Here is a 56,884-nt window from a genome sequence, read left to right on the forward strand (position 1 = left end):
CCTCCACCTGGTCGATGACGGGCGCGTAGGCGGAACGCTGCCGGAAGCGTGGGGACCCGGCGCCGTCGAAGTCGGGCAGTTCCTCGGCGGTGAAGGTCAAGGTGTTGGCCCCCTTCCGCAGCGTCACCGGAACGGTGAGATGCCAGAAGTTGTTGAAGTGGAAGGTGGTCGGGAAGAGCACGCGGCGCGGCGACTCCCCGTTGACGGAGAGGTCCGCGTGGCGGCAGACCGGGTCCGGGTTGTAGTGGGTGGCGGGGGTCTGCTCGCCGTTGGAGTAGCGGATGGGGAGGGCGTGCCGACCGGTGTGCGCGGCCGTGACGCTGAGGGTGAGCGCGTTGGCCGCTCCGTTGCCGATGCCGTCGACCGCCTTCCCGCCGGTGGCGAAGGTGAGGGCGCCGGTCACCTTCGCGCCGCCCGTGACCACGCCCTCTTCGGCGGCGTACACGGTGGTCTTCAGATGACCGCTCCCGGGTCCGACCCGCAGCCGGTCCAGGACGAGCAGGGCCGACGCGGCCGTGACGGTCAGCTTGTTGATGCCGCCGGACAGGAACAGCGGAATCCGGCCGATGCACCCCAGGTTCTCGCCGTTGACCGTCAAGGTGCCCTCGCCGCCGCCCAGTTGGCCGACCGACACGGTCGCCTCGCCGTCGGTCGCCGCGTGCACCCAGAAGGTGGCGGTGCCGCCGTGGGGCAGTACGACGGCACCCGGGCCGGAGGCCCCACGGTGGGCGTAACTCACCTGCGCCCCGCCGCCGAGGACCGCGTACTCGGCCTCGTACAGTGCGGGGGCCGTCACCTGCTCGTCGCGCAGCGCCAGGTCGATCCTGTCGATGACCGCGTCGCCTTTCGTCACGCCGAGGTCGGGATCCTGGGCGGCGAGCGTGAGGGTGTGCCTGCCCGCGGTCAGACGGACCCGGGTGTCGGTGTGGCCCCACACCGCCCGCTTGTAGCCGAGCGGCAGCCGCAGTTCCCGCGGGCCGGTGCCGTCGACGCGCAGGAAGACGTTGGTGGGGCCCTGCTCGGCGACCAGGTCGTCGAGGTTGTAGGAGTTGGCGAAGACGCTCAGGTCGTACGTCCCGTCCCGCGGGATCTCGACGGCGAAGGCGAGAACGCCGTCGGAACCGGTGCGCAGACCGCCGATGTGGTGGGTGCCGAAGGAGGCGAACCTGTCGACGTCGGAGGGCGATCCCTCGGGTCCGTTCCTCGCGTAACCGCCGCCCGTGTACGTGGCGTTCTCGGCCGCGTACGTCGCCCGCCGGCTCACCGAGGGCGGTACGAGTGCGGCACCTTTGCCGCCGGGCGAGAGGATGACCTCGTAGGCGGACATCTCCTGGAGGTCCGTCAGTGGCAGCGTCACCCTCCCTTCCAGGACGGACAGTTCGCGGTCCTGGAGGCGCAACGGCTGTGCGGAGGCGCCGACTTGGCCGGTCCACGGGATCTCGTGGAGCCGTACGTGCACGGTGTCGCCGAAGAGCTCGGCCGGTACATGCGCGAAGACGATGTCCGCGTCGCCGCTCTCACCGCCGAACAGGGCCCGGGCCTGCCGCTTGTCCCGGTCGAGGGTGGCGACGCCCTGGAGGGTGTACTGGATGTTGGGCCGGGGGGCGGTCACCCGGACCGTGTGGCCGGTCATCCGGCCGTACGCGTTGAACAGCCACCACTGGCCGTTTCCCTTGTTCGCCTCCACCGCCGAGTCGTTGAGGTTGCCGTCGATGTTCCAGTACGCCATGTCGGCGTCGATCTTCGACTCCTCGATGGCGGAGATCCACTGGACCATCTGGCCCGGCACGGACAAGTGGTAGTTGTGCGCGTACTCGTTGATGTTGACGGGCAGCGGACCGATCCCCAAGTGCCTTTCCGTCTCGCGATACTTGGCGACGTTGGTGCGGATAGCGGCAGGCGTGGACAGTTCGTGCCAGGTGATCACGTCGGGCAGCACGTCATGAGCCTTGGCGAACTCCAGGAAGCCGCTGACCTCTTCGTACAGGATGCTGGTGTTGGGGCCGGCGACGCGCGCGCCCGGGTGGAGGCGCTTGATGAGCCGGAAGGCGTCCTTCCAGGCGGCGAAGTAGTGGCGCGGGTCGGTGCGCCAGGAGATCCGGTTGTAGCTCCACTCCTGAGTCCCGAACATGTTGCCCTCGGGCTCGTTGAACGGCACGTACACCACATGGGACTTGTAGGCGCCCGTCGTCAGGACCTGCCGGACCTGCTTCTCGACCAGTGCCATGAAACCGGCGAGCCGCTCCTCCCCGGTGGCGCCGGGCCATTGATAGGGGAATCCGCGGTAGATGTCGGTCATGTAGATGTAGACGTCCCTGCCGCCGCAGTCGACGAAGGGCGCGAGGACGTCGAGCGCGTCGGCTCCGGGATGCTGGGTGCCGTCCTGGGCCTTGGTGGCCACCGTGCGGACGTACATGCCCTCGACGACATTGCGGCTGGGCACGCCGTCGCCGTACAGGCCGTAGAGAGTGCCGCTCGCGCCGCCGTGGAAGGGGCCGGTGTCGGTCCCCAGGTCGATGGTGAGCGCCACGCCGCAGTCCCCTCCCCGTGGCCTCGGCATTCCGCAAGGCCGATGGTTCGATACCTCGTACGCCGATCGCGATGCCGAACCGACGTGCCCGAACGTAGGAGGGGTTCGCGACTCGTGTCAACGGTCGGTCACCGTAAAGATGCTGACGGCCCTACGACGCGACGCGGCGGCGTACGGAGTCGGCCATCTCGGTGGACTCAGGCGCGCGGCAGGCCCAGTCGGCCTTCCAGCTGACCGAGCAACTCGCCGAGCAGTCCGGCCAGTTCGCGCTGCCGATCGAGGTCGACCCCGGACAGGACCGTCGTCTCGTACGCGAGCTGTTCGGGGAGGATGCCGTCGACGAGATCCCGCCCCTCGTCGGTCAGCCGGACGTGCGCGACCCGGCGGTCACGGGTGTCACCGCGCCGCTCGACCAGGCCGCGTTCAGTCAGCTGCTTGAGCCGCTTGGTGACGGCGGCACCGGAGGAGAACGTCTCTCGGGCGATCTCGCTGGGCGTCAATTCGTGCCCGGTGCGCCGCAGCGTCCCGAGGACGTCGAACTCGGGGCGGGTGAGCCCGGCCCGGCGCAGCGGGGCGTCCTCGGCCTGCTGAAGGAGCGCGGCACACCGGTTCACGCGACCGATCACCTCCATGGGCCCGGTGTCGAGATCGGGACGCACGGCCTGCCACTGCCGCACGACAGCGGCGACGGTGTCACCGGGCGTCGCGCGGCCGGCGGGGGGCGTCTCTGTGTCGTCCGCCTGTGGGGCCCCGGCGGGCGCTTGTGTCTCCGCCCGGCGCCCGGCGGGGGCGGCCGCTGCCTTCACCCCTTGGGCGGCGGGCTCCTCGGGTTCCACCGGTCCGAGGGTGGCGCCTTCCGTCTCCCTCTGGCGGGCGGCGGGATCCTTCACCTCCGCCCCTGCGGCGGCGGTGTCGTCCACGTCGCCCCGTCCCACGGAGGCATCCCCCGTCTGCACCCGCCCAACGCGCGCATCCTCCGTCTCCACCCGTCGGACAGGGGTCCCCTCGGGTTCCGCCCGCCCGTCCGCTCTCGTCATGCCGGTGTGCCCTCCAAGCAGTGCAGTCCCTGGCGTCGTACCGTCGCCGCGAGCGTACGATGTCCGGCCTGCTCCGCCCGCATGACCCGCTCCTGCGGCAGGGCGCGCTGCCACCATTCGCCGGCGGCGGCGTCGGCGGCGGCGCGCAGGTCGACGACGGCGGCGGCCAGGCTCCGGCGGGCGGACTCCAGCGCGCCAGGATCGGTGCGCTCTTCGGCCAGCAGGGCGGTGGCGTGCCCCCGGGCTCGCTCCACCGCGCTGAGGGCGTGCTCGATGCGGTCGCCGGCCCGCCGGTTGGTCACGGCGACCGCTGCGGCGAAGCCGACCAGCGCGCCCACGAGGGTGTCCACGACACGGTCGGTGATCAGCTGCTCGGGCTGCTGGAATCGCGTGAACTCGGTGATCAGCAGAGCCATGGGGGTCACGCAGATGGTGCCGAGCCAGTAGTTGCGCCCGATCAGCGCCTCGGCTCCGAAGTTGAAGGCGAGGCAGCACAGGACGAGGACCGCCTCCCCGAGGTGGGCGAGCGGGGCGACCGCCGCGAAGACGAGCACTCCGACGAGGTTGCCGACGACGCGCTGGACGCCCCGGCTCCAGGTCAGGGTGATGTTGGCCTGGTAGAGCGAGGCGGCGGTGACCAGCGCCCAGTAGGGGCGGCCGACACCGAGCGCGAGCGAGGCGTATCCGGCGAGGGCGCAGCCGAGCGCGGTGCGCAGGGCGAGGGGGCCGAGCGGGCCGAGGCGGCTCAGCAACGGCCGTTCGCCGAAGGCGAGCTCGGCCTCCACGCCGAGGAGTTCGTCGGCGCTGTCCGCGAGGTCGGCCGGACGCGGAACAGGCCCGGTGCCGCCCAGCTCACGGGCCCAGGCCCGCAGCTGCGCGGCCTCCGTATCGGCGGGAGCGGCGAGCGCGACCTCGGCGCGCACGACGAGCCGTTCGAGAGCGCGCCGGGGCGCGGAGCGGGCGCCGGTGGACAGCAGCGACTGCCAGGCGGCGTGCACGGCGGCGGCCGCGGCGGCGCGGGCACTGGCGGCCCCGTCCCCGGTTCCCCGGGCCTCGACGTACGTGGCCGCCGTGTTCAGCGCGTGCGCGGTGGCACGCCGCTCCGGGCCGTGCGGCCGGACGAGCCCGGGGGCCATGCCGACGATCCAGGCCCAGGCGCCCGCCGCCGCGCCGAGCGCGAGATGGCCCGGCACCTGGCCGAGGGTCTGCGGTGCGAACAGGGAGGCCGAGGAGATGAAGGCGAGGACCACGTGACCGGGCGGTCCGATGCGCGTGGCGTCGCACAGCACCTTCTGCGCGGCGGCGAGCAGCGCGCCGACCGTGACCAGTACGACGGCGTCCGTGGTGAGCGAGGCAGTGACGAGGGCGACGGCGAGACCGCCGAGCATGCCGAGCACCACCCAGGCGAGGGCGCGCGCCCGGGCGGCGTACGGCCGGTTGTGGGCGTAGAGCGCGCAGAGCGAGCCCGCCATCGTGTACATCGCCAGATCCAGCCGGCCGAGGGCCAACAGCGTCAGGTTGGGCGGGGCGACCGCGGCCACGACGCTCAGCGCGGGCTTGAACCAGATGTCGGAGGGCCTGCCGATGCGCAGCACGCCCGCCAGCGGGAGGCGCCGTGTGCGTGGGGGACGGGGGGTGGTCGCACTACTCATACCTGTAACCTTAGCAGGTGTTTTACAAGTAAAACAACTGTGCATCACCCGCCTCCATCTGGGCCGCACTCCCTCACGCTCCCCCCATACGCCTGTGCGCTCGCTTGCGCCCCGGCCGGGTGGGGCATGCCCTGACCGACTGTCCGATGTCCGACATCGTCCAGCGGGGAGGTACGCGGTGCACGGACCGGCTTCACCCGGCTGGCTGCTCGTCGTGCTGTGCGCGGCGACCGGGGCCTACTGTCTGCTGCGGATGCGCAGCCCCGTCGAGGAACAGCGCCGCACCGCGGGCGGCGAGGCGCTCATGGGCTTCGGCATGGCCGCGATGGCCCTACCCGCCGCGGTGGCCACAGCACCGCGCTGGGCCTGGCTCGCGTACGCCGCCCTGTTCGCCGGCACCGCCGTACGCGCCCTGTGGACGGCCCGCGTCGGCTCCCACCACCTGCACCACCTGATGGGCGCCCTCGCCATGGCCTACATGGCGGCCACCATGGCCGCCTCCCCCGGTCACCACGGCCACGCCGGCACCGGCATCCCGCTGGTGACCGGCGTCCTCCTCCTCTACTTCACCGGCTATGTCCTGCGCTCCGGCGCCCGACTGCTCCCCGTGTCCGCCCCCGCGTCCGCGGGCCCCCGCACCCTCGCCTGGGCCGACCGCCCCGAACTCTCCCAGGCCTGCCGCCTGTCCATGGGCATCGCGATGCTGGCCATGCTGGTCACGCTCTAGGACCACCAACAGCGCTGCGCGCCCTGGGCGCTGTACGAAACCGTGGCGTACGTCACTTGCCGTCGTAGCCCGTATCCACCGACTACGCCACGCTCATAGGCTTCACCCCATGATGGTCCCCGCGGCACTGTTGCTGCTCGGCGCCCTGGCCGCCGTGGTCGCTCCGCGGCTGCTCGCCCGGGCGGACTGGCCGGACCGTGAACCGGTGGTCGCCCTGTGGGTGTGGCAGTGCGTGGTGGCGGCCGTTCTGCTGTGCTGTGTGCTGTCGATGACGCTCAGCGCGGCCGCCGCCTGGGTGGCCGTGCGCGGCCATGTGTTCGGTGGGGCGCCGCGCTCGGTCGTGGACGCCTACGCGGCGAGCACCGGCGGGGCCTGGGCCGCGACGACCGCCGTGGCGCTCGCGTGCGGGGGCGTCTGGACCGCGGCGATGCTGGTCCGTGAGATCGCACGGGCCCGGTCACGCCGTCGGCAGCGACGGTCCGAACTCCTTGTACGCGCCCCTCTGTTGCCCGGCGAGGAGCCCGGCGCCGACCGTCTGGTGGTCCTGGAGGGCGAACGTCCCGACGCCTGGTGGCTGCCCGGCGCGGCGCCCCAACTCGTCATCACCACAGCCGCGTTGCGCCGTCTCGAGGGTCGCCGGCTGGACGCCGTACTCGCCCATGAGCAGGGACACGCGAGGGCCCGGCACGACTGGCTGCTGCACTGTTCGGCCGCCCTGGCCACCGGCTTTCCGCAGGTGCCCGTGTTCGCCGCGTTCCGCGACGAGATGCACCGCCTGGTCGAACTCGCCGCCGACGATGTGGCGTCGCGCCGTTTCGGCCGTCTCACCATCGCCCTCGCCCTGGTGGAACTCAACGAGGACCGGGGCGTCTTCGGCCCCTGCCCCACCCCCGACGCGCACGTCCCGCAGCGCGTCGACCGCCTCCTCACGGCCCCGGACAGGCTCACGGCGGCACGTCGGCTCCGGCTGACCGCGGCGGCGGCGCTGGTGCCGGTGATTCCCGTACTGGTGGCATTCGTGCCGGGGTTGCGGGCGCTGAGCTAGGGGCGCGCCGGGCGGGGCCTCACACGCCCCGGTGTTCGCCTCCCGCCCCGTCCGTCGGCGAGGATCACGCCATGCACTCCCCGCCCGCCGATTCACCGCCCCGCCCTCCGTGCCCCCGCACCGCGGCGCTCACCGCGGGGACTCTCGCCGTGCCGACCGTGCTGCTCCTCGTACTGGTCGCGTTCTCCTGGCATCCGCTGCTCGCCCTCGACGGCGACATCGCCCGCACGACGCACACCTGGGCGGTCGACGACCCCGGTGTCACCCATGCGTTCCGGATCCTGACGGACTGGGTGTGGGACCCCTGGACGATGCGCGCGGTGTGTGCCGCCGCGGTGGTCTGGCTGATGTGGAGGCACTCGGCATGGTGGCTCGCCCTATGGGTGGTGGCCACGTGTGCGCTGGGCACACTGGTGCAGCAGGGGCTGAAGTCGGCGGTCGGCCGCGAGCGCCCCGTCTGGCCCGACCCCGTGGACTCCGCCGACTACGCGGCCTTCCCCTCCGGCCACGCCCTGACGGCCACCGTGGTGTGCGGGCTGCTGCTGTGGCTGCTCCACCGCTACGGCGCCGGACGCGCGCTGTGGCGTACGGCGCTCGCCCTGGCCGTGGTCTCCGTGGCGGGCGTCGGCCTGACCCGCGTATGGCTCGGCGTGCACTGGCCGTCGGACGTCGTAGGCGGCTGGCTCATCGGGGCCCTGATCGTCGCGCTGGCGGTGGCGTTCTACGAACGATGGCCCGGCTCGGGACGCCTCGCTTCGCGCGGGTCGACTCGCACTTGACCCGCACCGAACGCGCCGCGAAGGATCTCCTTCATGACGATCAAAGCCGTGCTCTTCGACTTCTCCGGGACCCTCTTCCGAGCCGAATCAGCCGAGTCCTGGCTGCGAGCGGTGCTCCGCGAAGCGGATCTCACCCTGTCCGAAGGGGAGTTGAACGAGGCCGCGCACGCGCTGGAGACGGTGGGGGCGCTGCCCGGCGGCGGCCGTCCGCCTCGGCTGCCCGAGGGCCTCGACGAGGTGTGGCGCACCCGCGACGCGAGCGCCGAGCTGCACCGGGCCGCGTACACCGGCGTCTCCCGCCAGGTGCCGCTGCCCGATCCCCGGCTGTACGACGCGCTGTACGACCGTCATATGCTGCCGGACGCCTGGCGCCCCTACCCGGACGCCGACGAGGTCCTGGACGCGCTGCGCGAGCGTGACATCGCGGTCGGCGTGGTCAGCAACATCGGCTGGGATCTGCGGCCCGTCTTCCGCGCGCACGGTCTCAGTCGCTACATCGGCACGTACGTCCTGTCGTACGAGCACGGCGTCCAGAAGCCGGATCGACGGCTGTTCGCCACCGCCTGCCGCGCACTCGGCGTCGCGCCCGAGGACGCCCTCATGGTCGGCGACGACCGCCGGGCGGACGGCGGTGCGGCGGCCCTGGGCTGCGGCGTGCACTTCGTGGACCACCTGCCGGTGACACATCGCCCGGACGGTCTGCGGCCGGTACTCGAGCTGGTCGGCTGACGGCCTCACGCGCGCCGCGCAGGGCGTGCGGGGCGTGCGCTCTCAGCTCAGATAGTCCTCGACCTGCGAGGAAGGACGCGCCCTGGCCTCGTCCGGGTTCTCGCCGAACTCGGACTTCGCGCGCCGCTGGCGCAGCAGGTCCCAGCACTGGTCGAGATCGCGCTCCAGCTGCCCCAGCCGTGCGTGTTCGGTCTCGCTGTCGATCTGCCCGGCCGCCAGGGCGTCACGCAGTCGCCGTTCGTCGTCCACCATGGCCGTGATCCTGGCCAGGATCTGTTCTTGATCCATGTCCGTACGCCTCCTCGGCACTCCAGCCCACTCTAGGGAGCAGACAGTTCCTCTGCGAGCGATAGGAAGTAGCCTCGGGACACCATATGCGGGCCTACCGGGCCGGCCTGGGACGATCCCCGCGTCGCCCCAGGCCGACGGCAGCGGTTCGATCACCTGGGGGGTGCGCCGGGTTCTGCCTGCACCGGAGCCCCATCGGGCCGGGTTCAGCCGGGTTGATGGGGTGTTCGTCCGTCCGGCTCCCGGATGGGAGATGATCTCCCATCCGTCTCCCAGAAATGGCACGTGTCCCGGTTGGCTGGCAACCGGGGGCACGCTCGTGTCGGCAACCGCAAAGAGGGGCGCCCTTACGCGGCGCCGACACGTTCTAGGTGTACTCGGCCAAGAGGTTGGTAACTCGCGTCGGTACGCTTCGACACATCTCGGTCTTCGATCTCGCAGACCTTCCGCACCCGCACCCGGCCCATGTCCTCAAGGTGTATCTGGTGGAAGCGGACACTGTGATCCTCAGTGGCGCTCACCACATGGATAGGCACGGTCACGAGACCGAAGCTGATGGCGCCTGACCAGATGGTTCGGGGCATGACTGACCTCCGCGACAGGCCCCGAGACGTTCAGGCTATGGCGGACCGGGGCGCCCGGCATGCGAAGACGGTCACCGATGGGCGGCCACTCTCCCCATTTCCCCCACACCACCAGCCCCGCCGCCGTACCGTCATCCCCCTCGAACCACACCTGGGGGGACACATGACCAACCCGTACACCACGCCGCCCACACCGCCAGCCGCCAGAACGGCCCCGAGATGGGCGCGGAAACGCTACGTCCTGCCCGCCCTCGCACTCGCCTTCTTCATCGGCATCGGCGCCGGAGGCAGCGACACCCAGAATACGGACGACGCCAAGGCTGCCTCCGCGAAACCGCAGCCGACCGTCACCGTCACCGCAACAGCCACCGAGACCGCCGATCCCGAGCCGGCGCCCACCGTCACCGAGACCCGCAAGGTGAAGGTCAAGGTGACAGTCACCGCCAAGGCCAACACCGGCAGCGGCATTAGCGGCGGAAGCAGCACCGCGGGCGACGACGGCAGCAGCGTCTACTACGCCAACTGCAGCGAAGCCCGTGCAGCCGGAGCTGCCCCCATCCACCGCGGCGAACCCGGCTACGCCTCCCACCTCGACCGCGACGGCGACGGCATCGGCTGCGACAGCTGACAGCCCACTGTCAGTGTCAGCGACGATGATCCATGCATGGCAATCGCGATGCAGAGCTTCGGCCTCACGTGGACCAACTGTGGTCGGGTGCCAATTGCCACCACGCTTGCTCGGGATGCCCTGCTCGTTGAGCCTCGCGGAGATGGCGCGGATGCTCAAGTGCTCCTCGTCGCGCCATTGCTCCATCTGTCGGACGCGTTGCTCTTCCTGTTCGCCGACGGTCAGGGTCTTGTCGACGGACCTCTGTCCGTACCGGGGCGCACTCCCAGACGTAGCTGAGAACGGCCTCCTGCACGGTGAGTTCACGGGCGAGCCGGTCCAGGTTCGGCGCGAGGATCCCGTCGGCGCGGCGGTCGGCGATCCAGGCAACCGCATCCATGAGTCCGGGCCGTTCATCGAGCGTGCTCTTGCCGGATGTTCCGCCCTTACCGTCTCCATCGGTGACCATGTGGACGATGCGGATGCGGTGAGCGGATTGCTTCTTCGTCCACGCGCGGCAGTCGTGTTCCTGCGCTGGAAGCCCATAGCCGTCGACCGCCTGTGCGGCAGTTGAGACGCGACGCACAACGACCAAACGCAGCAGGGTAGTTCGCGGTGTCGCCATTCCTCAAGAACAGTGCAGGTGAACGAAATACCCCCGCTCTCCTATCGATTGACAGAGGAGCGGGGGCGAGCCCTTGTCGCGCGAGAGCCGACAAGGGACCGCCCACACCCCAAGGCGGGCCCCTGTTCGTTGAAGGTTCATATTTCGTTACGGTTTCATCACCGTACCTCCGTGGCCCTTACATATTCCTCACCTGCCCCGTTACGGTCATCCCTCCACGAACCATCCCTGGGGGGACACATGTCGCACAACCAGCCGCCGCCGTCCGGGCCCAGTTGGGGCCAAGTGCCGCCGCCTCCGATGCCGCCGCAGCCCACCGGCCGCCCGAAGTGGGCGCGCAAGCGGATCGCCATCCCCGCCGCCCTGGTCATCCTGTTCATCGGAGTCGGCATCGGCTCCTCCGGCAACGACCAGAAGACGGCTGCTGACGCGAAGCCGGCGCCGCGCGTCACCGTCACCGCGACCGCGGCGGGCAAGGCGAAGCCCGAGCCCGCCCCGACGGTCACCGTCACGAAGACCGCGAAGCCGGCCGCTGTGAAGGCCAAGCCGAAGAAGACCGAGCCGGCCGCGCCCGCCGACAAGGTCGTGTTCAAGGTGTGGGGGTCCGGACCGTCCGGCGTGGACATCACCTACGGCAGCGACACCGACAACCTGCAAGGCCGCGGTCTGCCGATGACCAAGACGCTGACGCTGAAGGATGACGCCATGTACTACAGCGTCACTGCTCAACTCCAGGGTGGCGGCGACATCCACTGCTCGGTGACCGTGGACGGCAAGACCAAGACGGGGCATGCCGTCGGCGGATACAACATCTGCTCGGCGCAGCTCAGCGGCGGCCTCTTCGGCGGCTGGAGCTAGAACCGCCTGCACGACGAAGCGCCCCCGCCCCCGCCGGTTAGCAGAGAAGCGGGGGCGCCGTCGCGTCCGGATGTCACAGCCCTGCAACCCCTCTCCCCCTTCCGCCCCGTCTGCCCTACGGTGTCCCGACTAGCTCAACTCTGGGGGACTCTGTGCGTACCCGCATGATCAGTGCCATCCTGCTCACCGTCACAGTCGGCGGCGTCCTCGCCTGCCAGCCGACCGACGGCAGCAAGGCCAGCGGCGCCCCGGCCCCGGCCGCCACGGCGTCGGCATCGAAGGACGACAAGCCGACGGCGACCGAACGGAAGACGGTGCCCAACTTCGTGGGCATGGGCCTGCAGTCCGCGCAGGACACGGCGCAGGAGCAAGGCTTCTACTCGCTGAAGTCGCATGACTCGCTCGGCCGGGACCGCATGCAAGCCTTCGACCGCAACTGGAAGGTGTGCAGCCAGAACTACAAGGCAGGCAAGACGATCCCCGTCGACACGACGCTCGACTTCGGTGCGGTGAAGCTGGAGGAGACCTGCCCGGCGAAGGATGAGGCTGCCCCGTCGGTGGCGGGCGGGAAGATGCCGGACTTCACGGGCAAGTCGGTGAAGGCGGCGCGGGCCGCGCTCGACTCGGGCACGTCTATCACCGTCAAAGACGCATCGAGCGCGGGCCGCTGGGTGCTCGTCGAGAGCAACTGGAAGGTGTGCTCGCAGTCGCCCGCCGCTGGGGCCGCGCTCAATGGCCAGCCGGTGAGGTTGAAGGCGGTCAAGTTCGAGGAGTCCTGCTCGTAGCGTCGGGTCAGATCACTAGCTCAACCGTGGGGGAATCATGCGCGTTCGCACGACTGCAGCCACGGCTGCCCTGCTTCTGGCCGCACTCACCGCGTGCGGCGGCGGAGGCGACAAGGCTGATGCGAAGTCACCGGACAAGGCACCAGCGTCGGCGTCGGCGTCGGCGTCGACCAGCAAGACCAAGGACAAGAACGTCGACTGCACTGACCAGTCGCTCAGTCAGGCCGACTGGATGGCGTACTGCTCTGACGGGGCCGGCAATGGTGGGGACGGGACCGCAGGCAAGTCGACGGGTCTCAAGTTCGGCGAGTCGTACACCTGGCCCGACGGGCTCAAGCTCACGGTCGTCGAGGCGAGGGTGTGGACCAAGTTCACCGACGATGACTTCTCCACGGACGATCCCAACAGCACCGAGTTCCGCGTGAAGTTGAAGCTGACGAACACGGGCAAGTCCGCAGTGAAGCTGGACGAACTGTCGACGATCATCGAGGGTGCCACGAATGGTGGCGAGGCCAGCAGCAACGAGTTCCAGACGGGGAAGGCCCCGCTCGAGGGGCGCCTCGCTCCCGGCGTCACCGCGGTAAAGACGGACGACAACAGCCTCGAGATGAAGTACGGCAAGAAGATCGTGGTGACGGTGCAGCGGTCGAGTGACAACTACGACCTTGACTCCCCCGAGTTCACCGGATCCATTGCCAGCTGACCTGCCGGTCGCAAGCACAGCAGAACGCCCCCGCCACCACCCCGGGAAGGGGCGGCAGCGGGGGCGCAGATGTCACAGGGTCGGTGCTGGCGTGAGTCCGTTGCGGGCGGCGATGTCGAGGCCTTGCCGGGCCAGGGCGACGCAGCGCCGCGGGAGTGCGGACACGTCCCGGCCTGAGATGAGCGCATCGAGGGCGGCGTGCGTGGATTCGTGCAGTTGGGGCAGATCGCGGCGAGCGGCGTATCGATCGGCTTGCCTGCGGTGGCCCACCACGATTTTGGGCAGATGTGGTGCCGTTCGATGACCGCGCACGCGTGGCCTTTGCAGGGGGACGCGGCGAAGTTGATCTCCCGGATTTCTCCCACACCGAAAGTTGATCTTTCGAATGAGGAACCTGCGGCGTGATGCGTCAGGCATCGAAACGCGCTCTGACCTGCGTAGCGTCTGCGTCGCTCGCCAGCCTCGGTCAGTGACTGGCCTTTCGGCCTGGGACGATCCCCCGCGTCGCCCCAGGCCGACGGCAGTCCGGAACCAACCCGCGGAGGATCTCGACCGGACGTCCTGAGTATAGTTGGCTGGCAGCCAGTCAACACAGGAGTTTCAGCATGTCCCCGCGCAGCGCCTCGGTCAATGAAGAGTTGCGGCGGCGTTCCCGGGAGCGGCTGTTGCAGGCCGCGGTGGAGCTGGTGAGCGAGCGTGGCTATGAGGCGACGACGCTCGGAGACATCGCGGATCGCGCCGGATCGGCGCGCGGACTGGTGTCGTACTACTTCCCCGGCAAGCGCCAGCTCGTGCAGTCAGCTGTGCACCGGTTGATGCACCGCACGCTGGAGGAGGGGCTGGAGCGCGAGCCGCGTACCGACGACGGCCGGGAACGGATGGCGCGGGCCATCGACGCGATTCTGGGCCTTGCCCGGGACCAGCCCGTGCTGATGCGCCAGCACATGGCCGGAATCCTGCAGGCCGAGGGGTTCGTGCAGTGCCCGGAGCAGCAGCGGCTCGCCCAGCTTCTGGGGGACACCGTGGCCCGGCACGGCTCGCCGGACGCAGCCACCGACTATCCGATGCTGCGGGCGCTGCTCATGGGCTCGGTGTACGCGGCCCTGGTTCCGGGCGTTCCGATGCCGGTCCCGACGCTGCGGGCCGAGCTGTTCAAGCGCTATCGCCTCGACTGGGAGATGGGCGTCCCGCCGGAGACCGAGGTGCCCGGCGGGAGATGCGAGACAGACCTGTCACGGTTCTTCGCAACCGGCCACGAGCCCGACGCTCAGCCCGGTCGGTCCGACGCTCAGCCCGGTCGGCCGGGCGGACAGCCCGACGGGGCCGAGGGTCGGTCGAAGTAGTCCAGCCGCGTCCGGACCTCGCTCTCGCGCTGACGGGCACGTGTCGCCCGGTCCGGCGCCGGTCCCCCAACTTCAGGACACCGCTCCCGCAGGGACGGACACATGCCGCCCGGACCCACGCCGGTCCCCCAATCTCAGGACCCCGCTGCCGCACGGACGGACACATGCCGCCCGTCCCCCGTCGGTCCCCCAACGTCAGGACCCCGCGCCGACCTCGCGACGCTCGTCGACTGGATCGAGGAGCCGCTGTTCGAGGCGTGGGGTGCACGGGACGCGAATGGACACGTACCCATGCGACACGCGCCGCACCCTGTCAGGGGAGCACCGGTGGTGCGATCCTGGACTCATCAGCGATCTCCCTCATCCCGCGGGTAAGGAGTTCGGCCGTGCTGCATGTCGCCGTCGTCGGATCGGGGCCCAGCGGGGTCTACAGCGCCCAGAGTCTCCTTCAGCAGAGCGTGCTGTCCGAGGTCCGCGTGGACGTCCTGGACCGGCTGCCGTGCCCGTACGGTCTGGTGCGCTACGGCGTGGCACCCGACCACGAGAAGATCAAGTCCCTGCAGAACAATCTGCGGGCGGTCCTGGAGGACGAACGGGTGCGGTTCCTGGGCGGCGTCCAGGTGGGCCCGGACGGGGTCCCGGTGTCCCGGCTTCGGGAGCTGTACCACGCGGTCGTCTACTGCGTGGGCGCCGCCACCGACCGCCATCTCGGCGTGCCCGGCGAGGAGCTGCCCGGTAGCTGGTCGGCGACCGAGTTCGTGTCCTGGTACAGCGCGCACCCCGACTCCGTGGCCGACGGATTCGTGCTCGGCGCACGGTCGGCCGTGGTCATCGGCGTCGGCAATGTGGCCGTCGACGTGGCCCGGATGCTGGCCCGCGGCGCGGCCGAGCTGAGCCCCACCGACATGCCGCAGGCGGCGCTCAGCGCGCTGGCCGAGAGCGGGGTGACGGAGATCAGCATGGTCGGGCGGCGCGGTCCGTCGCAGGCCCGTTTCACCACCAAGGAGCTGCGCGAGCTGGGCTCACTCCCGGACGCCGACGTCGTCGTGGATCCTGAGGAGCTGGCGCTCGATCCGGCCTATCTCGATCCCTCGGAGCTGCCCGCCGCCCAGCGCCGCAATGTGGAGGTACTGCGCGGATGGGCCGCCACTCCACCGCGGGGCCGCCCCCGGCGGATCCGGCCGCGCTTCTTCCTGCGCCCCGTCGAACTGCTCGCCGACGCCGGGCGTGTGGGCGCGGTGCGCTTCGAGCGGACGGTGCCGGACGGACGGGGCGGGGTGACGGGTACGGGGCGGTACGAGGACATCGAGGCGCAGTTGGTGCTGCGCTCGGTCGGCTATCGCGGGGTGCCGCTCGAGGGGCTGCCGTTCGATGCCGACCTCGGCACGGTGCCCCATCTGGCGGGACGCGTGCTGCGGGACGGCGTGATCTCCCCGGGTGAGTACGTGGCGGGCTGGATCAAGCGCGGCCCGACGGGTGTCATCGGCACCAACCGGCCGTGCGCCAAGGAGACGGTGACCTCGCTCCTGGAGGACGCCCCCGTGCTCGTACGGCGAGAAGTCGCCGAGGATCCGCTGACGGCGCTGCGGGCGGAGGGGCTGCTGCCGGTCGAGTGGTCCGGGTGGCAGGCCATCGAGCGGGCCGAGGCGGAGCTCGGGGCCGCGCTCGGCCGGGGTGTGGTCAAGCTCCCCGACTGGGCGTCGCTGCTGGACGCGGCGCGGGCGGCGGGGTCGTAGCAGAGTCGGCTCGGCTCCCGTGGGCATGACACGCACCAGCAACAAAGCGGAAATCAACAAACTGTTCAAGCCGCCTACGGTCTGGTGCTGTTCGACTTTCCCCGCTCCCCGCCGCCCCTGGAGTGCCCATGGCAACCACCGCTCCCGTGCATCCCGTCGACGAGGTCCCACCCGCACGCCAACTGGCCGCCTTCGGGCTGCAGCACGTGCTCGCCATGTACGCGGGCGCGGTGGCCGTTCCGCTGATCGTGGGCGGTGCGATGAAGCTGTCGCCCGCCGATCTGGCGTATCTGATCACCGCGGATCTGCTGGTGTGCGGGATCGCGACACTGATCCAGTGCGTGGGGTTCTGGCGCTTCGGGGTCCGGTTGCCGATCATGCAGGGCTGCACGTTCGCGGCCGTCTCGCCGATGGTGCTCATCGGGACGACGGGCGGTGGACTGCCTGCGATCTACGGCTCGGTGATCGTCGCGGGTCTCGCGATCGTCCTTCTCGCCCCGGTCTTCGGGAAGCTGCTGCGCTTCTTCCCGCCGCTTGTGACGGGCACGGTGATCTTGATCATCGGCGTCTCGCTGCTGCCGGTGGCGGGCAACTGGGCCGCCGGCGGCCAGGGTTCGAAGGACTTCGGCGAGCCGAAGAACCTGGCCCTTGCGGGCTTCGTGCTGGCCGTGGTGCTGGGCGTGCAGCGGTTCGCGCCGGCCTTCCTCAGCCGGATCGCGGTGCTGATCGGCATCGCCGTGGGCCTCGCGGTCGCGGTGCCGTTCGACTTCACCGACTTCGGTGGCGTGGGGGACGCCGACTGGGTCGGGATCAGCACGCCGTTCCACTTCGGCGCGCCGTCGTTCCACGCCTCCGCGATCATCTCGATGCTGGTCGTGGCGCTGGTGACGATGACCGAGACGACCGGTGACTTCATCGCTGTGGGCGAGATGACCGGCCGGCCGATCCAGCCGCGCACCCTCGCGGACGGCCTGCGTGCCGACGGCCTTTCGACGGTCCTCGGCGGCGTGTTCAACACCTTCCCCTATACGGCGTTCGCGCAGAACGTCGGCCTCGTCGGTATGACCCGGGTGCGCAGTCGCTGGGTGGTCGCGGCAGCGGGCGGCATCCTCGTACTCCTCGGCCTGCTGCCCAAGCTGGGCGCGGTGGTCGCGGCGATACCGGCGCCGGTGCTGGGCGGCGCGGGCCTGGTGATGTTCGGAACGGTCGCCGCGAGCGGTCTGCGCACCTTGGCCGAGGTGGACTTCAAGGGCAACAACAATCTGACGGTGGTGGCCGTCTCCGTCGCCGTGGGCATGTTGCCGGTCGGGGTGCCGACGGTCTACGCGAAGTTCCCCGACTGGTTCCAGACGGTGATGAACAGCGGGATCAGCGCGGGCTGCCTGACGGCGATCGTACTGAACCTGCTCTTCAACTACCTCCCGGGGAAGGCGACTTCGGCCGAATCCGCCGCCGAGCCGGAGACCGCGTCAGCCGGCGCGTAGCCCGTCGGCCTGCCGGGCCGCCGCGGTCAGGACACTGCCCAGGAGACCGGGGAACAGTGCGTCGAGGTCGTCCTTGCGCAGGCCGTTCATCTTGGCCGTCCCCCGGTAGGTCTGCCGGATCACCCCGCTCTCGCGCAGCACCCGGAAGTGGTGCGTGGTCGTGGACTTGGTGACCGGCAGGTCGAAGTGCGAACAGGAGAGCTCGTCGCCGTCGGCGGCGAGCTCTCGCACGACCTGGAGCCGCATCGGGTCGGAGAGCGCGTGCAGCACGGACTCCAGCCGGATCTCCTCGCGCGCGGACAACGAGTTCCTCTCCCCGCACGTTCCCTTCGCCGCCCGCGTGAAGAAGGAGACCTCCCCGGCCGTCGCCGCCGTCGGTCTCCTCACCGACGCGGAACAGGCCGAAAAGATTCTCGCCAACGGGGAGGCCGACGCGGTGCTGCTCGGCCGTGAGCTGCTGCGCAATCCGTCCTTCGCAGGCCTCGCCGCCCGCGAGCTCGGGGGCGACGTCCATGTGCCGGACCAGTACCACCGGTCCGTGTAAGGATCGTCACCCAGAACGACCGAGACCCTACGTGTTGTAGGGTCTGGGTCGAATGCGTCTTACCCAAGGGGGACCCGTGAAGGAACGTGACACCGAACGGACGGTACGCGGGCCGGCATCCGTCCTGGCGCTACTCCTGCCGAGTCTCGGCATCGCCGCCCTGGGCGTGTACCACCTGTGCGGATTCGACCTGCATGCCCTGCACATGCGCCGCCCGCACCTCTACGACGGACTGACCGTGATGGGCGTGATCACCGCCTTGGTGACCGCCGGAGCGGCCCTGGGCGATCTCCTGTGGTGGGCGACACGCGACCGCCCGGGCGCCGACACCGGGGAGCCCTGCCCGTCTCAGCCCTTGAGGAGCCCGCGGCCGAGCCAGTCGGAGTGGTTGCGCACCCCGGGCAGGGCGAAGAAGTAGCCGCCGCCGGTGGGCGCGTGATGTAGTCGACGAGTGGCTCGTCGATCAACCGCTCCTGGGTCGCCTCGAACTGGCGGACGACGTCCTGCTGGTAGCAGCAGAAGAGCAGCCCCATGTCCAGGTTCCCGGCCTTGTCGACACCGCGGTCGTAGTTGTAGCCGCGGCGCAGGATCCGGGTCGCGTCGGTCTTGGCCGTACGGGGGTTGGCCAGCCGGATATGGGCGTCGAGCGGAATCGCCCGGCCCTGCGGGTCCTTGGTGTAGCGCGGGATGTCTCTCTCGCGCGCGCCGTCGAGCGGTGCTCCGGTGTCGCGGCGGCGGCCGATCATCTTCTCCTGCTCGGTGAGCGAGACCTGGCCCCAGAACCCCACGAGCATGCGGATCACCCGGACCACCTGGTAGCTGCCGCCGACCGCCCAGTCCGGTTCAGACGATCAGCCCCGCTTCCAGTCCCTCACGCAGACCGATCAGAAAGCTGGGAAACGCGTCGTCCCACACCACAGGCCTCTCCGGAGCATCGCGTTCGCGGCCGGACGGCCACAAACGGTGCTTAGTGTGGGCATGCCTGAGTAGCCGTCAATTCGGCGGACACATCTCGCCATATCGGACGGGTGATCCCTCCGGGCGGCGACAGTGCGCCTCGCACACCCGCCCCGGCCACCGGAGAGCCGCACGCCGACCGGGCCCAGCCACACGGCGTCGACCTGCGGAAATGCCACCGCAGGGCACTCACGCACCGGGCCAAGAGGTGGACAGGGAGCGCGCCTTCGCCGTACGACGGGACAACCGACGCTCCACGTCGCCCCGTACACCGGCAGGGCGATTCTTACCACCCCTTTACTCCTGGGCCTCGCGATAATCCCTCTCTTCCCTACACCATGTAGGGTTCCCGCTCCGTCCCCCGGTTTTCCCCGGCCTCTCCCCTAGGTGATGCTCCACGGTGTCCGTACAACAGTCAGCGCTCATCCCCGAACAGCGCAACGCCAGCTCGCGCCAGACCGATCCCGCCGGACAACTGGGCCACCGCACGCGGCTGCGGGCGGCCGCGCTCACCGTCTGGTACCTGCGCCTGCTCGCGCTGCTCAACGTGGTCGCGGTGGTGTCGCTGCCGTTCCGGGAAGAAGTGCACGAGCACAACGGAGGTCAGTACTTCACCCCCTACCTGGCCACCGCCGGGCTGATCTCGGCGGCGCTGGCCCTGTTCCTCGCCGTGGTGATGCGGCGCCGCAAACGGGCCGCGTGGATCTTCAACCTGCTGCTGGCCGGGCCTCTCTTCGCGCTCTACACCGCGGCGCTGACCCAGGACCGCTATCAACGCCACGGCTTCAACTGGATCTCGGCCCTGCTCACCGGTCTCTTCGTCGCCGCGCTGCTGCTGGGCCGCAAGGAGTTCCACGCCGTCGGCGACCGCTCGAACCCCAGACTGGCCCTGGCGGTGGGCGCCGGCGGACTCCTGGTCAGCGCCACCCTCGGCACGCTGCTGGTGAGCGCCACGAACCGCGTGTCCGGGACACCGCTCAGTGACCGGATCGCGTACACCCTCCTGCGCGGCGTCAGCGTCGGCCCGCTCGCCGACCGCTTCGACAGCGTCGCCACACCCCGCTGGGTGGACGTCGTGATCAACGCCCTGATCGCCGCGACCTTCCTCCTCGTCCTCTACGCCCTCTTCCGCGCCCCCCGCGGTCGCGAACTCCTCGGCGCCGCGGACGAGACACGACTGCGGGAGCTGTTGGCCAAGCACGGCGAACGGGACTCACTGGGGTACTTCGCACTGCGCCGCGACAAGGCGGTCGTGTGGTCCCCGAGTGGCAAGGCGGCGATCGCCTACCGGGTCGTTGGCGGCGTGACCCTGGCCTCCGGCGACCCCATCGGAGACCCCGAGGCCTGGCCCGGCGCGATCGAGGCCTGGTTGCGGGAGGCGCGCCGGCACGCCTGGACTCCCGCGGTGATGGGCGCGAGCGAGGAGGCCGGCACCATCTACGCCCGGCACGGCCTGGACGCCCTGGAACTCGGTGACGAAGCCATCGTGGACCGGGCCGACTTCACCCTGGAGGGGCGCGCGATGCGGGGCGTACGGCAGGCGCACAACCGCGTTCGCCGGGCCGGTTACACCGTCCGCGTCCGGCGGCACGCCGACATTCCCGAGGCCGAGATGGCCGCCTTGACCGACAAGGCGGACCACTGGCGTGACGGCGAGACCGAGCGCGGCTTCTCCATGGCGCTCGGCCGGCTGGGCGACCCGGCCGACGGGCGCTGCGTCATGCTGGAGTGCCACGACAGTGAGGGCGAGCTCCGCGCCGTACTGAGCTTCGTGCCGTGGGGCGAGCGGGGACTGTCACTGGACCTGATGCGCCGCGACCGGAACTCCGACAACGGACTCATGGAGTTCATGGTCATCGAACTGTTGCGGCGTGCCGAGGAGATCGGTGTCGAGCGGGTGTCGCTGAACTTCGCGATGTTCCGGTCCGTCTTCGAACGCGGTACCCGGCTGGGCGCCGGGCCCGTGCTGCGGCTGTGGTGTTCGGTGCTGACGTTCCTCTCGCGCTGGTGGCAGCTCGAATCCCTCTACCGCGCCAACGCCAAGTACCGGCCCGTGTGGGAACCGCGCTATCTCCTCTTCGAGAAGAGCAGCGAACTCCCCCGCATCGGCATCGCCGCGGCCCGCGCGGAGGGCTTCCTCGCCCCGCCCGCCCTGCCGCGGCCCGGGTTCAGCGCGCGGCGCCCGACGCCTCCGTCGCCGGGTGAGCCGTCGGCTCCCCGGCCGTCCGAACAACCGTCGCCGGCGGCGCCTGCACAGCCTCGGGCTGGGCGTTCTCGTCCTTCATCGCCTTTGCCTCGCTCTTGAGGATGCGCATCGACTTGCCGAGCGCGCGGGCGGTGTCCGGCAGCTTCTTCGAGCCGAACAGCACGACGACGACGATCGCCACGATCAGCAGGTGCCAGGGTTCCAGTCCATTGCGGAGCATCCCGTGCCCACCCTTCCTCGCATCGGTCTGGGCGCGCCCGATCGGCCGCCGCCCCATGATGGTTGCTATTTTGCGCAACTGTACAACCATGAGGTGCGGCGGCCGCCCGTAACCGCGAGCGCGGCGGCGTAGAGGGCAAGGACCGCGGCGAGGAGCACGTAGTACAGGGCCGGCAGCGCGGTCATGCCAAGCAGGGGGCCAAGTGGGGAGAGGGGCATCACGAGCCCGGCGCCGGCCAGAGCAGCCGCGGCCCAGCTGATCGCGCCGGGAAGCCGGGGCCTCCCGGCCACCCCGTCCTCGGCACTGCGACGGCCCAGGCGCAGCAGCAGCATGACCAGGGCCTGGGTCAGCAGGTTCTCGGTGAACACCCACGAGCCCGACGGGTCCGGTGCGTGCGGTGAGTTCGGTGCGTCCGGTGAGTTGGATGCGTCCGGTGAGTTCGATGCGTCCCGTGAGTTCGGTGCGTCCGGTGTGTCCACCGCGGCCTTGGCGACCGCCGTTGACTCGCCCGTCAGCGCGGCCTGCCGCACCGTCAGTCCGCTCGCGCGCAGCAGTCGTACGTCGGCCGGTACCAGGTCACCGGGGCCGAGCCGGATCACATCGCCGGGGACCAGTTCGCCGACCGGGACGTCCCGGGCCCGCGGGATCCCTTCCGGGTCGGCGCGCCGCAGCACGGTCGCGGTGGTGGTGGCGAGTTCACGCAGTCCGGCCATGGACCGGTCCGCCCGGTACTCACCGGTCGCGCGCAATGCACAGCTGACCACGACCAGGCAAAGGATCACGCACGCCGTCCCCCAGGCCGCCACGGCCGCCGAGACCAGCCCGAGGCACAGCAGCACCGCGGTGAAGGGATCGCGCAGGCCGCGGACGAACAAGCGCGGCCACGACGGGGCGCGCCGGCCCGGAACCGTGTTCGCGCCGAAGTGGACAAGCCGGTACCCGGCCTGCGCCTCGGTGAGACCGCGCGGGCCGGTGTCCAGGTGCCGCAGCACTTAGAGCGAGGTGAGTGCGGTGAGGTCCCAGGGTGCGTCCTCGGCGGGTGACGCGCCGCCCCCTGGGCGCCGCTGCCGCCCCGCTGTGGCGGCGGTCTCAGGCGCCAAGGCCACGGACGCGACGTACCGACCCGTGCGCGGCGCGATGCGCATGGTCGGCGCGGTCGGCGCGGTCGCCGGGATCTGTACGGTCGGTATGGTCGGCGCGGTCGGCGTGAACCGTACGGTCGGCGCGGGCTGTCAGCTGGCCGACCATGAGGCGTACGACCGTGACCACGTCCGGGTCGTCGACGAAGTAGATCTGGCGGCGGCCCTGGCGGCGGGATCGTACGAGACCGGCGAGCTTCAGCTTGGTCAGGTGCTGGCTCACGGCGGGCAGCGCCCCGCCGACCCGCTCCGCGAGCCCGGTCACATCGCTCTCGCCCTGCGCCAGCGCCCAGACGATGTGCAGCCGCGCCGAGGACGCGAGCAGCCCGAAGGCAGCGGCCGCGTCCGCCAGCACCTCGGCGGACGGATCCTCGAAGCCGCCGACCTCTGCCGCCACCGCTGTGCTCTCCCGTCCCGCCGCACCGACCGTCTCCGGTGAATCGCCCCAGTCTAGGGCGCCGTCGCAGCGCTCGTCGGCGGCGCCGAGGTGGCTTCCCGGTGTCACTGTCAGTGCCGTGGTGCACACTCCCGATCAGTTGCCAGACGTCTGGGGAGGACGCCGTGTTCACGGGGATCGACGAGGTCGACTGGGCTTCGATGGCGCATGCCTACGGAAGCGCCGAGGACGTGCCCGAGTTGCTGCGGGGGCTGGCCTCGCCGGGCCCACAGGAGCGGGAGACCGCGCTCGACGGGATGTACGGGGCCGTGCACCACCAGGGCGATGTGTACGACTCGACGCTTGCGTGCATCCCGTTCCTGTTCGCACTCGTCGCGCATGCGGAACTCCCCGACCGGGCCGGCATCGTGGCACTGCTCGTCAGCATCGGCGGAGGGGACGCCGAGGACGACTTCCGGGACGGTGCTCCGCTCGCCCCGGGGGAGGGAGAGCACTCCGACGACAACCGCGCGATGGCACGGGCCGCGATACGGGCGGGCGCTGCCGTCTTCGAGGAACTGGTCGCGGACGCGGATCCGGAGGTACGCCGCGCGGCCCCGAGCGCGCTCGTGCGGTTTGTCGACGAACCGGCGCGTGTGCTCGGCCTGTTGGAGGAGCGGCTCGACGACGAGCGGCAGGGCGGCGTCCGGCTGGCCCTGGCCGAGGACCTCGGGCTGCTCGCGCGGCTGCACCCCGAATTCGCCGCCCCTGCGGTGGACCGTCTCGTGGCGCTCTGCGCCGCACCGCACGACCCGGGGCTGCGGCTCGCCGCCCTCGGTCAGCTGGCGGGCTGCGCCCCCGATCGTCTGCCCGCCGACCTCGTGCCCACCGTCATCGCCCTGCTCCGGGCCAGATCACAGCGCCCTCAAGTGCCGGACGAGCCCGAACGGCCGGGCACCGACACCCTCATCGGCCGTCTGCGCCGGCTGCGGCCCGCCGACGAGGAGGGCTCCCACCTGCTGCGCACGCTCCACTCGGCGCTCGGCGCCCGCACCGCCGACCGGATCGCCCTGCTCAAGGGTCAGTTGCGCAGCGAGAATCCGGCCGACCGGTGCAATGCCGTCTGGATGTCGGCGGGGCTGCTGCGCGAATGGCGCGGTGCGTACGAGGAGCCGGTCGCGCTGATCGGCGAGCAACTCGCCTCGGACGAGGAGCGGTTGCGCCAGGCCGCGGTGTCCGTCCTGGAGTCCCTCTTCACCCTGGCGGCCCCGGCCGCCGACCGGCTCGCCGCCCTCGTGGAGTCCGCCCCGGACTCCTGGGGCTGTGCCACGCCGACGCTGGGCCGTCCGCTCAAGGCCTTGGCGAGGGCGGGGGATCCCCGGGCGGTATCGGCACTCGCCGAGGTGCTGCGACGGCCCATCGTGCCGAACGAGGCCGGGTACACGATCGAGTACCTGGGCCCGGCGGCCGCACCGCTGGCTCCACTGCTGCGTGCGCGGCTGGGCGATGTTCCTCTCGACTCACCCGAGACGTTCAACCGGGCAGCGCCGCTGTTGTCCGCGCTGCGCAGCCTGCGGTACGACGCCGCCGTACCGGAAGTGCTGCGGCTGCTGCACGGCATGCCGCGCGAACTGCGGTTCCGGGACTTGCTCGTGAGGGCACTCGCCGGGACGCTCGGGACCTTCGGTGTGGGCGCGCGGGAGGCGATACCGGTGCTGCGCGAGCTGCTGCACGGCGAGTGTGCGGTGGCGGCAGCCGCTGCGCTCTGGTCGGTGGAAGGGGATGCGGAGGCCCTACTTCCGGCGCTGCTGCGGGAGTTGACCGTGGAGGGGGGAGGCCGCGCGCGGATGGCCGCCGAAGCGCTGGGCCTGCTGGGGCCGTTGGCCGCCCCCGCGCTCCCGGTACTGCGCCGTCTGGCCGACTCCGCCGAGATGTGGCAGCGCACGGCCGCCGCGTGCGCGCTGTGGGACATCGCCGGGGATCCTCAAGCCGTGCTGCCGGTGTTCCGCTCCGCCTGGCGGCAGAACGCGCACACGCGTGGCACCATCGCCGCGTGCCTCGTCCGGATGGGCAGCGCGTCGACCCCGGCCCACGACCTCGTCCACGCGGAACTCGCCGCGCCCCGCCGGCACCGGGCGCGTTCCGGCGGCTACGGCAGCCACGACATCCTCGAGGACGAATGTCTCCTGCGGGACTGTCACGCGGTACTGGCAGCCGCGTAGCGTCCACGGCCCGGGCCGAGCCCTCTTCGGGCCGCCGGCCACGCCCGGTCGGCGCCCTCGCGGGCCCGTGGCACGCCTGCGCGTCCGGTGAGCGGGGTGCCCGTTCCAGGGGGCCGGTGCCACGCGGGAGCACAACCGCGCAGTCCCGAGCCATGCGGACCCCGCCCCTCGTTCCCGCGCCGCCCGGCGATACGTCCGCGCCAATAGGAGTCCTGCCCGAGTCACGTCTGGGGCCGGAATGGTCCGGGAGGCGCCCCCCGTGCCTCCCGAGCCATGCCGATCGGCCGGTGCGGTCGAGACACGTCTGCGCGTCCGGTGCCCTGGAGGCGCAGACGCCGTGCGGCACGGCGCGGGCCTGCGCTCAGATGTGCCGCACGTAGGCGACGGGTACCCGCGTCCGTCCCTACGGCACCGGCGCCTCGACGACTTCTCTCCCCTCGCTCGACGACACACGCCGGCTGCTCCCTCAACGGCCCCCTCCCGCTCCCCTTCTCGGATTGGGTCAGGCCACCGCAGAAGCCCCTCGCCCGGTCAGCCATGAACGACTCGCCTGGCTGCGCGGGCGCAAGCCGCCCCGCCGTGTCCCGATCGGGCCAGCAACAGCAGCCCAGGCCCACGCCTCAAACCGCCCCGATCAGCTCGTCATTCGCCCCCACAGAGGCCCGATCCGCTCCCACTCCTCGTCCCAGCGCTCCATGCGCCGCCGTTCCAGACGGCCGCGGAGGAACCGTCCGCCGACAAAGGGCACGCCCGCCGCGCTGACGCCGACGAGGACGCCGACCAGACAGGCCCGCAGCCGGGCCTGCGAGGCGGTGGTGGGCTTGGTGACCAGGCGGCCGTCGGGGTCGGTCCACACGGTGACCGTGGCGCCCGCGACGGTACCGGCGTACACCCTCACCCGGCCCACACGCGGGGACCCGTCGGCCCCGGTCCAGCGCACCTTCGCCCACACAATGTCACCACCAGACTCCGTGGCGCTCGAATCCGGCGCGTCCTCGGTGAGCCGGGCGGGGACGGAATGCCTCGCGGCACGCTGCCCGGCGAGGTCGTGCTCCACGGTCTGCGTGGCCGCCAGGCCGGCGAACACACCGCCCAGTACGGTGAGCGCCCAGGCGCCGAGCATGATCCAGGCCTCCAGGGCATCACTGCGCCGCCGTAGTGGGTGGCGCCGCCACCGCCACAGCCCCAGCCATCGCCACCGCCCCACCTTCGGACCACGGAATGCCGCCATCAAGGGCATCCTCCTCACAACCGCACCGACACACCTCATCTCCCTTCCATACGCGCTCGGCCCGCCCGCTGCTCACGCCATGTCCCTCGACTCGTCCGTCCCAGGTGTCCCGGCACCCGGCGACCGCGTGCGGAGGCCGGGTGCCGAGCGCTCCCGCAGGGCGCCGACGCGACCCGCCTGACCTGCGCGGACGCCGCGCGCAGAGGTGACTGTCAGTGCCGGGGTGCAGACTGGCCCGTGTCTGAGACAACGACGTCGCGGAGGTGGCCCACATGGCCGATGTACTGCTCACCGTAGGCACTCGCAAAGGGCTCTTCATCGGACGACGGCGCGGCGGCGCCTGGGAGTTCGACGAGAGTCCGTACTTCAACGCGCAGGCCGTGTACTCGGTGGCGATCGACACCCGGGGCGAGCGCCCGAGGCTGCTGGCCGGAGGGGACAGCGCGCACTGGGGGCCGTCCGTCTTCCACTCCGACGACCTGGGCCGGACATGGACCGAACCGGGCCGGCCTGCCGTCAAGTTCCCCAAGGACACGGGGGCCTCGCTGGAGCGGGTGTGGCAGTTGCACCCGGCAGCCGCCGAGCCGGACGTCGTGTACGCGGGCACGGAGCCGGCCGCGCTGTACCGCTCGCAGGACCGGGGCGAGTCCTTCGACATCGTCCGTCCGCTGTGGGAGCACCCGACGCGCTCGAAGTGGGTGCCGGGCGGCGGCGGGGAAGGGCTGCACACCATCCTCACCGACCACCGCGACCCCCAGGCCGTCACGGTCGCGGTCTCCACCGCCGGCGTGTTCCGCTCCCGCGACGGCGGGGCGAGCTGGACACCTTCCAACTCCGGTGTCTCCGCGGTGTTCCTGCCGGACCCGAACCCGGAGTTCGGCCAGTGCGTGCACAAGGTCGCGCAGGACGCGGTGACTCCCGATCGGCTGTATCTGCAGAATCACTGGGGTGTGTACCGCAGTGACGACGCGGGCGGCCACTGGACCGACATCGGTGCGGGCCTGCCGTCCACCTTCGGCTTCGCGGCGGCCGCGCATCCGCACCGCGGCGACACGGCGTACGTCTTCCCGATCAACGCCGACGCGGACCGGGTCCCGGCCGACCGGCGATGTCGCGTCTTCCGTACGGCGGACGCGGGCAAGAGCTGGGAGCCACTGACGGCGGGACTGCCCTCCGAGGACCACTACGGCACGGTGCTGCGCGACGCGCTGTGCACGGACGGCGCGGACCCGGCGGGCGTGTACTTCGGCAACCGCAACGGCGAGGTGTACGCGTCGGCCGACGACGGCGAGAGCTGGCGGCAGTTGGCCTCGCACCTGCCGGATGTGCTGTGCGTGCGCGCCTCGGTCGTCGGCTGAACCCTGGAGGTCACACCGGACAGCTGAGCCCTTGGGGTTCCCACCGGGCAGTGCTGAGGCCTGGGGGGTCCCATCGGACAGTGCTGAGGCCTGGGAGGTTCCATCGGACAGTGCTGAGGCCTGGGAGGTCCCACCGGACAGTGCTGAGGCCTAGGAGATCCCACCGGACAGTGCTGAGGCCTAGGAGGTCCCATCGGACAGTGCTGAGGCCTGGGAGGTTCCATCGGACAGTGGGGACACGCGCGTTGTCCCAGAGGCACCGCGTTCGTCAACGGATCGGTCATGCTCGGTCGCCCCACGGCCACCGGTTGATCTCCGCCGTGTGTACGGCAGTAGGGTGACGTCCGTGGCACCACGACCGTTGCATGAAATTGTCGAACCGGGCTGGGCGAAAGCCCTGGAACCCGTGGCCGGACGGATCGCCGAGATGGGCGACTTCCTGCGCGCGGAGATCGCCGCGGGACGCACCTATCTCCCGGCGGGGGCGAATGTCCTGCGGGCCTTCCAGCAGCCCTTTGACGAGGTACGCGTCCTCATCGTCGGGCAGGACCCGTATCCGACTCCGGGACACGCGGTGGGGCTGTCGTTCTCGGTGGCGCCGGACGTGCGTCCGCTGCCGGGCAGCCTGATCAACATCTACCGTGAGCTCAACTCCGACCTGGGCCTGACCCAGCCGTCCAACGGCGACCTCACTCCCTGGACCCAGCAGGGCGTGCTGTTGCTCAACAGGGCGCTCACCACGGCTCCGCGCAGCCCGGCGGCGCACCGCGGCAAGGGCTGGGAGGAGGTCACCGAGCAGGCGATAAGGGCGCTGGCCTCCCGGGGGCGGCCCCTCGTGTCCATCCTGTGGGGCCGCGACGCCCGGAATCTGCGCCCGATCCTCGGCGAACTGCCCTCGGTGGAGTCCGCCCATCCCTCCCCCATGTCGGCCGACCGCGGCTTCTTCGGGTCCCGCCCCTTCAGCCGTGCCAACGACCTGCTGGCCAGGCAGGGAGCCGAGCCGGTGGACTGGCGTCTGCCGTGACACCGGGCGGCGCGCTGCCGGGAGTGCTGGCCGTGGACTCGGGAGGCTCGGGACTGCGTGTGCTGCTCGGTGTGCGCGGCGAATCCGTCGGTGCTCCCCTGACCTCCAAGGAACCGGTCCGCACCGGCCCGCGTGGCATCGACGCAGGGCATCTGCTGGAGCAACTGCTGCCAATGGCCCGGCAGTTGCTGGCCGAGGCAGGAATCGGCGGGGTCAGCGCCGTCGCCCTCGGGGCCGCGGGCCTGGCCACGCTCGGTGAGGAGCTGCGCGCCGAGCTGCCGTCGGCGCTGAAGCGCGAACTCGGCGTGCGGCGGCTCGCGTTGGCCGCCGACGCGGTGACCGCGTACACCGGGGCGCTGGGTCAGCGGGCCGGCGCGGTGGTCGCCGCAGGCACCGGCATCATCGCGGTCGGGACCGATCTGACGAGCTGGCGCAGGGCCGACGGGTGGGGACATCTGCTCGGCGACTGCGGAGGCGGGGCATGGATCGGGCGCGCCGGCCTGGAGGCGGCCATACGGGCCTTCGACGGGCGGCCGGGCGGCTCGGCGGCGTTGCTGGCACGTGCCGAGGAGATGTTCGGCCCGATACCGGAGCTGCCGGGCCTGTTGTACCCGCGCACCGACCGGCCCGCGGTACTCGCCTCCTTCGCCCCCGAGGTGGCCGCCTGCGCCGACGGCGACCCGGTGGCGGCGGACGTCCTGCGCGGCGCTGCCCGACACATGGCCGAGTCCGCGGCGGCGGTCTGCCCGGTCCAAGACGCCCACGTGGCGCTCACCGGCGGCCTGTTCAAGATGGGCCACCCCCTTCTCGTACCCCTGCATGAGGAGTTGGCGAAATGCCTGCCGCATGCCCGGCGGGTGCCCGCTGCGGGCGATCCGCTGGACGGCGCTCTGCGCATCGCCGTCGACCTGGCCGACGGCCGGCTCGCCCTGCCTCGCGACGAGCGGATGCTCTATGTGGTCACCGAAGAGCCGTGACCGGAATGGGGGATTGGTCCGCCCTGCCGGACCATCGATGGCAACGCTCGCCGCGAATGCCGCCCCCATACCACAGGCCGGGCAAGTGGGTTGGTACTGATCACTTCTGTTCTCTACGTAACTCATCAGACAAAAGCGGACGGATACCGCTCACCTGCACCCTCCCCGAACAGGGGAGCCCAAGAAGCCAGTAACATGCGACGCCATGAGCTCCCCCACTGGGCCCGCGTCCGGCCTGCCAGTACGAATGCCGCGACCCCGCCAGCCCGGGCGGCACCGCCGTCCGGAACCCCTGGCGGCTCCCGAGGGCGCGCCCGCGCTCGTCCTCGCGGTGCCGGGTGTGCCCAGCGTCGCCACGCGCGGCCTCGCCGAAGAGGTCGTGAGTATCGCGCGCTCGGAGCTCCCCGGCCTCGACGCCCGGATCGGGTACCTGGACGGGAACGACGAGTTCCCCACGCTGCAGTCCGTGCTGACCCGCGCCGCCGAGGAGCGTGCCGCGCGCTTCGAGCAGGCCCGCGCCGCCGGTGCGGACGTGTCCGAGCCCGACGGACCCGTCGCCGTCGTGGTGCCGCTGCTCGCCGGGCCGGACAACGCGCTGCTGCGCCGCGTCCGCCAGGCCGTCATGGACAGCCGTGTCGCGGCAGATCTGACCGACGTGCTCGGCCCGCACCCGCTGCTCGCCGAGGCGCTGCACGTGCGGCTGTCCGAGGCCGGTCTGGCCCGCGCGGACCGCGCCCGGCTGTTCACCGTGGCCACCGCCGCGGACGGCATCATCCTCGCGTCCGTCGGCGGCGAGGATGCCGTGCAGGCGGCCGGGATCACCGGCATGCTGCTCGCCGCGCGGCTCGCCGTGCCGGTGATGGCGGCGGCGCTCGACGAGGAGGGCGCCATCGCGGCCACCGCCGAGCAGCTGCGCGGCTCCGGCTCGCAGCATCTGGCGCTCGCCCCGTACCTGATCGGTCCGGAGCTCGACGCGGGGCTGCTCGACGCGGCCGCCAAGGAGGCGGGCTGTTCCGCCGCCGAGGCGCTCGGCCCGTACCCGGCGATCGGCAAGCTCGCGCTGGCCAAGTACACGACGGCGCTCGGCATCGCCCCGCAGCAGCCACAGCGCGCGCCGGTCCGCTAGCCGTCCGCCCCGCACGTACGCCGAAAGGGCCCGCTCCTCGCACAGGAGCGGGCCCTTTCGATGTGCTCCGAGGTCAGCCGAAGATCACGCAGGACGCCGCCGGGGCGTGGACGGAGCCGCCCCGGCGCGGCACACCCGTGTCCGGGTCGACCGCGAACCAGGTCACGTCGCCGGAGCGCTCGTTGGCGGCGTAGAGGAAGCGGCCCGAGGGGTCGAGGGCCAGCGCTCGCGGCCACGTGCCACCGCAGGGCACCGTGGCGACCAGCCGCAGTCCCTCGCCCACCGCGTCGGGCGTGAGCACGGAGACGACGTCCCGGCCGCGGGTGGCGGTCCACACGAAGCGGCCGTCGGGCGAGACGACGATGCCCGACGGGTAGGCGTCACCGCCCGGGACGCCCGTGAGCACCGGCGTCTCGCCGACCGGCCGCAGCGTGCCCTCGGCGGCGTCCCAGCGGCACACGGTGACGGTGGGCGCGAGTTCGTTGAGAACGTACGCGTGTTCGCCGCGCGGGTGGAAGGCGAGGTGACGTGGTCCCGAGCCGGGGCGCAGCGCGATCTCGCGGTGCAGCGTGAGCGTTCCGCCGTCCAGGGCGCAGACGCGTACGGAGTCCGTGCCGAGGTCGACGCTCACCGCCCAGCGGCCGCTCGGGTCGGGCTGCACCTGGTGGGCGTGCGGGCCCTGCTGGCGTGGTGTGTGCGGGCCCGACCCGATGTGCTGGAGCACGCTGGAGGCGGCACCCGCGAGACCGCCGCCGGGGCGGACGGGGACGGCGGTGACGCTGCCGGAGCCGTAGTTGGCGGTCAGGACGTGTCCGGCGAAGACGCTGAGGTACGTGGGGCCACTGCCGCCGATGGGCACGGGCGGCCCGGTCAGTTCCGGCTGGTCGCCGTGCACGCGGTACGCGGCCACCGCGCCGTCGGCCGTCTCGCTGACCGCGTACAGCACGTCCCGTGCGGGCGACAGGGCCAGGTACGAGGGATCTGGGACGCCGTCGACCGCGCTCAGGACGGTCAGCGCGCCGCTGCCCGGGTCCACGGCCGCGGTGAGGACGCCGAGGCCTCCCGCCGCCGTGAAGGAGCCGATGAACGCCCGAGGTTGCCGCCTGTCGCCGTCTGTCACTGCTGTCCCCTCTTCGTCCCGCGTTCGTTCGGGGCGACGGTAGCAGCCGAAGATCGACGGTCTAGACCAAAGCCTCGCCGCGCGCCCGAGCAAGGGCGTCGGAGTGATGAACGTACGCCGGACGCCGCTCCACCGCCGCCTCGTATGTGCGGTGGAAGACGGGCGTGGCGCTGCCGGAGATGGGCGGCACGATCCAGGACCAGTCGGCGCCGACCCGGCGGCCCTTGCGCTCCTCGCGTCCGAGGTGGACGAGGAAGCGCCGGGACTCGGTGTGGTGGTCGGTGATGGTGACGCCCGCGCAGTCGAAGGAGTGCAGCACGGAGCGGTTGAGTTCGACGAGCGCGCGGTCCTTCCACAGGGAGCGGTCGGTGCGGGTGTCGAGGCCGAGGCGGTCGGCGATGCGGGGCAGCAGGTCGTAGCGGTCGGCGTCAGCGAGGTTGCGGGCGCCGATCTCCGTGCCCATGTACCAGCCGTTGAAGGGGGCGGCCGGATAGCAGATGCCGCCGATCTCCAGGCACATGTTGGCGAGCGCGGGCACGGCGTGCCAGCGCAGTCCGAGCGTGCGCCACCAGGCGTACTCGGGGTGCGCGAGCTCGACTTCGAGGACCGCGTCCTCCGGCAGCGCGAACCACCGCGGCGTGTCGTCGCCACCCTGGATCACCAACGGCAGTACGTCGAAGGGGGTGCCGGGGCCGCCGGGCCAGCCGAGCCGACGGGCGAGCGCGGTGAGGCCCGCGTTGCGGGGGTCGCCGGTCACGCCGCCGTCCGGGAGTGCGTAGGCCGCGTACCGGATGAGCTGTTCGTTCCAGATCCTGGGCCCTGGCAGCCCCGGTCCGTCGGGCGCGAAGACGGTGATGAGCGCCCGGATCCGGCCCTCGCGGGTCGCCTCCCTCAGATGATCCGCCGACGCCTCGGCGACGTCCTCCGCGTCGCGCACGTCCCTGCGGTCCCGCACGCGCAGCGAGTGCCAGTACAACCGCCCGATACACCGGTTGGCGTTGCGCCACGCGACCCGCGCCCCGAACACGAGTTCCTCCCGGGTGTGCCGGTACGTCCCCACCTCCGCGATCTCCGCGTACACGGCGGCAATACGCCGGGCCGGATCGCCGAGCTGCTCTTCGGTGTGATGAAGGGTGAGGAACTCGCTCGCGGCGCGGAGGAGTTCGGGGGGAGCGGGCGCGGAGCCGGACCGGGCGGCCACGGAGCAGCCCCACGCCGTCCCGCTGCTCGCCCCGGAGCCGGTCAGCGTGCCGGCGCCGCGAGGATCACCAGTGCTCTGGGCTGCCGCGCCGCAGGGGGCGGCATCGGCCAAGGACGGTCCGCCGCACAAACCAAGACCGGCCTCCGCCGTCGGCTCGACGATGTCGGAGCCCCGGCCGGAGCGGCCCCGGAGTCCGCCCGGCAAGAGTGGACCTTGAAGGCCCGGCAGCGGGGCGGTGCGGTCCGGGCGTGCGCGCGTCTCGGTGTCGTGCGGCGTCCGGACGCGGGCCTTGCCCGGGTGGGCTGCGCCCGGAACCTCGCACGCATCGGGTCCGCGGCGGTCGCCCGGCACTTCCTGCCCCCAGGGGGCGCCGAGGTCCTCGCCACCCGCCCCGCGGTAGGCCGGAGCCCCGGCTGACCCGTCGCGCATGAGGCCGCCCTGGAGCCGGTCCAGCCGGCCACCCGGGCCGTCGCCCCCGAGGAAGGGGTATCCCGCGTCACCGACGCGGCGGTCAGGGTTGTCCCGCATGGTGCCACCCCCAAGGGGCTCCGCCCGCGGGCCGCTCCCGCACGGCTCGCGGGTTCCGTGCGTCTGATAGCCGCGGGGTTACCCGGCCGGTGCGGTGATCCACCCTCTAGATGGCCGGTAAAAATGCCTCATTCCGGGGCCTGTTGTACAGCAGCCGACGTCAGGCCCGGGCTGGGCAGGCACCTGAGTCAGAGCCCGGAAACGTCACACGCTCACCGGCCGCGCGCCCCCCAGGGGCGCCGCCAGCGCGACGAGCGCGTGCTCCAGGCCGTTCAGGTGGGCAAGTGCCTGCTCGGCGCCGGGGTGATGGGCCGGGGCGCCCTGGTGGGCCGTCAGGGCGCGTTCCGGTATCGCCCCGACCAAGGTCTCCATCGCCGTCTCGACGCGTCGGCACGCGGCCGTGAGGCGGGCGTCGTGCGAGGCGTCCGGGTCGGCGGCGACGGCCGCGAGACCCCGTACCTCGCGGGCACAGTCGTCGAGGAGGGCGAGGACCTGCCGGGCCCGCGCCTTGCGCGCCCGAACCGGGCTGAGCGGATGCACCAGGGGCGCGAGGGCCATCCGTACGCGCCCCAGAAGTGCTTCGAGCTCCGCCGCGCGCGGCGCCGGGTCGGCCTGGGCGTCGCCCGCGAGCCTCCGGGCCGCCGCCGCGGTGCAGCCGTGCACCGCGTGCAGCGCGCGCTCGACCCACCGGTCGGTGACCGCGTGCGTGGTGAGGGGAAGGATCAGCGCGACGGCGAGCGCGGCCCCCAGCGCGCCGACGCCGGTCTCGGCGAGCCGGAGCCCGAGCAGCCCGGGGTGCAGCACGCCGAGCAGCCCGTACAGCAGGCCTGCCATGACGGTGACGAAGAACATCATCCAGCTGTACGACGGCGCCGCCGTGTAGAGGATCCCGAAGACGCAGACCGCGACGAGCGCCGCGGTGGGCGCCGGCGCGCCGTGCAGAGGTACGGCGATCAGGAGCCCGGCGACGATCCCGGTGACCGTGCCGACGACGCGCCGGAAACCGCGGATGAGCGTCTCGCCGCGCGAGGCCGTGTTGACGAAGATCCACCAGGCGGTTCCGACGGCCCAGTACCAGCGGTCGTGCGAGAGCAGCTGTCCCGCGGTGAGCGCGAAGGCGCAGGCAGCGGTCGCCTGGAAGGCCTGGCGCGTGGCGGGGCGCGCGAGCCCGCGCCCGTCCAGCGGCGCCGGCGCGGCGGGCAGCGGAGTGCGCCGCTCGACGCACCAGGCGCCGAAGCGCACCGCCGAGGACGCCGCCAGCGACAGGGCGACGGCCGCGTACAGCTGCGGGAGCCCGCCCGGCAGGGCGTGCAGGAACTGCGTGGTGAAGAACATCATGAACGCGAAGATGCCGAGCGCGTGACCACGCGGCCCCCAGCGGCGGGCGTAGACCCCGCCGAAGATCACCGCGAGCCAGGTCGCGTCGCGCAGCGTCGGCACGGTGTGCAGGGCGGTGGCGAGGGCCAGGACCGGGAGGCCCGCCACCGGCAGCAGGGCGGTGGTGACGGCCTGGCCGCGCACGGTCGGGTCGCCGACCGTGAACAGCGCGAGCAGCGCGGCGAGCCCGCCCGTGATCGACGCGGGCAGCGGGAGCCCGGCCAACTGGCACAGCGTCACCGCGAGACCGACGCCGAGGACCGCCCGCAGCGACACCCGCAGCCGGAACAGTCCCGGATCCGGAGCCATGAACATCTTCTTCACCGTCGGCCGCCCGCCCCCACTTCGCTTCGACACATGCGAATGGCGCCGCGGGTCCGGTACGGCGTCCTTGCCGTCCGGCGCTGCGCAGCGCCATCAATACAGACAAGGTAAGCAACAGTCCGGTACTGGCTCAACAGGCTCGGCGCCGACTGAGCCATTGGTACAGTCGGAGACGATCACCTCAAGCCGCAAGGAGGCCAACGGACCATGGCCGTGGACGAGCTCGACACCCGCATCCTGCGGCTGCTCCTGGAGCAGCCGCGCACCAGCGTGCGCGAGTACGCCCGCGTTCTCGGTGTCGCCCGCGGCACGCTCCAGGCCCGCCTGGACCGGTTGGAGCGGGACGGCGTGATCACAGGGACGGGCCCGTCGCTGTCCCCCGGGGCCCTCGGCCACCCCGTTCTCGCCTTTGTGCACATCGAGGTGACGCAGGGCCATCTGGACGACGTCGGCGAGGCGCTCGCCGCCGTACCGGAGATCATCGAGGCCTTCTCGATCACCGGTGGTGGCGATCTGATCACCCGGGTCGTGGCGCGGGACAACGCGCACCTGGAGGACGTGATCCAGGCGCTGATCAGTCTGCCGGGTGTCGTCCGCACCCGCACCGAGGTGGCGCTGCGCGAGCGCGTCCCGCACCGGGTGCTGCCGCTGGTGGAATCGATCGGGCGGACCGCGAAGGGCTGACCCGCCACGCCGGCGCGTGGTCGCGCATGGGCATCCTTGACCCCATGAGCACTCTCGGCGGCACATCGGTCATCTTCGATCTCGACGGAACGCTCGTGGACAGCGAGCCGAACTACTTCGAGGCGGGACGGCGGACACTCGCCGAGCAGGGCGTCACGGACTTCACCTGGGCCGACCACGAGCAGTACGTCGGCATCAGCACACAGGAGACGCTCGCGCTCTGGAAGGAGCGCTACGGCTTGACGGCCCCGCTCGACATCCTGCTCGCCGACACCAACCGCCGCTATCTGGAACTGGCCCGCGCCTCCACGCGGGTGTACCCGGAGATGCGGAAGTTCGTGGAGCTGCTGGCCGCCGACGGGGTCCCGATGGCCGTGGCCTCGGGTTCCTCGCCGGAGGCCATCGAGGCGATCCTCGCGGGCACGGGTCTTGCCGCCCATCTGCCGACGGTGGTCTCGACCGACGAGGTCGCGCACGGCAAGCCCGCCCCCGACGTGTTCCTGGAGGCGGCGCGCCGTCTGGGTGCCCTCCCGGCGGACTGCGTGGTCCTGGAGGACGCCGCGCCGGGCGCCGCCGCCGCGCACGCGGCCGGGATGCGGTGCATCGCGATCCCGTACGTCGCCGCACAGGCCGACGATCCCGCCTTCGCGACGGCGGGACTGCTGTTGCGCGGCGGTCAGGGCGAGTTCACCGCCCAGTCCGCGTACGACTGGCTCGGCCGCCCCACTGCTGCATCCTGAAGGACCACGACTTCCCCGGCCGCCAAGGAAAGAGGGCTCATGGGTACTGCCGCCGTACTCGTCGCCAACCGCGGGGAGAGCGCCGTACGCGTACTGCGCGCCGCCGCCGAGCTGGGGCTGCGCACGGTCGCGGTGTACACGGACGGCGACGATGTGCACGCCCAACGGGCCGATGCGGCCATGCCGTTGAAGGACTACATGGACGCCGACGCGCTGCTGGCCGTGGCACAGCAGACCGACTGCGGGTTCCTGCACCCGGGGTACGGGTTCCTGAGCGAGGACGCCGCCTTCGCGCGGCGCTGCGAGGCGGCTGGTATCACCTTCGTCGGACCCTCCCCCGAGGTCCTGGAGTTGTTCGGCGACAAGGCACGCGCGCGTGCGCTGGCCGTGGAGCTCGGCGTGCCCGTCCTGCCCGGCACGGACGGCGCCACCACCCTTGAGGACGCAGGGGAGTTCCTGGCGGGCGGTCCGGTGATGATCAAGGCGGTCGGTGGGGGCGGCGGTCGCGGGATGCGAGTGGTGCGCTCCGCCGCGGAACTGCCCGAGGAGTGGGAGCGCTGTCGCTCGGAGGCTCAACAGGGCTTCGGCCGTGGCGAGTTGTATGTGGAGCGTCTCTTGGAAGGGGCCCGGCACATCGAGGTGCAGATCCTCGGCGACGGCACGGGCGCTGTCACCCACCTATGGGAGCGGGACTGCAGCGCCCAGCGCCGCCACCAGAAACTGATCGAGATCGCCCCTGCTCCCGAACTGGCCGACGCCACAAGGCAAAAGCTCCTCTCGGCCGCCTTGCGCATGGCCCGCGCGGCACGCTTCACGGGTCTCGGCACCTTCGAATTCCTCGTCCAGGAACAGAGCGACGCGTTCCACTTCATCGAGGCCAATCCGCGGCTCCAGGTGGAGCACACGGTCACCGAGGAGGTGACGGGCGTCGACCTGGTCGCCGTACAACTGCGGCTGGCCGCGGGCGGGACGCTGGAGTCGCTGGGTCTCGCCGGTCCCCCGCCGGTGCCCCGGGGGTTCGCGGTCCAGGCGCGGGTCAACGCCGAAGTCACGACCGGCGACGGCACGGTTCGGCCTTCGGCCGGGCGGCTCACGCGGTACGACGTGCCTACTGGGCCGGGTGTGCGCGTGGACACGGCGGCGCGTGCCGGGGCCCAGGTGGGCGTCCGCTACGACTCGTTGCTCGCCAAGGTGATCGCCCATGCGCCGCACGGCTTCGACGCCGCTCGCGCCCGGGTCCGGCGGGCGCTGGAGGAGTTCGAGATCGCGGGCGTGCGGACCGGAATTTCCTTGCTGCGGGCGGTACTTGACCGACCGGACTTCTGGCGGCACACCGGTTTCGTCGAGGAGCACTTGGCCGACCTGCTGCCCGAGGACGACCAGCCGGCGAGCGTCGAGGGCACGGTGCCCGCACCGATGAGCGCCACGGTCGTCTCGGTCGCCGTCGCGCCGGGCGACCCAGTGGGAGCCGGGGAGCAGTTGCTGGTCCTTGAGGCCATGAAGATGGAGCACGTCGTACGTGCTCCGGGCGCAGGCGTCGTACGCGCCGTACACGCGCGCGTCGGCGAGACGATCGGCGAAGGGCGTCCTGTGGTGACGCTGGACGAGACCACCGCCGCGGGGGCCGAGGCGGCGGCCGACGAGACGCCTGACCTGGACGCCGTACGCCCCGATATGGCCGAGGCCGTGCGCCGGCACGCCTTCGGCCTGGACGAACACCGTCCGGAGGCTGTCGGAAAACGGCACGCCCTCGGCCGTCGCACCGCCCGCGAGAACATCCAGGACCTGTGCGACGAGGGCACCTTCACCGAGTTCGGCGCCCTGGCGATCGCCGCCCAGCGACGGCGGCGCTCACTGGAGGACCTGATCCGTGCGACACCGGCGGACGGCATGGTCACCGGCACCGGGCGCGTGGACGGCGCGCCGTGCGTGGCGATGTCGTACGACTACACGGTGCTCGCGGGTACGCAGGGGCTGCAGAACCACCGCAAGACCGACCGGATGCTGGCCCTCGCGGAGGAACGGCGGCTGCCGGTCGTCCTGTTCGCGGAGGGTGGCGGCGGCCGGCCCGGGGACACGGACACCACGTCGGTGGCCGGCCTGGACGTGACGACCTTTCAGCGGATGGGACGGCTCAGCGGTCTTGTGCCACTGGTCGGGATCGCCTCGGGCCGCTGCTTCGCGGGCAACGCGGCGCTGCTCGGCTGCTGCGACGTCGTCATCGCGACGCCGGACGCCTCGATCGGCATGGGCGGTCCCGCGATGATCGAGGGCGGCGGCCTGGGCGTGTACCGTCCCGAGGAGATCGGTCCGCCGGCGGTCCAAGTCCCCAACGGGGTGGTGGACTTGGCGGTGCCGAACGAGGCGGAGGCCGTGCGGGTGGCGCGCCAGTACCTGGCGTACTTCCAAGGCACTCACGCCAGTTGGGAGGCTCCGGACCAGCGGCTGCTGCGGCATGTCGTCCCGGAGAACCGACGCCGCGCATACGACATGCGGGTGGCCGTCGAGACCCTCGCGGACAGCGGTTCGGTACTCGAGCTCCGACAGTCCTTCGGTAGCGGGGTGTTGACCTGCCTCATCCGCGTCGAGGGGCGCCCGCTCGGGCTCGTCGCCAGCAATCCCGGCCACCTGGGCGGCGCCATCGACCGCGACGCGGCGGACAAGACGGCCCGCTTCCTGCAACTGTGCGACGCCTTCGGACTCCCGGTCGTCACCCTCTGCGACACACCGGGCTTCATGGTGGGCCCCGATGCCGAACGCACCGCCACCGTACGGCACTTCGCCCGCCTCTTCGTGACCGGCGCGAACCTCCGCGTTCCCCTCGTCAGCCTCGTCCTGCGCAAGGCGTACGGCCTCGGCGCCATGGCCATGATGGGCGGCTCCACCCGCGCTCCCCTGGCCACCGCCGCCTGGCCCAGCGGCGAGTTCGGCGGCATGGGCCTGGAGGGCGCGGTCCGCCTCGGCTACCGCAAGGAACTTGCCGCGATCGCCGACCCCGAGGAGCGCGAACGCGCCTTTGAGGCGCGCGTGGCCGAGCTGTATGAGCACGGGAAGGCGGTCAACGCGGCGGCGGCACTGGAGATCGACGCGGTGATCGATCCGGCGGAGTCGCGGGGGTGGATTCTGGCGGCGCTGGACGGTCACGAGGGCGGGTCCGGGGAACGCGGGCGCGCTTTCATCGACACCTGGTGAGGAGCTGGGCGCAGTGCCGAGGGGGCTCGGTGCCGCGCCGCCCCGTATGCCGGACCTCCCGTCACGACACCCGCAGCACGATCTTGCCCAGCCGGTGTCCCTCCTCCAGCGCCGCGTACGCCCCGGGGGCCTCCGCCAGCGGCACGACACGGTCGACCCGCGGGTTCAGCTTGCCCTCGGCGACCAGTCGGGCCAGCTCCTCGAGGCCGGCCCGGTCGGGCTCGACGACGAAGAACACTCCGCCCTGCTTGGAGGGATCCGGCGGAGCGACGATGCTCACCAGCACGCCGCCCGGACGCAGTACCTGCCAGGAGCGGTCCTGGGTGTCGCCGCCAACCGTGTCGAGGACCAGGTCCACGTCCTTGACGTGCTCCTCGAAGCGTTCGGCGCGGTAGTCGACGACCTGGTCGGCGCCCAGCTCGCGTACGAAGTCCGCGGCCCCGGCGGCGGCCGTCGCGGTGACGGAGGCTCCCAGCGCGACCGCCACCTGCACGGCGACGGACCCGACGCCACCCGCGCCGCCGTGCACCAGAACCCGGGAACCGGGGTGCAGTCCACCGTGGCGGACCAGGCCCTGCCAGGCCGTCAGTCCGGCGAGCGGCAGGGCCGCGGCCCGGTCGTGGTCGAGCTGAAGCGGCTTGGCGGCCAGCACGGCGGCGGGGACGGCGGTGAACTCGGCCGCGGCCCCGTCCCGGGTGAACGGGATCAGCCCGTACACCTCGTCGCCCGGAGCCCACTCGGTGACCCCGGTGCCCAGCCTCGCGACGACCCCGGACACCTCCTTGGACGGGATGACCGGCGTGCGGGGGCTGCCGCTGCCGTCGAAGCGGTCGGTCCAGGTGGCGTCCCAGCCCAGCTCGCCCGAGGTGATCGACGCCGACCGCACCGTGACCAGCACCTCCCCCGCGCCGGCCACGGGACGCGGCGCGCTCTCGTACGTCAGCTGCTCGGGCCCGCCGCGACGGTGACCACGTACCGCGTGCATCGTGCTCATCTCGACCTCCTGCCGCGAGTGCGTACCTCCAGCCTGAGGGATGCGGCGTCCCGCGGCATGAGTCAAATGACCGCGGCCGGAGAATCCGTCACCCGGTCGCGGTCATCGGTCCCCTCGCCCATTTCCGCCTCATGCGGCCTCGGTCGCGCCGACTGGCGGCCGCTCGTCCGCGTCGTGGTGGATCGGCGTCCGTGAGCCGGTCAGCGGAACGCCCGTCCCGCCCCGCCGGGCCGCGACGATCTCGGCGGCGATGGCCAGGGCGGTCTCCTCGGGCGTTCGGGCGCCGAGGTCGAGGCCGATCGGCGAGTGCAGACGGGCCAGTTCCCGGTCGGTGAGGCCGGCCTCGCGGAGTCGGCGGTCGCGGTCCTCGTGGGTGCGGCGGGAGCCCATCGCGCCGACGAACGCGACCGGCAGACGCAGGGCCTCCTCCAGCAGCGGCACGTCGAACTTGGCGTCGTGGGTGAGCACGCACAGAACGGTGCGGTGGTCGGTATCGGTGCGCCGGAGGTAGCGGTGCGGCCAGTCGACCACGATGTCGTCGGCCTCGGGGAAGCGGGCCCGCGTGGCGAAGACGGGCCGGGCGTCACACACCGTCACATGGTGGCCGAGGAACTTCCCGACCCGGACGAGCGCCGACGCGAAGTCGACGGCGCCGAAGACGATCAACCGGGGCGGCGGCACACTCGACTCGACGATGAGGGTCACCCCGCCCGGGCAGCGCGAGCCGTCTTCGGAGATCTCGACGCCGCCGGTGCGCCCCGCGTCCAGCATCGCGCGGGCCTCCGCCACCGCCGTCCGGTCCAGCCGCGGATGTCCCGGGAGACTCCCTTCATGCGATCCGTCGGCGCGGACGAGCAAGGCCCCGCCCAGCAGTTCCACCGGGCCGCGGGCCACCCGGGCGAGGGCCACCGCCTCTCCCCGGGCGGCGGCCGACAGCCAAGCCGTGACCACGGGCGCGTGGGCGCGTATCGGCGTGACCAGTACCTCTATGACCCCGCCGCAGGTCAGGCCCACCGCGAAGGCGTCCTCGTCGCTGTAGCCGAACCGTTCCCGCAGCGTCCGGCCGTCCTGGAGCGCCTGGACGCACAGGTCGTACACCGCGCCTTCGACGCAGCCGCCCGAGACCGAGCCGATGGCCGTGCCGTCGCTGTCGACGGCGAGGGCCGCGCCCAGTCCGCGCGGCGCGCTGCCGCCGACCGCGACGACGGTGGCGACGGCGAAGTCCCGGCCCTCCTCGGCCCACCGGTTCAGCTCGTCGGCGATGTCAAGCACCCCCGGCTCCCTCCGCCGCCGACAGGACACGGTCCGGCCGGATCGGCAGGTCACGGTGGCGTACGCCGGTCGCGTGCCAGACCGCGTTGGCGATGGCCGCCGCGGCTCCCACGATCCCGATCTCGCCGATCCCCTTGATCCCGACCGGGTCGTCCGGGTCCGGGTCGTCCACCCAGTCCGCCTCGATGGCCGGTACGTCGGCGTGCGCGGCGAAGTGGTAGCCCGCGAGGTCGGCGCCGACGTGTCCGCCGGAGGCCTGGTCCCTGGTGGCCTCCTCGTGCAGGGCCATGGAAAGGCCCCAGGTCATCCCCCCGATGAACTGGCCACGCGCGGTCAGCGGGTTGACGATCCGGCCCGCCGCGAAGATCCCGAGCATGCGCCGCACCCGCACCTCACCGGTGCTCACGTCCACGGCGACCTCCGCGAACTGCGCCCCGAAGGTGTGCCGTTCCTTGCTCGTCAGCGCGCCGACGGCCGCGGCGGTGTTCGACCGCGCGGTGATGCCCTCGGGCGGAATGGCGCCGCCCGGGACCAGCCGCTCCCGCAGTTCCTTCGCCGCGGCGATGATCGCCCAGGCCCAGGAGCGGGTGCCCATCGAGCCGCCGGCGATGATCGCCGACCCGAAGTCGCTGTCCGCGATCCGCATCCGGATGCGCCCGGGTTCCACCCCGAGCGCGTCGGCCGCGACCTGGGTCAGCGCCGTCCGCGCACCGGTCCCGACGTCGCTCGCGGTGACCCGTACGGTGAAGGCGCCGTCCGCCTCGGCCGTCACGGCCGCCGTGGAGGGGGCAGAGAGCGTGGGGAACGCGGACGCGGCCACTCCGGTGCCGAGCAGCCAGTGCCCTTCACGGCGGACGCCGGGACGCGGATCGCGCTCAGCCCAGCCGAACCGGCGGGCGCCCTCCTCGAAGCAGGCCGCGAGATTGCGGCTGCTGAACGGCAGTCCGGACAGGGGACCCACGGCCGGTTCGTTGCGCAGCCGCAGCTCGATCGGGTCGATGCCGCACTTCTCGGCGAGTTCGTCGAGCGCCGACTCCAGGGCGAACGAGCCCGGCGCCTCACCCGGCGCGCGCATCCAGGTCGGTGTCGGCACGTCGAGCGCCACGACCCGGTTGACGGTGTGGTGCGCGTCGGCGTCGTACACCGGACGCCCGAAATCGGCGCTGCGCTCGATGAACTCATAGGTGGTCGAGGTCAGGCACTCCGCCTGGTGGTCGAGCGCGCGCAGCCGACCGTCCGGGTCGGCCCCGAGCCTGACACGCTGCGCCGTGGGGCTTCGGTAGCCGGTCAGCGAGAACATCTGACGGCGGGTCAGTACGACCCTGACCGGGCGATGCAGGACGGTGGCCGCCATCGCGGCGAGCACGGCGTGCGGGCGGGTTCCCTTGGATCCGAAGGCGCCGCCGATGTGTTCGGAGCGCACGCGCACCGATTCCGGGTCGAGAGAGAACAGCATCGCGAGCTCGTCCGCCACGAACCTGCTGCCCTGGTTGGAGTCGACGACTTCGAGCCGGCCGCCGTCCCAGCGCGCGGTCGCCGCGTGCGGCTCCATCGGACTGTGGTGCTCTTCCGGTGTCGTGTACCGCGCGTCCACGACGACGGCGGACGAGGCGAGTTGGTTCTCCAGGTCGCCCTTGCCCGCCGCGGAACCCTCCGGTGTGTACATTCCGGGGCGGCCCGCGAAGAACGCCACGTCGTGCGGCTCCGCGTCGTATTCGACCGTGAGCGCCTCGGCCGCCTCCCGGGCCTGCTCGGGCGTCTCCGCCACGACCAGCGCCACCGGCCAGCCGACGTACGGCACCCGGTCGTGCTGGAAGAGCTGAAGAACCGGATCGGGCTGCCCGAACGGGTTCATGTAGTCCGCCTCGAGCCGCGGGGCGTTCCCCCGGTGCAGGACGGTGAGGACGCCTGGCATGCCGAGGACGGGGGCGTCGCGCACCGAGCGGATGCGGCCGCGCGCGACGGTGGACAACACCAGCCATCCGTGGGCGAGTTCGGGGTAGGGGACCTCGCCGGCGTAGCGAGCCGCTCCGGTGACCTTGGCGCGGCCCTCCACGCGGGTGTGCGCCGCGCCGACGGCCCCGGTCACGGCGGCCGTTGTGGTGGTCGTGGTCATCGGGCGGCCTCCTCGGCGAGTTCGGTCAGCACGGCCACCACGAGGTTGCGCATCAAGGTCACCTTGTATCCGTTGTGGGGCAGGGGTGTGGCGGCCGCCAGCTCGGCGTCCGCGGCGGCGGCGAACGCCTCCGCGCTCGCCGGGCCGCCGGTCAGCGCCAGCTCGGCCTCCCTGGCCCGCCACGGCCGGGACGCCACGGCCCCGAAGGCGAGGCGCACCTCGCGTACGACGTCGTCCTGGACGTCGAGCGCCGCGGCAATGGACCCGATCGCAAACGCGTACGAGGCACGCTCGCGCACCTTCCGGTACCGCGAGAGCGCGGCCACCGGAGCGGGGGGCAGGGTGACGGCGGTGATCAGCGCCCCGGGCGGCAGCGCCGTCTCCCGGTGCGGGGTGTCCGCGACGGGCCGATAGAACTGCCCGAGCGGCAACTCCCCCGGCCCGTCAGCCGTTTCGTACGAGACCACGGCGTCGAAGGCGGTCAGCGCGACCGCCATGTCCGAGGGGTGGGTGGCCACACAGTGCGCGGAGGCGCCGAGGATCGCGTGGTTGTGGTGCTCGCCCTCGATGGCGGGGCAACCGCTGCCGGGGGCACGCTTGTTGCACGGCTTGGCCAGGTCGGTGAAGTAACCGCAGCGGGTGCGCTGGAGCAGGTTCCCGCCGACGGTAGCCATGTTGCGCAGCTGGCCCGAGGCCCCGGCGAGGACGGCCTGCGCCAACGCCGGGTAGCGGAGGCGTACTTCGGGGTGGGCGGCGAGATCGCTGTTGGTGACGGTCGCGCCGATGCGCAGACTGCCCCCCGATGTGAGCTCGATCCGGTCCAGGGGTAGTTCGCGTACGTCGATGAGTCGCGTGGGCCGTTCCACGCCGGCTTTCATCAGGTCGACGAGATTGGTGCCGCCGCCGAGGAAGCGCGCGTCGGGATCCTCGCCGAGCAGGGCGAGCGCACCGGAGACGTCGAGGACGCGCTCATAGCCGAACTCTCTCATGCAACAGCCTCCTTGGCCTCGGCCACCTGGGCCTGCGCCGCCCGCGCCACCGCCTGGACGATCGACACATACGCGCCGCAGCGGCACAGGTTGCCGCTCATCCGCTCCCGGATCTCCTCGGGGGTGAGCGCCGGCGGCCCCGCTTCGGGCCGGACATCGTCGGTGACGGCGCTCGGCCAGCCCGCGGCGTGCTCCTCGATCACCGCGAGGGCGGAACAGATCTGCCCCGGTGTGCAATAGCCGCACTGGTAGCCGTCGAGATCGAGGAAGGCCTGCTGCACCGGATGCAGTCGCTCACCGTCCGCCACACCTTCGATCGTCGTGATCACGCGCCCCTCGGCGGCGACCGCGAGCTGCAGACAGGACACCGCACGGCGGCCGTCGATCAGCACCGTGCAAGCGCCGCATTGTCCCTGGTCACAGCCCTTCTTGGTGCCGGTGAGATCCAGCTGCTCGCGCAACGCGTCGAGCAAGGTGGTGCGGTGGTCGACGGGCAGCGTGTACTTCTCGCCGTTGATGTTCAAGGTGATGGCGCTGGACGTCGATGGGGCCATGGTCAGCCTTCTTTCGCGTGTGTGGTGCGCGTCGAAGTCGAAGGGGGGTCCGTGGCGGCTCGGAAGCCTGCCGGGTGCCGGCTGGGAAGCTGCCAGGTGCGCGAGGATGCCGGTCGGCGATCGGTTCCGGCCATGCGCACGGAGCGGCTCAGCCACTAGAGTGAGCTTGAAGCGGACAACTGTCCGCTATCCATTGAACCTAACGGACAGCTGTCCGGTTAGCAAGGGCGGCCCGAAAGGAGGACGAGTGGACTCGGAGGAAGGCGCGCCCGCGCGCTCCGACGCGCCCCCGCGTCCGGACGCCTCTCTGCGCTCGGACGCCCCTCCGCGCTCGGACGCTCCCCTGCGCTCGGACGCGCAGCGCAATCGCGAGCGCATCCTGGAAGTGGCCCACGCGGAGCTGACCCGCTCGGCGGACACCCCGCTGAGCGGGATCGCGAAGAAGGCGGGCGTCGGACAGGGGACGTTCTACCGCAACTTCCCCAACCGCGAGGCACTCGTCCTGGAGGTCTACCGCTACGAGGTGCAGCAGGTCGCCGATACCGCGGCCCAGTTGCTTCAGACCCGCACACCGGAGCAGGCCCTGCGGGAGTGGATGGACCGCCTCGCGCAGTACGCCATGGCCAAGGCGGGCCTGGCCGACGCGCTGCGCACGGCCACCAGCACGGGGCGCGAGACGCCGCGGGGCACGCTCACGAGACTCGGCCACGGATCGGTGTCGTCGGCCGTCGCGCTCCTGCTGAAGGCCAACGAGGAGGCGGGCACGATCCGCCCCGGCGTGACCCCCGACGACTTCGTGCTCGCCATCGCCGGGCTCTGGCAGATCGACCCGCACGGGGACTGGCAGTCGCGCGCCGGACGCCTCCTGGACCTGGTGATGGACGGCTTGCGCGCGGGTGCGCCCGGGTCGGGCGCACCCGCCGCCCCAGAGAGCTGACTCGCCTGAGCGCCGCACGCGGAACCGATCAGCGACGCACCAGTACGGCATGAGCGGCGGCCGAGGAGCCGACCAGCTCGGCGACCCGGTAGCCGTCGATCCCGTCCCCCAGGTTGTCGAAAAGGCGCTCACCCCTGCCGAGGAGTTTCGGGACGATGGCCAGGTGCAGCTCGTCGATCAGCCCGGCGCGCAGATACTGCTGGACGGTGGCCGGTCCCCCGCCGATCCGCACGTCCTTGCCCGCCGCCGCCTCGAACGCTCGCGCGAGCACCGTCTCGAGGGGCTCGTCGGTGAAGTGGAAGGTGGTCCCGCCCTCCATGGCCAGCGACGGCCGCAGGTGGTGCGTGTGCACGAACACGTCGTTGTGGTAGGGCGGGTTGTCGTCCCACCACCCCCTCCACGAATCGTCCTGCCAGGGTCCGCGCTGGGGCCCGAACATGTTGCGCCCCATGATGGTGGCGCCGATATTGTCGTCACTCCGTTCCACGTACTCGACATCGATCCCCGCCTTGCCGTCGGCGCGGTCCCGCATCGCGGCGAACATCCATTCATGCATCCCCTCGAACCCCTCGCCGAGGGGGTGTTCCAGACGCTGATCGGGACCGGCGGCGAAACCGTCCAGTGAGACCGTGAGGTTGTGTACGCGCAGCTTGGGCATGACCGTGCTCCTCGGGTTCGTCGTTTCCCGCTCTCACCCATGCGTCGAACAGGACGCACATGGATCGACAGCTTCACCCGGAAATCTCGCGCATCCCCGGCCGGAAATCCCGCCGAGTGGAATAATCCGATATGCCCGACGAAAGGTTACTTTCGTGATCAACAAGAATCACGGGACTGACTACGAGAACATACGACTCGACCGCAGTGGCCAGGCCGAGGCATTCGATGTCATCGGCGACCGCTACGACGAGGCCTTCCCGCACAAGGAAGGCCAGGTGGCCGCCGCCGATTGGCTGATCGGATCCCTGGCGGCGGGCGCCCGCGTGCTGGACCTCGGCTGCGGCACCGGCGTGCCGACCGCCCGCCAGCTGGCGGACGCGGGCTTCGAGGTGGTGGGTGTCGACCTGTCCGGCGGAATGGTGAAGCTCGCCCGGGAGTACGTCCCCGGTGCGACGTTTCACCAACTGGACCTCGCCGACCTGCGCCCGGGCGGCCCGCGCGACCTGGGCCGCTTCGACGCCGTCGCGGCCTTCTTCTCCCTTCTCATGCTGCCACGCGCGGAGATTCCGCTCGCGCTGCTGACCGTTCGCCATCTGCTTGTCCCCGGAGGTCTGTTCGTCCTGTCGATGGTGGAGGCCGATGTGGACGACTTCTCGATCCCGTTCCTCGGACGCACCATCCGGGTCTCCGGTTATCTGCTGGAGGACCTGCGCAAGGTCATCGAGACGGCGGGCTTCGAGATCGCCGAGGAGTCCTCGTACACCTATGCCCCGGCGGTCGCCGACGTCCCGCCCGAGGAACAGGTCTTCCTCTGCTGCAGACGGCTGGACTGAGGACGTGCGGTCCGTCACCGCGGACCGCGCCACCCACTGGACGGGACGAGACGCGTGACGAAGCACCACACCCCTCAGGAAAGCCCCGCCGAGGCCACCCGGCGGGGCGGCGGCCCGCTGACCGCCGATGCCGCCGCCCTGCCCATGGGCGCGTGGGACACCCGTACGCCCCGGTCGGCCGGTCCCCTCGGCCGCCGTGCCGACGACACCGACGCCCAGGACGGGGCGGCGGACAGTCCCGGGCCGCAGACCGACCGGCTTCGGTATCTCGACGTGGCGACTCGGCGGATCGCCCGCGGAATGGACCTGGACGAGACGCTGCGGGAACTGCGCGGGGCGGCTGTCCCGGCGTTCGCGGACGCGATCTTCATCCATCTGCAGGATCCGTTGCCGGTCGGCGAGGAGAAGTCGGCCGCGCCCGTCGTCCTCCAGCTGCACAGCATCGACCAGACGCTCGAGGTGCCGAAGGCCGAAGCCACGACGCCTCCCTTGATGGGCCTTCCCCTGCACCCGCATGTGGCCGAGCGCATGCATATGACGGTCACCGGCCGGCTCCCGGAGCTGCTGGCCGGGCGGCCGGCGTTCGGCGACGCGCCGGAGATCGCGACCGCGCTGGCCGAGCTGCTCGGCCCCATGGGAGGTGTGCCCGAGACACTCCCGCCGGGCCGCAGATCGATCATCGCCCCGTTGCACGGCCGCCATCACGTCATGGGCACCGTCGTTCTCCTGCGCCGCTTCGACCGGTCCGCCTTCACGAGCGACGACCTGCTCGTGGCCTCACAGCTCGCGACACACGCCGCTCTCGGCGTCCAGAAGGCCGTGATGTACAGGCACGAGGTCTCCGTCGCGGACACGCTGCAGCGCACCATGCTCCCGTCGTCGCTGCCCGAGCCCACCGGCGTCCGGCTGGCCAGCCGCTATCTGCCCGCCTCGCAGACCGCGCAGGTCGGCGGAGACTGGTACGACGCCATCCCGCTCCCCGGCAACCGCGTCGCGCTGGTCGTCGGCGATGTCATGGGGCATTCCATGACCTCCGCCGCGATCATGGGCCAGCTGCGCACCATCGTGCAGACCCTCGCCGGCCTCGACCTGCCTCCGGACGAGGTCCTGCACCACCTCGACGAGCAGGCCCAGCGGCTTGGCAGCGACCACATCGCGACCTGTCTCTACGCGATCTACGACCCGATATCGCACCGGCTGCTCATGGCGAACGCCGGCCACCCGCCCGCGCTGCTGCTCCACCCGGACGGCCGGGCGGAGGTACTCGCCGTCCCGCCGGGCGCCCCGATAGGTGTCGGCGGCATCGTCTTCGAATCCGTGGAGATGCCCGCGCCCAGCGGAGCGACGCTGTTGCTGTACACCGACGGTCTGGTCGAGTCCCGTGTCACGGACGTGGGAACCGGCGTCGAGGCGCTGCGCACCCGACTGCAGACCAGCGCGCACGGGCTCGGGGCCCCCTCGCTGGAAGGCCTGTGCGACCAAGTGCTGGGCACCTTGGGCCCGGGCGCCCGGGACGACGACATCGCGCTGCTCACCGCCCGGTTCGAGGGCTTCCCCCCGGACAGCGTCGGGTACTGGTATCTGGATCCTCATCCGCTGACCGCGAGCCAGGCACGCCGGCTGACCCGCAGGGCACTGCGCCGCTGGGGCCTGGAATCCCTGCTCGATGCCACCGAACTGATGGTCAGCGAGGTCGTGACGAACGCCGTACGGTTCGCCTCGCGGCCCATCGCGCTGAGGCTGCTGCGCACCGACGTACTGCGCTGCGAGGTGACCGACGACTCGCCCCAGGTGCCCCGGATGCGGCACGCCGAACCAGGTGACGAGGGCGGCCGCGGTCTGTTCCTGGTCAACCAACTCGCGCTGCGCTGGGGGGCCACGCGGCTGAGCACGGGCAAGGTCGTCTGGTTCGAGCAGCCGATCCCGAGGAAGTAGCGGTCGGCCCGGGTACTGCTCTTCCTCCTCATCGAGAGCCAGTGGCAGTGCGGGAACCGGGCCCGCGGCGCGAGGTGCCCGGGCATGCTGGGGGAATCAGCTGACTGGGATGTCCTTGTCCCGCAGGGCATCCAGGGCAGGGGCGTACATGCGGGCCTTGATGGTGCCGAGCGTGGGACCGGCCTTGGCCACCTGGAGCCGGGCGATCTCCAGGGCGGTCTCGCGCACCGCGTCCTCGTCCACGGCGCGTTCCACAACGGCAGCCTCTAGCGCTGCCCGGCCTCCGTAGCGGCGCGCGGTGGTCATGGCCTCGTGCGCGGTCTGCGGGGTCAGCCGGGCCTGGATGAGCGCCGACATACCGGGGGTGAAGGGGATGTTGATGTCGACTTCGGGCAGGCACCAGTAGCCTCGGTCGGCGCGCATCACGCGGAAGTCGTGGGCGAGGGAGAACATCGCGCCGGCCGCGAAGGTGTGCCCCTGCAGGGCGGCCACGGTGACAATGGGCAGGGACAGCATCCGTGCGAGGAGCTCGTGCACGGAAATGACGTACTCCTGGTACTGGTCGGCGTGGGCGAACAGCCAGTCCAGGTCAAGGCCGTTGGAGTAGAACTTGCCCGTGGCCACGGTCACCAGGGAACGCGGCCCCTCCGCCTTCTCCACCTCGTCCAGCGCGGAGTTCACGGAGGTGAGCCAGTCGGGGTGGAAACGGTTCTCGCCGTCTCCGAGGTCGAGGATGAAGACGTCGTCCTGGCGGTCGAGTGTGGGCACAGCGGCTCCCTTTGGTGGAGTGGGTGGGGTGAAGGGTGGTCACGGCCGTGGCCGGTGACCGGTGTCGGGCCGGTCGCGCAGGGCGTGGAGCAGCAGGTCATGGATCTCTTCGGCGGCGGCTTCCAGCGGGGCGGTGCTCCGCTCGGCCCGGCACATGATCATCGCGCCCTCGACCGCGGCGATGATGAAGGCGGCCAGACGCTTGCCCCGCTCCTCGCGCAGTCCATGCCGGACAAACAGCGCGGCGAGCGCCTGCTGCCAGCGGGCGAAGACCGCCGCGGCGGAGCGGGCCGGCTGCGGGGCGTCGTCGTTGGTCTCGACGGCCACCGCCACGATGGGGCAGCCGGCCCGGAAGTCACTGTCGACCAGCCTCTCGCGCCACAGCGCGAAGAACGCGTCGATCGCCTCCAGAGGGTCGTCGGCCCGCATGGCGTCCTCGATCAGACCGGCGATGAAGTCACCGGCGAACAGCACCGCCTCGTCGATCAACTGCGCCCGACCGCCCGGGAAGTGGTGGTACACCGAGCCGCGAGGGGCCCCGCTGTGCGCGAGCACCCGGTCGATGCTCGTGGCTCCGGCCCCGTACTCACGCAGCAGCGCGGCCGTGCTGAGCACCATCCGCTTACGCGTGTCGCTCTTGCGGGGACCTTCTGACATGTCGTGCGCCTTTCCGGGGTTGCCCAGCACCGTACGGCTACCTAGCGGTAACTTATGTAACATGACATAGACCATGCAAGAGGTAATGCGAAATGACCTTGGCTCACGGAAAAGAAGAACGCGGGACCCCGAAGGCCCCGCGAAGGCACCTGGCCGGTGACAGTGACCTACCTGACGTCCGCCGCGTCCAGCAGCAGCGTCACGGTCGTCGTGGCGAGTCCGTCCAGGGTCTCGACCCGGGCGCCGGCGCGGGCACTCGCGCCGTCGAAGACCAGCATCAACTGCCGGGCCAGCAGCTCCGGGTCACGCGCACCGCCCAGCGCGGCCTGAGCCTGGAACTCCTCCTTGAGGCGCTCTTTGGCACCGCTGGCGACCACGCGCGCCGGGTGCCCGGGGTCCTTGAGCTCGACCAGCGCGGCAAGGAAGGGGCAGCCGCGGAACTCGGGCTCCGCCGAGAGCTTCTCCAGCCGCTCGAAGACGCCCAGGATGCGCTCGCGGGGCGTGCCGGCGTCCTGCGGACCGGGCGAGAGCTGCTGCGCGTACGACGGAATCCGTCGCTCCAGACTCGCCGCGAGGACGTCGTCCTTGCTCGCGAAGAGCTGGTACATCGACCGCTTCGAGACACCGGCCGTCCTGCAGAGCGTCTCGATGCCGACGGAGACGCCTTCGCGGTAGAAGAGGTCGGCCGCCGCGTCCAGCAGCCGGTCCCTCGTGGACGCCTTGTCGGTAGTGGCCATACGTCGAGATTACCTCGCGGGAGCGGAGGGGGAAACCGATCGGTATACGGCGTCCGCGTGGGCGCCATCACACGTGACAGCAGAGGTGAACAAGCGCTTAGATAGTGAGCCCGAACGAGTCCGCGCCCCGCTGGAGGCCCCCTTGCTGTTCACCTCCGTCGACGATGTCTCCGCGCGTCTCGCCGAGACCGGCTATCTGGCGTCGCCCGCGGTCGCCACGACGGTCTTCCTGGCCGACCGCCTCGGCAAGCCGCTTCTGGTGGAAGGCCCCGCCGGAGTCGGAAAGACGGAACTCGCCAAGGCCGTCGCCGAGGTCGCGGGTGCGCGGCTGGTCCGGTTGCAGTGCTACGAGGGCGTCGACGAGTCCCGGGCGTTGTACGAGTGGAACCACGCCAAGCAACTGCTGCGCATCAGCGCGGGTCGCGACGAGACATGGGACGAGGCGCGCACGGACATCTTCAGCGAGGAATTCCTGCTGGCGCGACCGCTGTTGACCGCCATCCGCGGCGACGACCCCAAGGTGCTGCTGATCGACGAGACCGACAAGGCCGACGTCGAGGTGGAAGGGCTGCTGCTGGAAGTGCTCAGCGACTTCCAGGTCACCGTCCCCGAGTTGGGCACGATCACCGCGACCAGTCGCCCCTTCGTGGTCCTCACGTCCAACGCGAGCCGCGAACTGTCCGAGGCGCTGCGCCGCCGCTGCCTCTTCCTCCACATCGGCTTCCCCGACGAGGAGCTGGAGCGTCGCATCGTACGGCTGAAGGTGCCGAGCCTCGACAAGGCGTTGACGGAGTCCGTGGTGCGGGTGGTCGGCGCGCTGCGCGAGATGGATCTGCGCAAGGTCCCGTCGGTCGCCGAGACCATCGACTGGGCCCGCACTCTGCTCGCGCTCGGCGCCGACACCCTCGACGAGAGCGTCGTACGGGACAGCCTCGGTGTGCTCCTCAAGCATCAGGACGACATTCTCAAGGCGGCGGCCAAGCTCGATCTGGACGCCGTGTGAACGCGCCGGCCGGTGTGGCGGAGCGGCTGACGGGTCTGGTCGGGGCGCTGCGCTCGCACGGCGTGCGGATCGGCACCGGGGAAACCGTGGACGCCGCACAGGCGTTGGAGGCGCTCGGCCTGGCGGACCGGGAGCTGCTGCGCGAAGGGCTGGCCGCCACGCTGCTGCACGGCACGGGGCAGCGTCAGGTCTTCGATCCGGTCTTCGACGTGTACTTTCCGCGCCGAGTCGGCGCGTCGGACACCGATGCGCCCGCCGACCGGGAGGATCTGCGGGACCGGCTCGCGGCGGCGCTCGCCGCCAATGACGGGGCGTTGATGGCCCGGTTGGCCGTCGAGGCGGTGGACGGCTTCGGCGGATACGGTTCCTCGCCGGGTTCGGACGGCTGGTCGTCGTACCAGACGCTCGACCGGCTGCGCCCGCAGACGCTCATGGCGCGTGTCCGCGACAGCGTCCGGGCGCAGGCCGGCGGGTCCGGGTTCGCCGACCGGCTGCTGGAGGACGAGATCCGCCGGCGCATCGAGGCCTTTCGCACGCAGGTCGCCACGGAGGCGCGACGCCGGGTCGCGGAGCGGCGCGGCCGGGACGAGATCGCGCGGCGGGCGGTGGCCCCGACCGCCGACCGGGTCGACTTCCTCTTCGCCGGACGGGACGAACTCGCCGCGCTGCGCAGGGTGGTTCAGCCGCTCGCGCGCAAGCTGGCCACCCGGCTCGCCGCGCGCCGCCGCCGTGCCGCACGTGGCACCATCGACCTGCGGCGCACCCTGCGGGGGTCACTGTCGACGGGTGGGGTGCCGATCCGGCCCGTGCTGCGCCGGCGTCGGCCTGTGCGGCCCGAACTGGTGCTGCTGTGCGATGTGTCGGGCTCGGTGTCGGGTTTCTCGGACTTCACGATGCTGCTGGTGCAGGCGCTGCACGACCAGTTCAGCAAGGTTCGGGTGTTCGCCTTCGTCAACCGGATCGACGAGGTGACCCGGCTGCTGGTGCACGGTGCGGCCGACCCGGCGGGACTCGGCGCCCGCATCCGGTCGGAGGCGACGCTGACGGGCTGGCACGGCAGCAGTGACTACGGTGTCGCGTTCGGCGAGTTCACGGAGCGCTGCGCCGACGCGGTGGGCGCGCGCACGACCGTGTTCGTCCTCGGCGACGCCCGTACGAACATGAGTGACCCGAATCTGCCGGCCGTTCGACGGCTCGCCGAACGGGCCCGCCGCGTCTACTGGTTGAACCCCGAGTCGCGGCCGCAGTGGGGCACGGGCGACTCCGCCGCACCCGCCTACGCCGAACTCGTCGAGATGCACGAGTGCCGCAACGCCCGGCAGCTCAGCGAGCTGATCGCCCGCCTGCTGCCGGTCTGACTACGCGACCAGCTGCGGGTAGAGCACCTCGAGGTCCGCTGCCAGCCCTGCCTTGACCTGTCGGGAGAGGTCGTCGGCCAGTACTTCGAAGGCCCCGGCCTGGATGCCGTCGAGGGCCTGCGCCGCCACACTCTCGGGAGTGGACTTCGGCGCGTCGACCTTCGCGGCCATGTCCGTGTCGACGTAACCCACATGGAGGCCGGTGACCTCGATGCCGCGCGGCTTCAGGTCGAGGCGCAGGGAGTTGGTCTGCGACCAGAGCGCGGCCTTGGAGGCACTGTAGGAACCCAGGAGGCCGATCCACGACAGCACCGAGTGGACATTGAGGATGTGGCCGCCGCCGTTGCGCTCGATGATCGGGACCAGGGCGCGGGTCATGAGGAGCGGGCCGTAGAAGTTCGTCTCGAACTCGCGGCGGATGTCCTCGACGGGCGAGTCCAGGAAGTTCGCGTTCACCGACGCGCCCGCGTTGTTGATCAGAACGGTGACGTCCTGCGCCTGCTCGGCGACCGCGGCGACGGACGCGGGGTCGCTCACTTCCAGCGCCAGCGGGATCGCGTCGGGGTGGGTGACGGTCCGCGGGTCGCGTGCGGTGGCGTAGACCTTCTTCGCGCCACGCTCGTACAAGGCCTGCACCAGCGACCGCCCGATTCCGCGGCTGCCCCCGGTGACCAGTGCGACCGAACCTTCGATGGATGTCATGGGGACTCCCACAATAGAAACCGATCGGTTTACTCGACTTCGAAAGAGTAAACCGATCGGTTTCCACAGGCAAGGGCAAGGCCCCCGCCGCGGGTCAGGCGGTGGCGCCTTCCGTCTCCGCCTCGGCCTCCTCGGCTTCTTCGGCCACCGCGTCCACGGCCGCTTCCACGGACGCTTCCGCCCCCACGGCCGCATCCGCCTCCACTTCCACGGCGTCCCTCTTCTCGACCGTGTACACCTGGGCCGTGCCCTTGGTCAGGCCGAGCAGCGCCACGGGCACGATGAGCACGAAGGCGATGCCTGCGATGGCGAAGCTCAGCGTGAACTGGCTCTCGGCGGGCAGGGCCGGCACACCGGCCGGCAGGTGCTCAATGGTCTTGGACGCGAGCAGCGAGGTGATCACCGCGCTGGCGATCGCGCTGCCGACGGAGCGGGAGATGGAGTTGAGGCCATTGGCGATACCGGTCTGGTGGTGCGGAACGCTCGCCACGATGAGCGCGGGCATGGCGGCGTATCCGAAGCTGATGGCCACACCGATCAGCAGCCCCGCGAGGATGATCGACGCGGACGAGTCGTGCGCCGCGGTCAGCCAGACGAAGCCGAGTACGCCGAACACGGCACCGATGGCGAGGGTGAAGCGCGCCCCGATCCGCCCGACCAGGATCCCGCCGAACTGCGCGGCCAGCAGCGAGATCACCGTGGTCGGCAGCAGGTACTCGACGGACGCACGCAGGACCGAGGCCCCGAATCCGTATCCGGTGAGCTCCTGAGGCATCTGCACCAAGTACGCCACGCCGATGAACTGCGAGAACATCGCGAAGCCGAGGAACAGCCCGGCGAGATTCGTGAAGAGCACCGGCCGGTGGGCGAACATCCGCATGTCCACCATCGGCTCGCGCACCTTCCGCTCGACCAGCACCCAGACGACCGCCATGGCGACAGCGCCCGCGAACAGGCCGATGGTGCGTGCGGAGGACCAGCCCCACGCGTGTCCCTGCGAGATCGGCAGCAGGAGCAGAACGAGGAGCACGGCGAGCGTCACCGCGCCGAGCCAGTCGGTCCGGCCGCCGGCCTTCGACCTCGAGGAGGGAACGCGCAGCAGGACACCGACAAGGGCGACGGCGGCGAGTGCCACGGCGAGCCAGAACACCCGGTGGTAGTCGGGGTCCGAGCCGCGGGTCAGCAGTCCCGCCGCCACGAGGGCGAGGCCGCTGCCGACCGCGAGGGTTCCGCTCACCATCGCCATCGCACCGTGCAGCTTCGCCGGAGGCATCTCCTCGCGCAGGACGGAGAGGGCCAGCGGGAAAATCG

General features: G+C 71.5%; 48 protein-coding genes and 7 pseudogenes (2 of these 55 running past the window's edge). 27 read left to right on the top strand and 28 right to left on the bottom strand.

Annotated elements, in window-relative coordinates; genetic code table 11:
• From AB0D27_RS00460 to AB0D27_RS00470, 3 genes are all read right to left on the bottom strand, one after another.
• Positions 1-2,530: the 5' portion of a cellulosome protein gene (locus AB0D27_RS00460; protein WP_362500724.1), read on the bottom strand. It extends 17 nt beyond the left edge of the window; 2,530 of the gene's 2,547 nt are visible here — the first part of the coding sequence; it begins with the start codon at positions 2,528-2,530; its stop codon lies beyond the left edge, outside the window.
• A gap of 197 nt (positions 2,531-2,727) precedes the next feature.
• On the bottom strand, positions 2,728-3,207 hold the full coding sequence (locus AB0D27_RS00465; RefSeq protein WP_362500913.1) for a MarR family transcriptional regulator: 480 nt from the start codon (positions 3,205-3,207) through the stop codon (positions 2,728-2,730).
• A gap of 356 nt (positions 3,208-3,563) precedes the next feature.
• A complete protein-coding gene (locus tag AB0D27_RS00470; protein ID WP_362500725.1) occupies positions 3,564-5,219 on the bottom strand; it encodes an FUSC family protein in 1,656 nt (551 codons plus the stop codon).
• Positions 5,220-5,397: 178 nt separating this feature from the next.
• Between AB0D27_RS00470 and AB0D27_RS00475 the strand changes: the two genes are divergently transcribed.
• The 4 genes from AB0D27_RS00475 (at position 5,398) to AB0D27_RS00490 (ending at position 8,499) form a co-directional block, all read left to right on the top strand.
• Positions 5,398-5,946, top strand: a complete 549-nt coding sequence (locus tag AB0D27_RS00475) for a DUF5134 domain-containing protein (protein ID WP_362500726.1) — start codon at positions 5,398-5,400, stop codon at positions 5,944-5,946.
• Positions 5,947-6,055: 109 nt separating this feature from the next.
• A complete protein-coding gene (locus AB0D27_RS00480) occupies positions 6,056-6,991 on the top strand; it encodes a M56 family metallopeptidase (RefSeq protein WP_362500727.1) in 936 nt (311 codons plus the stop codon).
• 71 nt (positions 6,992-7,062) lie between these two features.
• Entirely contained in the window at positions 7,063-7,770 is a 708-nt protein-coding gene (locus tag AB0D27_RS00485) for a phosphatase PAP2 family protein (protein WP_362500728.1), read from the top strand.
• 39 nt (positions 7,771-7,809) lie between these two features.
• On the top strand, positions 7,810-8,499 hold the full coding sequence (locus AB0D27_RS00490) for an HAD-IA family hydrolase (protein ID WP_362500914.1): 690 nt from the start codon (positions 7,810-7,812) through the stop codon (positions 8,497-8,499).
• A 42-nt stretch (positions 8,500-8,541) separates the two neighbouring features.
• Here AB0D27_RS00490 and AB0D27_RS00495 read toward each other — a convergent pair whose 3' ends face one another.
• Both AB0D27_RS00495 and AB0D27_RS00500 read right to left on the bottom strand, forming a co-directional pair.
• Positions 8,542-8,787, bottom strand: a complete 246-nt coding sequence (locus tag AB0D27_RS00495; RefSeq protein WP_362500729.1) for a DUF2630 family protein — start codon at positions 8,785-8,787, stop codon at positions 8,542-8,544.
• Positions 8,788-9,197: 410 nt separating this feature from the next.
• A pseudogene (locus AB0D27_RS00500) lies at positions 9,198-9,371 on the bottom strand (Ku protein); the annotation flags it as partial.
• 163 nt (positions 9,372-9,534) lie between these two features.
• Between AB0D27_RS00500 and AB0D27_RS00505 the strand changes: the two are divergent.
• On the top strand, positions 9,535-9,999 hold the full coding sequence (locus tag AB0D27_RS00505; protein WP_362500730.1) for an excalibur calcium-binding domain-containing protein: 465 nt from the start codon (positions 9,535-9,537) through the stop codon (positions 9,997-9,999).
• 87 nt (positions 10,000-10,086) lie between these two features.
• Here AB0D27_RS00505 and AB0D27_RS00510 read toward each other — a convergent pair.
• Positions 10,087-10,395, bottom strand: a pseudogene (locus AB0D27_RS00510) (hypothetical protein); the annotation flags it as partial.
• Positions 10,316-10,603 (bottom strand): annotated as a pseudogene (locus tag AB0D27_RS00515) (recombinase family protein); the annotation flags it as partial. The pseudogenes AB0D27_RS00515 and AB0D27_RS00510, both read right to left, overlap by 80 nt.
• A gap of 240 nt (positions 10,604-10,843) precedes the next feature.
• Here AB0D27_RS00515 and AB0D27_RS00520 point away from each other — a divergent pair.
• The 7 genes from AB0D27_RS00520 (at position 10,844) to AB0D27_RS00550 (ending at position 17,512) form a co-directional block, all read left to right on the top strand.
• Positions 10,844-11,461, top strand: coding sequence for an MmpS family transport accessory protein (locus AB0D27_RS00520; protein WP_362500731.1), 618 nt, complete (start codon positions 10,844-10,846; stop codon positions 11,459-11,461).
• A 164-nt stretch (positions 11,462-11,625) separates the two neighbouring features.
• Complete coding sequence (locus AB0D27_RS00525) at positions 11,626-12,246, top strand: PASTA domain-containing protein (RefSeq protein ID WP_362500732.1); 621 nt, start codon at positions 11,626-11,628, stop codon at positions 12,244-12,246.
• A 37-nt stretch (positions 12,247-12,283) separates the two neighbouring features.
• The gene (locus tag AB0D27_RS00530) at positions 12,284-12,949 is read left to right on the top strand and encodes a hypothetical protein (protein WP_362500733.1); all 666 of its coding nucleotides are present in this window, start codon (positions 12,284-12,286) and stop codon (positions 12,947-12,949) included.
• Positions 12,950-13,147: 198 nt separating this feature from the next.
• Positions 13,148-13,354 carry a hypothetical protein gene (locus AB0D27_RS00535; RefSeq protein ID WP_362500734.1) on the top strand — a complete coding sequence of 69 codons (207 nt, stop codon included), beginning with the start codon at positions 13,148-13,150 and terminating at the stop codon, positions 13,352-13,354.
• A 200-nt stretch (positions 13,355-13,554) separates the two neighbouring features.
• A complete protein-coding gene (locus AB0D27_RS00540; RefSeq protein ID WP_362500735.1) occupies positions 13,555-14,292 on the top strand; it encodes a helix-turn-helix domain-containing protein in 738 nt (245 codons plus the stop codon).
• Between the two features lie 386 nt (positions 14,293-14,678).
• Complete coding sequence (locus AB0D27_RS00545; protein WP_362500736.1) at positions 14,679-16,028, top strand: FAD-dependent oxidoreductase; 1,350 nt, start codon at positions 14,679-14,681, stop codon at positions 16,026-16,028.
• Between the two features lie 128 nt (positions 16,029-16,156).
• Positions 16,157-17,512 (top strand): nucleobase:cation symporter-2 family protein, encoded by a 1,356-nt coding sequence (locus AB0D27_RS00550; protein ID WP_362500737.1) that lies wholly within the window; start codon positions 16,157-16,159, stop codon positions 17,510-17,512.
• On the opposite strand, the gene AB0D27_RS00555 is transcribed toward AB0D27_RS00550, so the two are convergent.
• Positions 17,498-17,758, bottom strand: a complete 261-nt coding sequence (locus AB0D27_RS00555) for a helix-turn-helix domain-containing protein (RefSeq protein ID WP_362500738.1) — start codon at positions 17,756-17,758, stop codon at positions 17,498-17,500. The two genes, AB0D27_RS00550 and AB0D27_RS00555, sit on opposite strands and share 15 nt — an antisense overlap.
• A gap of 76 nt (positions 17,759-17,834) precedes the next feature.
• Here AB0D27_RS00555 and AB0D27_RS00560 point away from each other — a divergent pair.
• Together AB0D27_RS00560 and AB0D27_RS00565 are read left to right on the top strand one after the other, a co-directional pair.
• Positions 17,835-18,056, top strand: a pseudogene (locus AB0D27_RS00560) (NADH:flavin oxidoreductase/NADH oxidase); the annotation flags it as partial.
• 76 nt (positions 18,057-18,132) lie between these two features.
• Positions 18,133-18,474, top strand: a complete 342-nt coding sequence (locus tag AB0D27_RS00565) for a hypothetical protein (protein ID WP_362500739.1) — start codon at positions 18,133-18,135, stop codon at positions 18,472-18,474.
• Here the strand turns inward: AB0D27_RS00565 and AB0D27_RS00570 are convergent.
• Positions 18,405-18,901: pseudogene (locus AB0D27_RS00570) on the bottom strand (Dyp-type peroxidase); the annotation flags it as partial. The gene AB0D27_RS00565 and the pseudogene AB0D27_RS00570 sit on opposite strands and share 70 nt — an antisense overlap.
• 587 nt (positions 18,902-19,488) lie before the next feature.
• Here AB0D27_RS00570 and AB0D27_RS00575 point away from each other — a divergent pair.
• The gene (locus AB0D27_RS00575; protein ID WP_362500915.1) at positions 19,489-21,318 is read left to right on the top strand and encodes a phosphatidylglycerol lysyltransferase domain-containing protein; all 1,830 of its coding nucleotides are present in this window, start codon (positions 19,489-19,491) and stop codon (positions 21,316-21,318) included.
• Here the strand turns inward: AB0D27_RS00575 and tatA are convergent.
• From tatA to AB0D27_RS00590, 3 genes and pseudogenes are all read right to left on the bottom strand, one after another.
• Positions 21,284-21,439 (bottom strand): annotated as a pseudogene (tatA, locus tag AB0D27_RS00580) (Sec-independent protein translocase subunit TatA); the annotation flags it as partial. The gene AB0D27_RS00575 and the pseudogene tatA overlap by 35 nt on opposite strands.
• A gap of 65 nt (positions 21,440-21,504) precedes the next feature.
• Positions 21,505-22,431, bottom strand: coding sequence for a cation-transporting P-type ATPase (locus AB0D27_RS00585; RefSeq protein WP_362500740.1), 927 nt, complete (start codon positions 22,429-22,431; stop codon positions 21,505-21,507).
• A 229-nt stretch (positions 22,432-22,660) separates the two neighbouring features.
• A pseudogene (locus tag AB0D27_RS00590) lies at positions 22,661-22,975 on the bottom strand (metalloregulator ArsR/SmtB family transcription factor); the annotation flags it as partial.
• 164 nt (positions 22,976-23,139) lie between these two features.
• Here AB0D27_RS00590 and AB0D27_RS00595 point away from each other — a divergent pair.
• Positions 23,140-25,176 (top strand): HEAT repeat domain-containing protein, encoded by a 2,037-nt coding sequence (locus AB0D27_RS00595; protein WP_362500741.1) that lies wholly within the window; start codon positions 23,140-23,142, stop codon positions 25,174-25,176.
• A gap of 634 nt (positions 25,177-25,810) precedes the next feature.
• On the opposite strand, the gene AB0D27_RS00600 is transcribed toward AB0D27_RS00595, so the two are convergent.
• Positions 25,811-26,407: a hypothetical protein gene (locus tag AB0D27_RS00600; protein ID WP_362500742.1), complete on the bottom strand. Its 597-nt coding sequence runs from the start codon at positions 26,405-26,407 to the stop codon at positions 25,811-25,813.
• Between the two features lie 212 nt (positions 26,408-26,619).
• Positions 26,620-27,444: a PilZ domain-containing protein gene (locus tag AB0D27_RS00605; RefSeq protein WP_362500916.1), complete on the bottom strand. Its 825-nt coding sequence runs from the start codon at positions 27,442-27,444 to the stop codon at positions 26,620-26,622.
• Between the two features lie 667 nt (positions 27,445-28,111).
• On the opposite strand from AB0D27_RS00605, the gene AB0D27_RS00610 reads away from it, so the two are divergent.
• From AB0D27_RS00610 to AB0D27_RS00620, 3 genes are all read left to right on the top strand, one after another.
• Positions 28,112-28,789 (top strand): uracil-DNA glycosylase, encoded by a 678-nt coding sequence (locus AB0D27_RS00610; RefSeq protein ID WP_362500743.1) that lies wholly within the window; start codon positions 28,112-28,114, stop codon positions 28,787-28,789.
• Entirely contained in the window at positions 28,786-29,766 is a 981-nt protein-coding gene (locus AB0D27_RS00615; RefSeq protein WP_362500744.1) for a BadF/BadG/BcrA/BcrD ATPase family protein, read from the top strand. Before AB0D27_RS00610 ends, AB0D27_RS00615 begins: the two co-directional genes overlap by 4 nt.
• Before the next feature lie 205 nt (positions 29,767-29,971).
• Positions 29,972-30,892, top strand: coding sequence for a hypothetical protein (locus AB0D27_RS00620; RefSeq protein ID WP_362500745.1), 921 nt, complete (start codon positions 29,972-29,974; stop codon positions 30,890-30,892).
• Between the two features lie 73 nt (positions 30,893-30,965).
• Here the strand turns inward: AB0D27_RS00620 and AB0D27_RS00625 are convergent, their stop codons facing one another.
• The 3 genes from AB0D27_RS00625 to AB0D27_RS00635 all read right to left on the bottom strand — a co-directional run bounded on the left by AB0D27_RS00625 (position 30,966) and on the right by AB0D27_RS00635 (position 35,433).
• Complete coding sequence (locus tag AB0D27_RS00625; protein ID WP_362500746.1) at positions 30,966-32,012, bottom strand: lactonase family protein; 1,047 nt, start codon at positions 32,010-32,012, stop codon at positions 30,966-30,968.
• A gap of 61 nt (positions 32,013-32,073) precedes the next feature.
• The gene (locus tag AB0D27_RS00630; protein ID WP_362500917.1) at positions 32,074-33,213 is read right to left on the bottom strand and encodes a nitric oxide synthase oxygenase; all 1,140 of its coding nucleotides are present in this window, start codon (positions 33,211-33,213) and stop codon (positions 32,074-32,076) included.
• A gap of 732 nt (positions 33,214-33,945) precedes the next feature.
• Positions 33,946-35,433: an FUSC family protein gene (locus AB0D27_RS00635; protein WP_362500747.1), complete on the bottom strand. Its 1,488-nt coding sequence runs from the start codon at positions 35,431-35,433 to the stop codon at positions 33,946-33,948.
• Between the two features lie 216 nt (positions 35,434-35,649).
• Between AB0D27_RS00635 and AB0D27_RS00640 the strand changes: the two genes are divergently transcribed.
• Genes AB0D27_RS00640 through AB0D27_RS00650 form a run of 3 tightly spaced genes read left to right on the top strand, consistent with a single transcriptional unit; the run spans position 35,650 to position 40,058 of the window.
• Positions 35,650-36,126 carry an Lrp/AsnC family transcriptional regulator gene (locus AB0D27_RS00640; protein WP_362500748.1) on the top strand — a complete coding sequence of 159 codons (477 nt, stop codon included), beginning with the start codon at positions 35,650-35,652 and terminating at the stop codon, positions 36,124-36,126.
• Between the two features lie 44 nt (positions 36,127-36,170).
• On the top strand, positions 36,171-36,866 hold the full coding sequence (locus AB0D27_RS00645; RefSeq protein WP_362500749.1) for an HAD family phosphatase: 696 nt from the start codon (positions 36,171-36,173) through the stop codon (positions 36,864-36,866).
• A gap of 39 nt (positions 36,867-36,905) precedes the next feature.
• Positions 36,906-40,058, top strand: a complete 3,153-nt coding sequence (locus AB0D27_RS00650; protein WP_362500750.1) for a carboxyl transferase domain-containing protein — start codon at positions 36,906-36,908, stop codon at positions 40,056-40,058.
• A 61-nt stretch (positions 40,059-40,119) separates the two neighbouring features.
• On the opposite strand, the gene AB0D27_RS00655 is transcribed toward AB0D27_RS00650, so the two are convergent.
• The 5 genes from AB0D27_RS00655 to AB0D27_RS00675 form a co-directional block, all read right to left on the bottom strand.
• Positions 40,120-41,052, bottom strand: coding sequence for an NADP-dependent oxidoreductase (locus tag AB0D27_RS00655; RefSeq protein WP_362500751.1), 933 nt, complete (start codon positions 41,050-41,052; stop codon positions 40,120-40,122).
• Positions 41,053-41,181: 129 nt separating this feature from the next.
• Positions 41,182-42,324, bottom strand: coding sequence for an XdhC/CoxI family protein (locus tag AB0D27_RS00660; protein WP_362500752.1), 1,143 nt, complete (start codon positions 42,322-42,324; stop codon positions 41,182-41,184).
• Positions 42,317-44,440: a xanthine dehydrogenase family protein molybdopterin-binding subunit gene (locus AB0D27_RS00665; RefSeq protein WP_362500753.1), complete on the bottom strand. Its 2,124-nt coding sequence runs from the start codon at positions 44,438-44,440 to the stop codon at positions 42,317-42,319. The genes AB0D27_RS00660 and AB0D27_RS00665 overlap by 8 nt, the downstream gene beginning before the upstream one ends.
• The gene (locus AB0D27_RS00670) at positions 44,437-45,429 is read right to left on the bottom strand and encodes a xanthine dehydrogenase family protein subunit M (RefSeq protein WP_362500754.1); all 993 of its coding nucleotides are present in this window, start codon (positions 45,427-45,429) and stop codon (positions 44,437-44,439) included. Before AB0D27_RS00670 ends, AB0D27_RS00665 begins: the two co-directional genes overlap by 4 nt.
• Positions 45,426-45,983 carry a 2Fe-2S iron-sulfur cluster-binding protein gene (locus AB0D27_RS00675; protein WP_362500755.1) on the bottom strand — a complete coding sequence of 186 codons (558 nt, stop codon included), beginning with the start codon at positions 45,981-45,983 and terminating at the stop codon, positions 45,426-45,428. The genes AB0D27_RS00670 and AB0D27_RS00675 overlap by 4 nt, the downstream gene beginning before the upstream one ends.
• Before the next feature lie 307 nt (positions 45,984-46,290).
• Here AB0D27_RS00675 and AB0D27_RS00680 point away from each other — a divergent pair, with 307 nt between their 5' ends.
• A complete protein-coding gene (locus AB0D27_RS00680) occupies positions 46,291-46,920 on the top strand; it encodes a TetR/AcrR family transcriptional regulator (RefSeq protein WP_362500918.1) in 630 nt (209 codons plus the stop codon).
• Between the two features lie 28 nt (positions 46,921-46,948).
• Here AB0D27_RS00680 and AB0D27_RS00685 read toward each other — a convergent pair whose 3' ends face one another.
• Positions 46,949-47,578 (bottom strand): dihydrofolate reductase family protein, encoded by a 630-nt coding sequence (locus AB0D27_RS00685; protein WP_362500756.1) that lies wholly within the window; start codon positions 47,576-47,578, stop codon positions 46,949-46,951.
• Positions 47,579-47,732: 154 nt separating this feature from the next.
• Between AB0D27_RS00685 and AB0D27_RS00690 the strand changes: the two genes are divergently transcribed.
• Together AB0D27_RS00690 and AB0D27_RS00695 are read left to right on the top strand one after the other, a co-directional pair.
• Positions 47,733-48,413 carry a class I SAM-dependent methyltransferase gene (locus AB0D27_RS00690; RefSeq protein WP_362500757.1) on the top strand — a complete coding sequence of 227 codons (681 nt, stop codon included), beginning with the start codon at positions 47,733-47,735 and terminating at the stop codon, positions 48,411-48,413.
• Positions 48,414-48,713: 300 nt separating this feature from the next.
• Positions 48,714-50,348 (top strand): SpoIIE family protein phosphatase, encoded by a 1,635-nt coding sequence (locus tag AB0D27_RS00695; protein ID WP_362500919.1) that lies wholly within the window; start codon positions 48,714-48,716, stop codon positions 50,346-50,348.
• A 96-nt stretch (positions 50,349-50,444) separates the two neighbouring features.
• On the opposite strand, the gene AB0D27_RS00700 is transcribed toward AB0D27_RS00695, so the two are convergent.
• The 3 genes from AB0D27_RS00700 to AB0D27_RS00710 all read right to left on the bottom strand — a co-directional run bounded on the left by AB0D27_RS00700 (position 50,445) and on the right by AB0D27_RS00710 (position 52,510).
• Positions 50,445-51,116, bottom strand: coding sequence for an enoyl-CoA hydratase-related protein (locus AB0D27_RS00700; RefSeq protein WP_362500758.1), 672 nt, complete (start codon positions 51,114-51,116; stop codon positions 50,445-50,447).
• A gap of 39 nt (positions 51,117-51,155) precedes the next feature.
• Positions 51,156-51,773 (bottom strand): TetR/AcrR family transcriptional regulator, encoded by a 618-nt coding sequence (locus AB0D27_RS00705; protein WP_362500759.1) that lies wholly within the window; start codon positions 51,771-51,773, stop codon positions 51,156-51,158.
• 167 nt (positions 51,774-51,940) lie between these two features.
• Positions 51,941-52,510: a TetR/AcrR family transcriptional regulator gene (locus AB0D27_RS00710; protein ID WP_362500760.1), complete on the bottom strand. Its 570-nt coding sequence runs from the start codon at positions 52,508-52,510 to the stop codon at positions 51,941-51,943.
• A gap of 145 nt (positions 52,511-52,655) precedes the next feature.
• Between AB0D27_RS00710 and AB0D27_RS00715 the strand changes: the two genes are divergently transcribed.
• Together AB0D27_RS00715 and AB0D27_RS00720 are read left to right on the top strand one after the other, a co-directional pair.
• Positions 52,656-53,513: a MoxR family ATPase gene (locus AB0D27_RS00715; protein WP_362500920.1), complete on the top strand. Its 858-nt coding sequence runs from the start codon at positions 52,656-52,658 to the stop codon at positions 53,511-53,513.
• Entirely contained in the window at positions 53,510-54,871 is a 1,362-nt protein-coding gene (locus AB0D27_RS00720; protein WP_362500761.1) for a VWA domain-containing protein, read from the top strand. Before AB0D27_RS00715 ends, AB0D27_RS00720 begins: the two co-directional genes overlap by 4 nt.
• On the opposite strand, the gene AB0D27_RS00725 is transcribed toward AB0D27_RS00720, so the two are convergent.
• Positions 54,872-55,573: an SDR family oxidoreductase gene (locus AB0D27_RS00725; protein ID WP_362500762.1), complete on the bottom strand. Its 702-nt coding sequence runs from the start codon at positions 55,571-55,573 to the stop codon at positions 54,872-54,874. It lies immediately after the preceding gene.
• 94 nt (positions 55,574-55,667) lie between these two features.
• Positions 55,668-56,884: the 3' portion of an MFS transporter gene (locus AB0D27_RS00730; RefSeq protein WP_362500921.1), read on the bottom strand. The gene runs 340 nt beyond the window's last position; 1,217 of the gene's 1,557 nt are visible here — the last part of the coding sequence; its start codon lies beyond the right edge, outside the window; the stop codon is at positions 55,668-55,670.

The organism is Streptomyces sp. NPDC048415 (assembly GCF_040651675.1).
In the GTDB taxonomy this organism is placed as follows: Bacteria; Actinomycetota; Actinomycetes; order Streptomycetales; family Streptomycetaceae; genus Streptomyces.

Excerpts from the sequence above, each read along its gene's own strand:
- AB0D27_RS00495 (WP_362500729.1), bottom strand. The coding sequence starts at position 8,787 with ATGGATCAAGAACAGATCCTGGCCAGGATCACGGCCATGGTGGACGAC.
- AB0D27_RS00600 (WP_362500742.1), bottom strand. The coding sequence starts at position 26,407 with ATGGCGGCATTCCGTGGTCCGAAGGTGGGGCGGTGGCGATGGCTGGGG.
- AB0D27_RS00525 (WP_362500732.1), top strand. The coding sequence starts at position 11,626 with ATGATCAGTGCCATCCTGCTCACCGTCACAGTCGGCGGCGTCCTCGCC.
- AB0D27_RS00470 (WP_362500725.1), bottom strand. The coding sequence starts at position 5,219 with ATGAGTAGTGCGACCACCCCCCGTCCCCCACGCACACGGCGCCTCCCG.
- AB0D27_RS00550 (WP_362500737.1), top strand. The coding sequence starts at position 16,157 with ATGGCAACCACCGCTCCCGTGCATCCCGTCGACGAGGTCCCACCCGCA.
- AB0D27_RS00620 (WP_362500745.1), top strand. The coding sequence starts at position 29,972 with ATGAGCTCCCCCACTGGGCCCGCGTCCGGCCTGCCAGTACGAATGCCG.
- AB0D27_RS00635 (WP_362500747.1), bottom strand. The coding sequence starts at position 35,433 with ATGTTCATGGCTCCGGATCCGGGACTGTTCCGGCTGCGGGTGTCGCTG.
- AB0D27_RS00710 (WP_362500760.1), bottom strand. The coding sequence starts at position 52,510 with ATGGCCACTACCGACAAGGCGTCCACGAGGGACCGGCTGCTGGACGCG.
- AB0D27_RS00530 (WP_362500733.1), top strand. The coding sequence starts at position 12,284 with ATGCGCGTTCGCACGACTGCAGCCACGGCTGCCCTGCTTCTGGCCGCA.
- AB0D27_RS00685 (WP_362500756.1), bottom strand. The coding sequence starts at position 47,578 with ATGCCCAAGCTGCGCGTACACAACCTCACGGTCTCACTGGACGGTTTC.
- AB0D27_RS00675 (WP_362500755.1), bottom strand. The coding sequence starts at position 45,983 with ATGGCCCCATCGACGTCCAGCGCCATCACCTTGAACATCAACGGCGAG.
- AB0D27_RS00695 (WP_362500919.1), top strand. The coding sequence starts at position 48,714 with ATGGACCTGGACGAGACGCTGCGGGAACTGCGCGGGGCGGCTGTCCCG.
- AB0D27_RS00645 (WP_362500749.1), top strand. The coding sequence starts at position 36,171 with ATGAGCACTCTCGGCGGCACATCGGTCATCTTCGATCTCGACGGAACG.
- AB0D27_RS00725 (WP_362500762.1), bottom strand. The coding sequence starts at position 55,573 with ATGACATCCATCGAAGGTTCGGTCGCACTGGTCACCGGGGGCAGCCGC.
- AB0D27_RS00520 (WP_362500731.1), top strand. The coding sequence starts at position 10,844 with ATGTCGCACAACCAGCCGCCGCCGTCCGGGCCCAGTTGGGGCCAAGTG.
- AB0D27_RS00505 (WP_362500730.1), top strand. The coding sequence starts at position 9,535 with ATGACCAACCCGTACACCACGCCGCCCACACCGCCAGCCGCCAGAACG.
- AB0D27_RS00640 (WP_362500748.1), top strand. The coding sequence starts at position 35,650 with ATGGCCGTGGACGAGCTCGACACCCGCATCCTGCGGCTGCTCCTGGAG.
- AB0D27_RS00485 (WP_362500728.1), top strand. The coding sequence starts at position 7,063 with ATGCACTCCCCGCCCGCCGATTCACCGCCCCGCCCTCCGTGCCCCCGC.
- AB0D27_RS00605 (WP_362500916.1), bottom strand. The coding sequence starts at position 27,444 with ATGCGCGGCCGCCGCGAAGCCGAAGGTGGACGGCAGGCCCGCACCGAT.
- AB0D27_RS00480 (WP_362500727.1), top strand. The coding sequence starts at position 6,056 with ATGATGGTCCCCGCGGCACTGTTGCTGCTCGGCGCCCTGGCCGCCGTG.
- AB0D27_RS00655 (WP_362500751.1), bottom strand. The coding sequence starts at position 41,052 with ATGAGCACGATGCACGCGGTACGTGGTCACCGTCGCGGCGGGCCCGAG.
- AB0D27_RS00670 (WP_362500754.1), bottom strand. The coding sequence starts at position 45,429 with ATGAGAGAGTTCGGCTATGAGCGCGTCCTCGACGTCTCCGGTGCGCTC.
- AB0D27_RS00555 (WP_362500738.1), bottom strand. The coding sequence starts at position 17,758 with ATGCGGCTCCAGGTCGTGCGAGAGCTCGCCGCCGACGGCGACGAGCTC.
- AB0D27_RS00705 (WP_362500759.1), bottom strand. The coding sequence starts at position 51,773 with ATGTCAGAAGGTCCCCGCAAGAGCGACACGCGTAAGCGGATGGTGCTC.
- AB0D27_RS00665 (WP_362500753.1), bottom strand. The coding sequence starts at position 44,440 with ATGACCACGACCACCACAACGGCCGCCGTGACCGGGGCCGTCGGCGCG.
- AB0D27_RS00650 (WP_362500750.1), top strand. The coding sequence starts at position 36,906 with ATGGGTACTGCCGCCGTACTCGTCGCCAACCGCGGGGAGAGCGCCGTA.
- AB0D27_RS00540 (WP_362500735.1), top strand. The coding sequence starts at position 13,555 with ATGTCCCCGCGCAGCGCCTCGGTCAATGAAGAGTTGCGGCGGCGTTCC.